General features: G+C 67.6%; 51 protein-coding genes and 1 pseudogene (2 of these 52 only partly in view). 25 read left to right on the top strand and 27 right to left on the bottom strand.

Annotated elements, in window-relative coordinates:
* The 5 genes from recJ to AB8P05_RS13285 all read right to left on the bottom strand — a co-directional run.
* Positions 1 to 1,581: the 5' portion of a single-stranded-DNA-specific exonuclease RecJ gene (gene recJ / locus AB8P05_RS13305; protein WP_472758273.1), read on the bottom strand. It extends 219 nt beyond the left edge of the window; only the first 1,581 of its 1,800 coding nucleotides appear in the window; its start codon is at positions 1,579 to 1,581; its stop codon lies beyond the left edge, outside the window.
* A 239-nt stretch (positions 1,582 to 1,820) separates the two neighbouring features.
* Positions 1,821 to 3,872, bottom strand: coding sequence for a molybdopterin oxidoreductase family protein (locus AB8P05_RS13300; RefSeq protein WP_472758272.1), 2,052 nt, complete (start codon positions 3,870 to 3,872; stop codon positions 1,821 to 1,823).
* 190 nt (positions 3,873 to 4,062) lie between these two features.
* The gene (locus tag AB8P05_RS13295; protein WP_455171221.1) at positions 4,063 to 5,361 is read right to left on the bottom strand and encodes a TRAP transporter large permease; all 1,299 of its coding nucleotides are present in this window, start codon (positions 5,359 to 5,361) and stop codon (positions 4,063 to 4,065) included.
* Entirely contained in the window at positions 5,358 to 5,927 is a 570-nt protein-coding gene (locus AB8P05_RS13290; protein ID WP_472758271.1) for a TRAP transporter small permease, read from the bottom strand. Before AB8P05_RS13290 ends, AB8P05_RS13295 begins: the two co-directional genes overlap by 4 nt.
* Before the next feature lie 211 nt (positions 5,928 to 6,138).
* Positions 6,139 to 7,161, bottom strand: a complete 1,023-nt coding sequence (locus AB8P05_RS13285; protein ID WP_455171219.1) for a TRAP transporter substrate-binding protein — start codon at positions 7,159 to 7,161, stop codon at positions 6,139 to 6,141.
* Positions 7,162 to 7,399: 238 nt separating this feature from the next.
* Between AB8P05_RS13285 and AB8P05_RS13280 the strand changes: the two genes are divergently transcribed.
* From AB8P05_RS13280 to AB8P05_RS13270, 3 genes are all read left to right on the top strand, one after another.
* A complete protein-coding gene (locus AB8P05_RS13280) occupies positions 7,400 to 9,451 on the top strand; it encodes a PAS domain S-box protein (RefSeq protein WP_472758270.1) in 2,052 nt (683 codons plus the stop codon).
* A complete protein-coding gene (locus tag AB8P05_RS13275; RefSeq protein ID WP_472758269.1) occupies positions 9,448 to 10,044 on the top strand; it encodes a response regulator transcription factor in 597 nt (198 codons plus the stop codon). The genes AB8P05_RS13280 and AB8P05_RS13275 overlap by 4 nt, the downstream gene beginning before the upstream one ends.
* Positions 10,045 to 10,132: 88 nt before the next feature.
* Positions 10,133 to 11,851: a sensor histidine kinase gene (locus tag AB8P05_RS13270; RefSeq protein ID WP_472758268.1), complete on the top strand. Its 1,719-nt coding sequence runs from the start codon at positions 10,133 to 10,135 to the stop codon at positions 11,849 to 11,851.
* Between the two features lie 48 nt (positions 11,852 to 11,899).
* On the opposite strand, the gene AB8P05_RS13265 is transcribed toward AB8P05_RS13270, so the two are convergent.
* Positions 11,900 to 13,216: a pentapeptide repeat-containing protein gene (locus tag AB8P05_RS13265; protein ID WP_472758267.1), complete on the bottom strand. Its 1,317-nt coding sequence runs from the start codon at positions 13,214 to 13,216 to the stop codon at positions 11,900 to 11,902.
* 561 nt (positions 13,217 to 13,777) lie between these two features.
* On the opposite strand from AB8P05_RS13265, the gene mepK reads away from it, so the two are divergent.
* Complete coding sequence (gene mepK / locus AB8P05_RS13260; RefSeq protein ID WP_472758266.1) at positions 13,778 to 14,413, top strand: peptidoglycan L,D-endopeptidase MepK; 636 nt, start codon at positions 13,778 to 13,780, stop codon at positions 14,411 to 14,413.
* Between the two features lie 29 nt (positions 14,414 to 14,442).
* Here mepK and AB8P05_RS13255 read toward each other — a convergent pair whose 3' ends face one another.
* The 5 genes from AB8P05_RS13255 to AB8P05_RS13235 form a co-directional block, all read right to left on the bottom strand.
* Positions 14,443 to 16,911, bottom strand: a complete 2,469-nt coding sequence (locus AB8P05_RS13255) for a hypothetical protein (RefSeq protein ID WP_472758265.1) — start codon at positions 16,909 to 16,911, stop codon at positions 14,443 to 14,445.
* A 280-nt stretch (positions 16,912 to 17,191) separates the two neighbouring features.
* Entirely contained in the window at positions 17,192 to 17,692 is a 501-nt protein-coding gene (locus tag AB8P05_RS13250; protein ID WP_472758264.1) for a DUF934 domain-containing protein, read from the bottom strand.
* A complete protein-coding gene (locus AB8P05_RS13245; protein ID WP_472758263.1) occupies positions 17,679 to 19,370 on the bottom strand; it encodes a nitrite/sulfite reductase in 1,692 nt (563 codons plus the stop codon). The genes AB8P05_RS13250 and AB8P05_RS13245 overlap by 14 nt, the downstream gene beginning before the upstream one ends.
* 57 nt (positions 19,371 to 19,427) lie before the next feature.
* The gene (locus AB8P05_RS13240; protein WP_472758262.1) at positions 19,428 to 19,715 is read right to left on the bottom strand and encodes a DUF2849 domain-containing protein; all 288 of its coding nucleotides are present in this window, start codon (positions 19,713 to 19,715) and stop codon (positions 19,428 to 19,430) included.
* 130 nt (positions 19,716 to 19,845) lie between these two features.
* Entirely contained in the window at positions 19,846 to 20,403 is a 558-nt protein-coding gene (locus AB8P05_RS13235) for a precorrin-2 dehydrogenase/sirohydrochlorin ferrochelatase family protein (protein WP_472758261.1), read from the bottom strand.
* A 263-nt stretch (positions 20,404 to 20,666) separates the two neighbouring features.
* Between AB8P05_RS13235 and AB8P05_RS13230 the strand changes: the two genes are divergently transcribed.
* Genes AB8P05_RS13230 through cysC form a run of 3 tightly spaced genes read left to right on the top strand, consistent with a single transcriptional unit; the run spans position 20,667 to position 24,038 of the window.
* A complete protein-coding gene (locus AB8P05_RS13230) occupies positions 20,667 to 21,377 on the top strand; it encodes a phosphoadenylyl-sulfate reductase (protein ID WP_472759348.1) in 711 nt (236 codons plus the stop codon).
* Positions 21,374 to 22,168: a sulfate adenylyltransferase subunit CysD gene (gene cysD, locus AB8P05_RS13225; RefSeq protein WP_472758260.1), complete on the top strand. Its 795-nt coding sequence runs from the start codon at positions 21,374 to 21,376 to the stop codon at positions 22,166 to 22,168. Before AB8P05_RS13230 ends, cysD begins: the two co-directional genes overlap by 4 nt.
* Before the next feature lies 1 nt (position 22,169).
* Entirely contained in the window at positions 22,170 to 24,038 is a 1,869-nt protein-coding gene (cysC, locus tag AB8P05_RS13220; RefSeq protein ID WP_455171208.1) for an adenylyl-sulfate kinase, read from the top strand.
* 61 nt (positions 24,039 to 24,099) lie between these two features.
* On the opposite strand, the gene AB8P05_RS13215 is transcribed toward cysC, so the two are convergent.
* Complete coding sequence (locus tag AB8P05_RS13215; RefSeq protein WP_472758259.1) at positions 24,100 to 25,332, bottom strand: MFS transporter; 1,233 nt, start codon at positions 25,330 to 25,332, stop codon at positions 24,100 to 24,102.
* Positions 25,333 to 25,600: 268 nt separating this feature from the next.
* Between AB8P05_RS13215 and AB8P05_RS13210 the strand changes: the two genes are divergently transcribed.
* Positions 25,601 to 26,668, top strand: coding sequence for an NAD(P)H-dependent flavin oxidoreductase (locus AB8P05_RS13210; protein ID WP_472758258.1), 1,068 nt, complete (start codon positions 25,601 to 25,603; stop codon positions 26,666 to 26,668).
* 12 nt (positions 26,669 to 26,680) lie between these two features.
* Here the strand turns inward: AB8P05_RS13210 and AB8P05_RS13205 are convergent, their stop codons facing one another.
* The 10 genes from AB8P05_RS13205 to AB8P05_RS13160 all read right to left on the bottom strand — a co-directional run bounded on the left by AB8P05_RS13205 (position 26,681) and on the right by AB8P05_RS13160 (position 36,012).
* Positions 26,681 to 27,709 carry a GGDEF domain-containing protein gene (locus AB8P05_RS13205; protein WP_455171205.1) on the bottom strand — a complete coding sequence of 343 codons (1,029 nt, stop codon included), beginning with the start codon at positions 27,707 to 27,709 and terminating at the stop codon, positions 26,681 to 26,683.
* 100 nt (positions 27,710 to 27,809) lie between these two features.
* Positions 27,810 to 28,334: a pentapeptide repeat-containing protein gene (locus AB8P05_RS13200; RefSeq protein ID WP_455171204.1), complete on the bottom strand. Its 525-nt coding sequence runs from the start codon at positions 28,332 to 28,334 to the stop codon at positions 27,810 to 27,812.
* 31 nt (positions 28,335 to 28,365) lie between these two features.
* A complete protein-coding gene (locus tag AB8P05_RS13195) occupies positions 28,366 to 28,905 on the bottom strand; it encodes a thioesterase family protein (protein WP_472759347.1) in 540 nt (179 codons plus the stop codon).
* A gap of 27 nt (positions 28,906 to 28,932) precedes the next feature.
* Entirely contained in the window at positions 28,933 to 29,265 is a 333-nt protein-coding gene (locus tag AB8P05_RS13190; RefSeq protein WP_472758257.1) for a nucleotidyltransferase domain-containing protein, read from the bottom strand.
* A gap of 3 nt (positions 29,266 to 29,268) precedes the next feature.
* Positions 29,269 to 29,670 carry a HEPN domain-containing protein gene (locus AB8P05_RS13185; RefSeq protein WP_472758256.1) on the bottom strand — a complete coding sequence of 134 codons (402 nt, stop codon included), beginning with the start codon at positions 29,668 to 29,670 and terminating at the stop codon, positions 29,269 to 29,271.
* On the bottom strand, positions 29,660 to 29,992 hold the full coding sequence (locus AB8P05_RS13180) for a nucleotidyltransferase domain-containing protein (protein ID WP_472758255.1): 333 nt from the start codon (positions 29,990 to 29,992) through the stop codon (positions 29,660 to 29,662). The genes AB8P05_RS13185 and AB8P05_RS13180 overlap by 11 nt, the downstream gene beginning before the upstream one ends.
* A gap of 66 nt (positions 29,993 to 30,058) precedes the next feature.
* A complete protein-coding gene (gene metH / locus AB8P05_RS13175; RefSeq protein WP_472758254.1) occupies positions 30,059 to 33,550 on the bottom strand; it encodes a methionine synthase in 3,492 nt (1,163 codons plus the stop codon).
* Between the two features lie 48 nt (positions 33,551 to 33,598).
* On the bottom strand, positions 33,599 to 34,072 hold the full coding sequence (locus AB8P05_RS13170; protein ID WP_472758253.1) for a DUF29 domain-containing protein: 474 nt from the start codon (positions 34,070 to 34,072) through the stop codon (positions 33,599 to 33,601).
* 63 nt (positions 34,073 to 34,135) lie between these two features.
* Positions 34,136 to 35,029: a methylenetetrahydrofolate reductase [NAD(P)H] gene (gene metF / locus AB8P05_RS13165; protein WP_472758252.1), complete on the bottom strand. Its 894-nt coding sequence runs from the start codon at positions 35,027 to 35,029 to the stop codon at positions 34,136 to 34,138.
* Entirely contained in the window at positions 35,026 to 36,012 is a 987-nt protein-coding gene (locus tag AB8P05_RS13160) for an ArsR/SmtB family transcription factor (protein ID WP_472758251.1), read from the bottom strand. Before AB8P05_RS13160 ends, metF begins: the two co-directional genes overlap by 4 nt.
* Before the next feature lie 455 nt (positions 36,013 to 36,467).
* Between AB8P05_RS13160 and AB8P05_RS13155 the strand changes: the two genes are divergently transcribed.
* The 7 genes and pseudogenes from AB8P05_RS13155 to AB8P05_RS13125 all read left to right on the top strand — a co-directional run bounded on the left by AB8P05_RS13155 (position 36,468) and on the right by AB8P05_RS13125 (position 41,608).
* Positions 36,468 to 37,253, top strand: coding sequence for an MlaA family lipoprotein (locus tag AB8P05_RS13155; protein ID WP_455171194.1), 786 nt, complete (start codon positions 36,468 to 36,470; stop codon positions 37,251 to 37,253).
* A 170-nt stretch (positions 37,254 to 37,423) separates the two neighbouring features.
* Complete coding sequence (locus tag AB8P05_RS13150; protein WP_472758250.1) at positions 37,424 to 38,008, top strand: MlaC/ttg2D family ABC transporter substrate-binding protein; 585 nt, start codon at positions 37,424 to 37,426, stop codon at positions 38,006 to 38,008.
* Positions 38,009 to 38,207: 199 nt separating this feature from the next.
* Positions 38,208 to 39,278 (top strand): annotated as a pseudogene (locus AB8P05_RS13145) (pentapeptide repeat-containing protein); the annotation flags it as partial.
* 146 nt (positions 39,279 to 39,424) lie between these two features.
* On the top strand, positions 39,425 to 39,703 hold the full coding sequence (locus AB8P05_RS13140) for a hypothetical protein (protein WP_472758249.1): 279 nt from the start codon (positions 39,425 to 39,427) through the stop codon (positions 39,701 to 39,703).
* A gap of 157 nt (positions 39,704 to 39,860) precedes the next feature.
* Positions 39,861 to 40,001 carry a hypothetical protein gene (locus tag AB8P05_RS13135; protein ID WP_174471667.1) on the top strand — a complete coding sequence of 47 codons (141 nt, stop codon included), beginning with the start codon at positions 39,861 to 39,863 and terminating at the stop codon, positions 39,999 to 40,001.
* 18 nt (positions 40,002 to 40,019) lie between these two features.
* Entirely contained in the window at positions 40,020 to 40,466 is a 447-nt protein-coding gene (locus tag AB8P05_RS13130) for a YsnF/AvaK domain-containing protein (protein ID WP_472758248.1), read from the top strand.
* A gap of 5 nt (positions 40,467 to 40,471) precedes the next feature.
* On the top strand, positions 40,472 to 41,608 hold the full coding sequence (locus tag AB8P05_RS13125) for a YsnF/AvaK domain-containing protein (RefSeq protein ID WP_472758247.1): 1,137 nt from the start codon (positions 40,472 to 40,474) through the stop codon (positions 41,606 to 41,608).
* 81 nt (positions 41,609 to 41,689) lie between these two features.
* On the opposite strand, the gene ettA is transcribed toward AB8P05_RS13125, so the two are convergent.
* Entirely contained in the window at positions 41,690 to 43,366 is a 1,677-nt protein-coding gene (ettA, locus tag AB8P05_RS13120) for an energy-dependent translational throttle protein EttA (protein WP_472758246.1), read from the bottom strand.
* Positions 43,367 to 43,528: 162 nt separating this feature from the next.
* Between ettA and AB8P05_RS13115 the strand changes: the two genes are divergently transcribed.
* On the top strand, positions 43,529 to 44,008 hold the full coding sequence (locus AB8P05_RS13115; protein WP_472758245.1) for a YaiI/YqxD family protein: 480 nt from the start codon (positions 43,529 to 43,531) through the stop codon (positions 44,006 to 44,008).
* A gap of 89 nt (positions 44,009 to 44,097) precedes the next feature.
* The gene (locus AB8P05_RS13110) at positions 44,098 to 44,388 is read left to right on the top strand and encodes a hypothetical protein (protein ID WP_472758244.1); all 291 of its coding nucleotides are present in this window, start codon (positions 44,098 to 44,100) and stop codon (positions 44,386 to 44,388) included.
* 143 nt (positions 44,389 to 44,531) lie between these two features.
* On the opposite strand, the gene AB8P05_RS13105 is transcribed toward AB8P05_RS13110, so the two are convergent.
* Positions 44,532 to 44,804 carry a hypothetical protein gene (locus AB8P05_RS13105; RefSeq protein ID WP_472758243.1) on the bottom strand — a complete coding sequence of 91 codons (273 nt, stop codon included), beginning with the start codon at positions 44,802 to 44,804 and terminating at the stop codon, positions 44,532 to 44,534.
* A gap of 155 nt (positions 44,805 to 44,959) precedes the next feature.
* Positions 44,960 to 46,363: an FAD-linked oxidase C-terminal domain-containing protein gene (locus AB8P05_RS13100; protein WP_472758242.1), complete on the bottom strand. Its 1,404-nt coding sequence runs from the start codon at positions 46,361 to 46,363 to the stop codon at positions 44,960 to 44,962.
* A 332-nt stretch (positions 46,364 to 46,695) separates the two neighbouring features.
* On the opposite strand from AB8P05_RS13100, the gene AB8P05_RS13095 reads away from it, so the two are divergent.
* From AB8P05_RS13095 to lipA, 7 genes are all read left to right on the top strand, one after another.
* Positions 46,696 to 47,775, top strand: coding sequence for an ATP-NAD kinase family protein (locus AB8P05_RS13095; RefSeq protein WP_472758241.1), 1,080 nt, complete (start codon positions 46,696 to 46,698; stop codon positions 47,773 to 47,775).
* Positions 47,776 to 47,807: 32 nt separating this feature from the next.
* Complete coding sequence (locus tag AB8P05_RS13090; protein ID WP_472758240.1) at positions 47,808 to 48,791, top strand: thiamine pyrophosphate-dependent dehydrogenase E1 component subunit alpha; 984 nt, start codon at positions 47,808 to 47,810, stop codon at positions 48,789 to 48,791.
* A gap of 36 nt (positions 48,792 to 48,827) precedes the next feature.
* The gene (locus tag AB8P05_RS13085) at positions 48,828 to 49,859 is read left to right on the top strand and encodes an alpha-ketoacid dehydrogenase subunit beta (protein ID WP_085088627.1); all 1,032 of its coding nucleotides are present in this window, start codon (positions 48,828 to 48,830) and stop codon (positions 49,857 to 49,859) included.
* Positions 49,860 to 50,044: 185 nt separating this feature from the next.
* Positions 50,045 to 51,169 carry an acetoin dehydrogenase dihydrolipoyllysine-residue acetyltransferase subunit gene (locus tag AB8P05_RS13080; RefSeq protein WP_472758239.1) on the top strand — a complete coding sequence of 375 codons (1,125 nt, stop codon included), beginning with the start codon at positions 50,045 to 50,047 and terminating at the stop codon, positions 51,167 to 51,169.
* Between the two features lie 81 nt (positions 51,170 to 51,250).
* Positions 51,251 to 52,036, top strand: a complete 786-nt coding sequence (locus AB8P05_RS13075; RefSeq protein WP_472758238.1) for a glucose 1-dehydrogenase — start codon at positions 51,251 to 51,253, stop codon at positions 52,034 to 52,036.
* A gap of 43 nt (positions 52,037 to 52,079) precedes the next feature.
* Entirely contained in the window at positions 52,080 to 53,210 is a 1,131-nt protein-coding gene (locus AB8P05_RS13070) for a 2,3-butanediol dehydrogenase (protein WP_472758237.1), read from the top strand.
* Complete coding sequence (gene lipA / locus AB8P05_RS13065) at positions 53,210 to 54,130, top strand: lipoyl synthase (RefSeq protein ID WP_472758236.1); 921 nt, start codon at positions 53,210 to 53,212, stop codon at positions 54,128 to 54,130. The genes AB8P05_RS13070 and lipA overlap by 1 nt, the downstream gene beginning before the upstream one ends.
* A 42-nt stretch (positions 54,131 to 54,172) precedes the next feature.
* Here the strand turns inward: lipA and AB8P05_RS13060 are convergent, their stop codons facing one another.
* The gene (locus AB8P05_RS13060; RefSeq protein WP_472758235.1) at positions 54,173 to 54,631 is read right to left on the bottom strand and encodes a hypothetical protein; all 459 of its coding nucleotides are present in this window, start codon (positions 54,629 to 54,631) and stop codon (positions 54,173 to 54,175) included.
* Positions 54,632 to 54,803: 172 nt separating this feature from the next.
* Entirely contained in the window at positions 54,804 to 55,808 is a 1,005-nt protein-coding gene (gene zapE / locus AB8P05_RS13055) for a cell division protein ZapE (RefSeq protein WP_472758234.1), read from the bottom strand.
* Positions 55,809 to 56,264: 456 nt separating this feature from the next.
* Between zapE and AB8P05_RS13050 the strand changes: the two genes are divergently transcribed.
* Positions 56,265 to 56,727, top strand: partial view of a sensor histidine kinase gene (locus AB8P05_RS13050; RefSeq protein ID WP_472758233.1) — the start only. Its footprint extends 1,790 nt past the window's final position; the window shows 463 of its 2,253 coding nt (coding positions 1-463); its start codon is at positions 56,265 to 56,267; the stop codon falls past the right edge of the window.

Here is a 56,727-nt window from a genome sequence, read left to right as displayed (position 1 = left end):
CACGTCGGCGCGCACGACGCGGGCGTCGGCGATGGCGAAGCGCGGCTCCGAATTGCCGGTGCCGTAGGGGCCGAGCTTGTCCAGCATCGTCACCAGACCGACGCTGGCACCGCCGACCGACAGGGCGCCGTCCAGTTCCAGGGTCGGCACCAGGGGGGCGGATGCCACCTGTTCGGAGATGCGGCTGTGCAGGAAGTCACGCAAGGCGTCGATCTTGTCGCTGGCGACGGTGAAGCCAGCCGCCATGCGGTGGCCGCCGCCGGCCAGCAGCAGCCCCTCCTGCCGGGCGGCGATCACCGCGGAGCCGAGATCCACGCCGCGGACGGAGCGGCCGGACGCCTTGCCGATCACGGTGCCGTCGGCGGTTTCCTCCAGGGCCACCACGCAGGCGGGGCGACTGTAGCGCTCCTTCAGGCGGGCGGCGACGATGCCGATGACACCGGGATGCCAGCCGGCGCCGGTGACGAAGACCAGATCGGTCTCGCGCCCGCCCTCGGCGGCGACGCGCTCAAGCGCCTCGTCGAGGACGGCCTGTTCGACGGTGCGGCGTTCGGCATTGTGGGCTTCCAGGCGCTGGGCCAGTTCCATCGCCTCGACCGGATCGTCGGTGGACAGCAGGCGTGCGCCGAGGTCGGAGGCGCCGACCCGGCCGCCGGCATTCACGCGGGGGCCGAGGACATAGCCGGCATGGTAGGCGTCGGGCTTCTCCTTCACCCCCGCCACGTCGGACAGGGCGGCGAGGCCGGGGTTGGCGCGGCGCGCCATCACCTTCAGTCCCTGCGCCACCAGCGCGCGGTTGAGGCCGGTCAAGGGCACCACGTCGCACACCGTGCCCAGCGCCACGAGGTCGAGCCATTCCATCAGGTTGGGCTCCGCCCGATCCCGGTAGAAGCCGGCTGTCCGCAGGGCGCGGTTGACGGCGACGATGGTGATGAAGGTGACGCCGGCGGCGCACAGCGTGCGGTAGGCGCCGTCCTCATCCAGCCGGTTGGGGTTGACCAGGGCGACGGCGGGCGGCAGGCGCGGCTCGGCGGCGTGGTGGTCGAGCACGACGACCTCCAGCCCGGCGTCGGCGGCGGCCTCCAGCGCGGCGAAGGCGGAGATGCCGCAATCGACGGTCACCACCAGCCGCACCCCCTCCCCCTTCAGCCGCAGCAGTGCCGCGGCGTTGGGGCCGTAGCCCTCCTTGATGCGGTCGGGGACATAGACGCGGATGTCGGCGCCGAGCGAACGGAAAAAGCGGCGCAGCAGGGCGGCGGAGGTGGCGCCGTCGACGTCGTAGTCGCCGAAGACCGCCACCGGTTCGCCGTCGCGGATGGCGCGGGCGATGCGTTCGGCCGCCGGGTCCATGTCGCGGAAACGCGACGGGTCGGGCAGCAGCGCCTTCAGGGTCGGGTTGAGGAAGGTGTCGCAGGTGTCGTCGGTGACGCCGCGGGCGGCGAGAACGCGGCCGACGATCTCCGGCAGACCGCGCCCCTGGGTGAGCGCCTGCGCCTGCCGCTCGTCGCAGGGCCGCGCCTGCCAGCGCTTGCCGGACAGGGAGTTGGCGACGTTGAGGAAGGCGGTAGGCTCGATCGTCATGGCGGTGCTGCGCGGTCTCTGGGATGGGGGCACAGCCATAGCAGAGATGGGCGCGCGGCGCACGGGTGGGTGTGAGCAGGGGTGGGATGTGGGGGTGGGAGGGTGTCGGCTTCGAATGCCCCCTCCCCATCCCTCCCCGCTTCGCGGTGGAGGGGGCAGAAGCTTTGCGGGAGTACGGCGGCAGTCCCCTCTCCCGCCGAAGGCGGGGAGGGTTAGGGAGGGGGCACCCGCGGCCGAACTTACGCCGCCCGCATCCACACCGCCGTATCGTGGAACGCCGCCCCGCCCGCCGGCGGGACCGGTTCCGGCGAGGTCAGGCTGTTGATGCCCATGCCCTCGACGAAGGCGCTGTTGGGCCAGATGCCTTCGACGATCACCACGCCGCGCGGAACGCCGGCGAAGGACTTGGCATGGACCACCACGCTCCCCTGCGGGTTGCCCAGCCGCACCGCATCGCCGTCGGCCAAGCCCAGCCCGGCCGCGTCGTCCGGGTGGATCAGCGCGGTGGGGCGGCCTTCGCGGCGCTGGGCGGTCAGCGTCTCGGTAAAGGAGGTGTTCAGGAACTGGCGGGCCGGGGCGGTGACGAGGCGGAAGGGATGCTGCGCATCGGCGTCGCGGCCGGGGGGCATGTGGTCGGGCAGTTCCGGCATGCCGCCATAGGGACCGAGTGCGGCCCAGTCGGGGGCGAAGCGGAACCTGTCGCCGGGATGGGCGAAGCCGTTGAGGAAATGGGAGGTCTCGAAATCGGGCTGGGCGTCGATCCAGCGCTGCTCGGTCAGCGTCGCCGCGTCGCCCAGGTTGGACGCCTTCAGCATGGCGTCGATGATCTCCAGCGCGGTCATGCCGAATCCCTGATGCTCGGCACCGACGCGGCGGGCGAGTTCGCTGATGACCCAGTGGTTCTCGCGCGCCTCGAACTGCGGCTCGATCACCTTGCGGCCGATCAGGATGTGCATCTGGCCGCCGCCGCGGTAGATGTCGTCATGCTCCAGGAAGGTGGTGGCGGGGATCACCAGATCGGCCAGCTTCGCCGTGTCGGTCATGAACTGCTCATGCACCGCGACGAACAGATCCTCGCGCAGGAAGCCTTGGCGGACACGGGACAGATCCGGGCAGATCGTCACCGGGTTGGTGTTCTGGATCAGCATCGCCGTCACCGGCGGGCCGCTGGTCAGGTCGCGCGGGTCGCCGGTCAGCACCGCGCCGATGCGCGACTGGTCGAAGCTGCGCACCGAGGTATCGAGACGGTCCAGCCCCTCCGACAGGGTCTTGTCCAGCTTGTAGATGCCGGACGAGCAGTAGAGCGCGCCGCCGCCCTTGTGCTGCCAGGCACCGGTGACCACCGGCAGGCAGGAGACGGCATGGACCTGGGCGGCACCGTTGTGGGCGCGCGACAGGCCGTAGCCGATGCGCAGGTAGCTGCGCTTGGTGGTGCCGTAGAGGCGGGCGAACTCCTCGATCTCCGCGACGGTCAGGCCGGTGATGGCGGCCGCCCACTCGGGCGTGCGGGTGGCGAGATGCGCCTCCAGCCGGTCGGTGCCGGCGGCGAAGCGGGACAGATAGGCGCGGTCGGCGTGACCGTCGCGGAACAGCACATGCATCACCGCGCAGGCCAGCGCCCCGTCGGTGCCCGGCCGCAGCATCAGGTGCAGGTCGGAGACCTCGGCCGTGCCGGTGCGGTAGGGGTCGATGGTGACCAGCTTCGCCCCGCGGCCTTTGCGGGCGCGGCTGACATGGGTCATCACATTGACCTGGGTCGCCACCGGGTTGCCGCCCCAGTTGACGATCAGGTCGCTCTCCGCCATCTCGCGCGGGTCGGCGCCGCGGATGTCACCATAGCCGGCGAGCCAGCCCATGTTGGCCGGCGTGTCGCACACGGTGCTGGTCTGGCGCGAATAGCCCTTGGCATGGCGCAGGCGCTGGATGCCGCCGCGCTGCACCAGACCCATGGTGCCGGCGTAGAAATAGGGCCAGACGGCTTCCGGGCCGTACGTGCGCTCGGCGGTCAGGAAGGAGTCCGCGATGCGGTCCAGCGCCTCGTCCCAACCGATCTCCTTCCACTGGCCGGAACCCTTGGGACCGGTGCGCAGAAGCGGGGTCTTCAGCCGGTCCGGCGAATGCACCCGCTCGGCATAGCGGCTGACCTTCGCGCAGATGACGCCGGCGGTGTAGCTGTTCTCCGCCGCGCCACGCACCTTGCCGATGCGGTCGGGGGCGAGGCGTTCCACCTCCAGCGCGCAGGTGCTGGGGCAGTCGTGCGGACAGGCGGTGGGCAGGAACTGGGCCGACAAGGCTAACCTCTGGTATGGCTGGCGGCGGGAAGGTTGCAAGTTTAGGCCCCGCCGCGCGCCCGCTTCAATGCGCAACAATGTATGGGTACAATAATCGTGGACCGCAAAAGCGAAGGGGCCGCGAAGTCCCGGTTCGGACTTCGCGGCCCCGCCGCCGATCGGGGACAATACCCCCGCTATGCTTGTGCCTTTACATGAAGCCCAGCAGTCGCGGGAACCACAGGGTGATCGCCGGCACATAGGTGACGAGGCCGAGGAAGATCAGCATCGTCAGCAGCCACGGCCACACCGCCACCGTCAGTTCGGTGATACCCATCTTGGTGATGCCCGACGCGACGTAAAGGTTCAGGCCCACCGGCGGATGGCACATGCCGACTTCCATGTTCACGATGATCAGGATGCCGAAATGCACCGGGTCGATGCCCAGCTTCATGGCGACCGGGAACAGGATCGGCGCCATGATCAGGACGATGGACGACGGCTCCATGAAGTTGCCGGCCATCAGCAGGATGATGTTCACCACCAGCAGGAAGACCCACACGCCCATATTCTGGTCGAGGATCCAGGCCGCCATGTTCTGCGGGATCTGCTCCGACGTCATCAGGAAGGAGAAGAGCACCGCGTTGGTGATGATGTAGAGCAGCATCGCCGACATGCTGGCGCTGTCCAGAAGCACCTTCGGCACGCGGCTGAGCGGCATGTCCTTGTAGATGAAGACAGCGACGACGAAGGCATACACCGCGGCCATCGCCGCCGCCTCCGTCGGGGTGAAGATGCCGCTGTAGATGCCGCCCATCACCACGACGATCAGCAGCAGGCCCCAGAAGCTCTCGCGCAGGGCATGCAGGCGCTGCGACAGGCTGGCCTTGGGCAGGCGCGGATAGCCGAACTTGCGGGCGCGGTACCAGGTGGTGAAGCCGAGGAAGCAGGCCAGCAGGATGCCGGGCACCACGCCGGCGATGAACATCTGGCCGATCGAGGGGGCCTGCGGATGGCCGGTGGTGGCGACGCAGTACATCACCATCACGATCGACGGCGGGATCAGAATGCCGAGCGCGCCCGAGGTGGTGACGACGCCGGCGCCGAAATTCTTCGGGAAACCCTGCGCCACCATGGCCGGCAGGATGATGGAGCCGATGGCGACGACCGTCGCCGGGCTGGAGCCCGACACCGCGGCGAACAGGGCGCAGGCCATGACGCCGGCCAGACCCAGGCCGCCGTGCCAATGCCCGACCATCGCCGTGGCGAAGTTGATCATGCGCCGGGCCACGCCGCCATGGGTCAGGAAGTTGCCGGCCAGGATGAAGAACGGGATCGCCATGATCTCGAACTTCTCAATGCCGGTGAACAGCTTCAGGGCCACGGCGTCGATCGGCACGGTGGTCATGAAGAACAGGAAGGACAGAACCGTCAGGCCGAGCGCGATGGAGATCGGCATGCCGGTGAGCATGAGGGCCAGCAGGAGCCCGAAGATGATGGCGGCGTTCATGCCGGGCCTCCTTCCTTGGCGGCCTCGACCGGGTCGATGCCGTCGACATGGGCGTGGTCGTGATGGGGCAGTTCACCGCTGCGGATGAAAGCCCAAGCGACCTGCAGGAAGCGGAAGCACATCAGATAAGAGCCGAGCGGCACCGCCAGATAGATGATCCACATCGGCCATTCCAGATCGGCCGACACCTGCTCGGTTTCGGAGATGTGGTAGACGAAGCGGGCGCCCAGCGATCCGACGATGAAGGTGAAGAGGGCGCCTGCGCCCAGCCCGAACAGCACGAACTTGCTGCGCAGGTGCGGCTCCATCCGGTTGATGATGACGTCGACGCCCACATGGATGCCGGTGCGCACGCCATAGGCGGCGCCGAACTTGGCCATCCACACGAACATGTAGATGCACAGCTCCTGCGCCCAGGCGAGGTTCCAGTGCAGGACATAGTCCTGGATGACGGGAAGGCCGGAAAGGTAGCGGTGGACGACGGCCGCAAAAATGACGAGCGTCGCCCCCGCCATGAGCGAGGCGATCAGCGCCTCCTCAAGACGGTCGAGTATTTTCATAAGCATGTCGGGGGGATCTCCCGGTCGGCGGAGATGGTGTCAGGCGATTGTTGCCCTCCCCGTTCCGGGAGAGGGAGGGACCTGCCGGAGGCGGGAGGGTGAGGGGGGCTCCGCACATGGATCCTGATCCTTGGATCACCCCTCACCCTTCCCATGCTGTTGCATGGGCCCCTTCCCTCTCCCGGGGTGGGAGAGGGAATGCACAGGCAAGCAGCCCTTACATCTTGAAGCCGGCGGCGGCGGCTTCCTTGTAGATCGCTTCGATCAGGTCCTTGCCGACGCGGGACTCGGCGTCCTTGTGGACCGGCTTCAGGGCCTTGACCCAGGCTTCGCGCTCTTCCTTGGTCTGGGTGTGGAAGGCGGTCTTGCCCGAGGCCTTCATCTGGGCCAGCGAAACGTCGTTCTCATTCTGGGCGATGTCGTTGGCGTAGGCGGTCGCCTCCTTCATCGCACCCTCAAGCCCGGTGCGGACATCGGCCGGCAGGCCCTCCCAGAACTTCTTGTTCACGATGACCGCATAGCCGAGATAGCCGTGGTCGGTCAGCGTGGCGTTCTTCTGCACCTCGTGCATCTTCTGGGTGTACATGTTGGACGGCGGGTTCTCCGTGCCGTCGACGACGCCGGTCTGCAGCGCCTGGTACACTTCCGAGAAGGCCATCACCTGCGGCAGGGCGCCCAGCGCGCGCATCTGGGCGTCCAGCACCTTGGACGACTGGATGCGCATCTTCAGGCCCTTCACGTCCTCCGGCTTGATGACCGGCTTGTTGGCGCTCATGATCTTGAAGCCGTTGTCCCAATAGGCCAGGCCGACGATGCCCTTCGATTCCAGCTTCTGGAACAGCTGCTTGCCGATCGGACCCTCGGTCACGCGGCGCAGGACGTCCTTGTTCGGGAAGATGTAGGGCAGGTCGAAGACCTCGAATTCCTTGGCGCCCAGCGGGCCGAACTTCGCCAGCGACGGGGCCAGCATCTGCACGGCGCCCAGCTGCAGGGCCTCAAGCTCTTCCTTGTCCTTGTAGAGCTGGCTGTTCGGATAAACCTCGACCTTGACCTTGCCGTTGGTCGCCTTCTCGGCAAGTTCCTTGAACTTCTCGGCACCCTTGCCCTTCGGCGTCTCCGGGGCGACGACGTGGCTGAACTTGATGACGATCTGGTCCTGGGCCCAGGCGGTGGACAGAGCCATCGGCGCCGACATCATGCAGCCGACTGCAGCCGCGCACAGGAGCTTCACGAGTTTCATGGGTGCGTTCCCCTCTGGTGTCGATTATCAGTTTGACGGAATGTTCCGTCCTGAACTTGTTGCGCATTGTTCATGATCCGGCGAATTGCGGCTATTGTGGATATCCGCAGAGTCGGCCTATCCCACTTTCGCCCGGTCCCATCGTCGTCCGCCTCCACACTTTCGTGTCGATCCTCATGCCGCAGCCCGAACGCCCACCCGGTTCAGCCGCCCTGCCCTCCCCCGCCCGGGACGGGCGGTGCCGCATGCCATGCCCCTGGTGGCGATGGCGCTGGTCATCGTCCTGCTGGGCGCCTTCCTGTGGCTGCTGCAGCGCAACGAGCGGGACGAGGAGGCGCTGGCCCTGATCAAGGACGCGCTGTGGGTGGAGCAGAACCTGCATTTCCAGCTGGCCTCCGACGAGGACAAGCTGGAGAGACTGGCGGAGACGCTGGGTCGCACGGAGGTGGACCTGCGGCAGTTCGCCGCAATGGCGCGGCTGGTGGTGAACACAAACCCGGCGATCGAACGGGTGCTGTGGCTGGATGCGAAGGGCCGCACCATGCTGGCGGAGCCGCCGCTGCCGCAGGACGGAACACCGGGCGCCGACGGCCCGCCCGACGACAGCCTGACCCGCAACGACGCCATGCGCATCGCCCGGTCCTCCGGCCTCAGGGCCTATGGCCCGCCCTATCGGATCGACGCCGCCGACCGCGGCTTCGACGTCGCCTTCCCGCTGTTCCGCGACGGTGTGTTCGTCGGCGCGCTGGTCGGCGTCTTCTCGTTCGAGGCGATGCTGACCCACCATGTCCCCTGGTGGTTCGCCCAGCGCTACCAGCTGGAGGTGATCGACGTCACGGGGGCGGTGCTGGGGGCGAAGTCGCGCATGGTGGTGCCGGGCTCCATGACGGGACCGGCGCCCGACCCGGCGCGGAGCCACGTCATCCCCTTCGACCCGCCCGGCCATGGTCTGGCGCTGGTCGCCACCGCCTATCCCAGCGACTCCAACGTCACCCGCACCGTCCTGGTGGCGGCGATCTTCGCGCTGACCGGATCGGCGCTATGGAGCCTGTGGTCGCTGCGCCGCCACATCGCCGGCCGCCTGCGCGCCGAAGAGGCGCTGCGCGAGGAGCATGCCTTCCGCAAGGCGATGGAGGACAGCCTGACCGTGGGCATGCGCGCCCGCGACCTGGAAGGGCGCATCACCTATGTGAACCCGGCCTTCTGCCGGATGGTCGGGCTGAAGGCGGAGGAGCTGGTCGGATGCGGCCCGCCGATGCCCTATTGGCTGCCGGAGGAGCTTGACCGGGCGGAGGCCGCCCTGCAGGACGTGCTGGCCGGCCGCGCGCCGGAAACCGGGCTGGAGATGCGGTTCCGCCGCGCCAACGGCGAACGGTTCGACGCGCTGATCTACGAGGCGCCGCTGATTGACGCCAACGGGCGCCAGACCGGCTGGATGGGCTCCGTCCTCGACATCACCGAACGCAAGCATGCCGAGGAACTGGCCCGCCAGCAGCAGGAGCGGCTGCAGCAGACCTCCCGCCTGATCACGATGGGCGAGATGGCCTCCACCCTGGCGCATGAGCTGAACCAGCCGCTGTCGGCCATCGCCAGCTATTGCACCGGCTGCCTGAACCGCCTGCGCTCCGGCCGCTTCGACACCGAGGAGGTGGCGGCGGCGCTGGAGAAGCTGGCCGCGCAGTCCAAGCGCGCCGGGCAGGTGGTGCGGCGCATCCACGATTTCGTGCGCAAGCGCGACCCGAACGTCGCCCCCTGCTCGCTTGCCCGCGTGCTGGAGGATTGCGTCGGGCTGACCGGCGCCGATGCCGCCCGGCTGGGCGTGCGGGTGGAGCTGGACGCTCCGGCCGACCTGCCGCCGGTCACCGGCGACCGCATCCTGCTGCAACAGGTCGTGCTGAACCTGATGCGCAACGGGATCGAGGCGATGGCCCGCACCCCGCGTGACGACCGCCGCCTGACCGTCACCGTCCGCCGTCAGGCGGGGATGGACGGCGGCGGGGACGGTGTGCTGCTGACGGAGATCCGCGACCGCGGATGCGGCATTGCGCCCGAAGTGGCGGAGCGGCTGTTTTCCCCTTTCTTCACCACCAAGCGCGAAGGTATGGGGATGGGGCTGAACATCTGCCGCTCCATCGTCGAGCACCACCGCGGCCGGCTGTGGTTCGAGGCGGCGGCGGCGGAGGACGGCCCGGAGGGCGGTTCCGCCGGAACCCGCTTCCTGTTCACGCTGCCGGTGCACGCCCAACCGTCGGACCGAGTTTCAGATCAAAGCGCAGAGGCCGCAGAATGACCACGCTCCACATCGTCGACGACGACGAGGCGATCCGCGACGCTCTCGGCTGGCTGTTCCAGTCGCGCAACGTTCCGGTGTCCGGCTGGCCTTCCGCCGAAGCCTTCCTGGAAGCCTGGAGGCCGGAGATGGCCGGCTGCCTTCTGCTGGACATCCGCATGGAGGGGATGAGCGGGCTGGAGCTGTTCGACCGGCTGCTGTCCAAGGGATGCCGGATGCCGGTGATCTTCCTGACCGGCCACGGCGACGTCCCCATCGCCGTCAGCGCCCTGAAGAAGGGGGCCCGCGACTTCGTGGAGAAGCCGTTCAACGACAACGAGCTGGTCGACCGGGTGATCGACGCCCTGGCCTTCGACGCCGAACAGCGCGAGCGCGAGGCGGGACAGGCCGGGCTGGCGGCGCGGCTGGCCACCCTGACCCAGCGCGAGCGGCAGGTGATGGAGCTGGTCGTCGCCGGCCGCCTGAACAAGGTCATCGCCGACGAGCTGGGCATCAGCATGCGCACGGTGGAGGTCCACCGCAGTCATGTGTTCGAGAAGATGCGGGTCAAGACGGCGGTGGAGCTGACCCGGCTGCTGACCGGCGCCGCGTGAGCGGGACCGATCCCGGCCGGCCCGGCCGACCAACTTCCCAACCAATCCCCGCCACTCCGGTGGTGCCCTAGCGGTGGAGCATCGACGGTTGCGCCTGCGGTTGCCCGGTTCCCTGCTCGCCATCGGTCTGGCGGTGACCACGCCCCTGCTGCTGTTCGGCGCCGTGCTGGTCTGGCAGCTCGACGACCGCGAGCGCGGCAACATGGAGGTCGAGCTGCAGTCGATGGCGCAGTCGCTGTCGCTGGCGGTCGACCGCGAGCTGGCGAGCCAGCTGCGTCCGCTGGAGCTGCTGGCCGCCCTGGTCCAGCCCAGCGTCGACGACCTGCGCGCGCTGTATGACGAGACGACCGCCGCCGCCCACAGCCAGGCAGGCTGGCTGGCGATGGGGCTGATCGACGCCGACATCGGGCGCTTCGCCTTCCACACCCATTACCCGCTGGGCGTCCAGCCGCTGCCGCCGCCGCGGCTGGACGAGGTGACGCGCCATGTGGTCGAAAGCCGCCGCGCGGCGATCGGCGGCGTCCTGCCGCCGGGTGGTCCGCCGGGTCGTCCGGCGCTGATCCTGCGGGCGCCGGTCCTGCAGTTCGATCCGGCCAGCGGAAGCGACCGGGTGCGTTACGTCCTGTCGCTTGCCCTCGGGCTGGAAGGGCTCGCCGGCGCTCTGCAGACCCGCAACACCCCGCCGGAATGGACGGTTACGGTCATCGATCCGACCATGCTGATCGCCGCCCGGTCGCGCGAGGCCGCCACCTTTCTGGGCCAGCGCGTCCACGAGAGCATGGCGGCGCGCATCCAGACCGGCAGCAACGGCATGTTCACCGGCAGGACGAAGGATGGGGTGGATGTGCATGCGGTCATCCACCGTTCCGCCGAGACCGGATGGTCGGTGGTGCTCGGCGTGCCCTCGGCCCTCGTGCAGCAAAGGCTGAACGCCCTGCGCATGGCGGTGATCGGCGGCGCCGCCGGCGCCTGCACCGCGACGCTGGCGCTGGCCCTGCTGGTGTCCCGCGCCTATCGCCGCCGCCGCAGCGCCGAGGAGGAGGTGCGCCGCGCCCGCGAGGCCGTCCTGCTCGAACAGCGCCGCCGGCTGGAATCCGAGAAGGAGCATGCCGAGGCCGCCAACCGGGCGAAGAGCGAGTTCCTGGCCAACATGAGCCACGAGCTGCGCACCCCGCTGAACGCCATCATCGGCTTCGCCGAGGCGCTGATGTCAGGCATCTTCGGCCCTGCCCCGCCCAAGCATGTCGAGTACATGACGGCGATCCACCAGTCCGGCCGGCACCTGCTGGACCTCGTCAACGAGCTGCTGGACATGGCGAAGATCGAGGCCGGGCGGCTGGAGCTGTTCCCGGCCTGCGTGCCGCTGGGCGAACTGCTGGACGACTGCCTGGGGCTGGTGGAGGCGCTGGCCATGCGCAAGGGCGTGGCTCTGACCGGCGACGGCATCGACCGGACGCTGCAGGTCACGGCGGACGGGGTCCGCATGCGTCAGGCCGTGCTGAACGTCCTGTCGAACGCCATCAAGTTCACCCCCGCCGGCGGCAGCGTGCGGGTGGAGGCCGCCGCCGGTTCCGGCGGCAAGGGGGCGGTCATCGTCATCGCCGACACCGGCGTCGGCATGACGGCCGACGAGCTGCTGATCGCGATGGAGCCCTTCCGGCAGGTCCACAATTACCTGACCAAGGCGGAGGCGGGGACCGGGTTGGGCCTGCCGCTGGCCCGCCGCTTCATTGAGGCGCATGGCGGCACGCTGAGCCTGGACAGCGCCCCCGGCGTCGGAACGACGGTGACGATCCGGCTGCCGTGAGGGAATTGCTGCCGTGAGGAGGTGGGACGGGTGCCCCTGCGGGGGCCGCTATCCCCGCCGGGGCGGGCGGCCCGGAAGCATGGCGCGCTGCAGCTTGGCGCCGGCAAGGTCGGCGCCGTCCAGGTCGGCGCTGTCGAGGTTGGCGTCGGACAGGTTCGCCTGGACCAGACAGGTGCCGACCAGCAGGCAGCCGCGCATGTCGGCCCCCATCAGGTTGGCGGCCCAGGAGCGGCCGGTCGGGCGCCCCGACGGATCCTTGATCGCCGCCGGACCCAGCCGCACCCGCGTCAGGTCGGCGTTGGTCAGCACGGCATAGCTGAGGTTGGCGCCGGACAGGTCGGCGCCCATCAGGTTGGCGCCCTCCAGGTTGGCGCCGGACAGGTCGGTCATCATCAGCCGGGCGCCGGTCAGCGCCGCCGCCGACAGGTTCGCCCCGCGCAGGGAGGCGGCGCTGAGATTGACGTTGCGCAGGTCGGCGCGGCTGAGGTCGGCGCCGTCCAGGTCGGCACGCTGGCCGCGCTGGCCGACGCTGTCGATCCAGCGTTCATGGTCGAAGATGGCGCGCTGGATCTCCGACCCCATGCTATCGATCGGCCGGGTCAACTGCGCCGTGGCGATCCGGGTGGAGGACAGGTCGCAGTCGGCCATGCGGGTGCCGACCATGTCGGCCTTGTCGAAGCGGGTGCCGTCCAGCGACGCCCCCGACAGGTTGGCGCCGTTCAGCCGCGCGCCGGTCAGGTCGGCGCCGTTCAGCACCGCCCCCGACAGATCGGCGTTCTGCAGCACCGCACCGGTCAGGTCGGCATCGGACAGGTTGGCGCCGCACAGGACGGCGCCGGTCAGGTCGGTGGGGATCCCGCCTTCCGCCGTCGTGCCGTTCTGCAGGCGGGCCAGCGCCGCCTTGTGGAGCTGGCGGGCGCTTTCGGCCTCCTGGCCGCCGGCGGCATCCGGCCCCGTCCCACGCCGCGCGGTGCCGCCCGGTTCCAGCGTGCCGGCGCGCAGGTCCGCCCCCTTCAGGTTGGCGTTCGAGAAGTCGGCCGCGCGCAGGCGGGCGCCGCGCAGGTCGGTCTGCATCAGGTTGGCGCGGCTGATGTCGGCGTCGCGCAGATCGACGCCGAACAGGTCGGCACCGGCGAGGTTCGTGCCGTTCAGCCGCCCGCGCGCCAGCCGCGCCCCGACCAGACGGGCGCCGCGCAGGTCGCGCTGCGACAGGTCCACCCCTTCCAGGTCGGCCATGGCGAGGTTGGCGCGGGCACCGCCCGGCTGGCCCTTGATCCAGCGGGCATGCCGGTCCAGCACCTCGGCCAGTTGATCGGGCCGAAAGAAGGACACGGTGGAAGCAGTGGGGGCGGTGGCGGTGGGCACGGGCAGGTTGACGCCGTGAAATTGGTTACATCGCGACAATCATGCGATTCATTCCTTACCGAAGGCTGAATGAATCTCCTTTTGCGCTCACTCTTTCGGAGGATGCGGTTCGGAGGGTGCGCCGCTATGGCGTCCGGCCGGGCGGCGGACCGGCCGGTCCGGGTCCGCTATGAAAAACAGAAGCTTGGCCATACGGACGACCAGGCTCCTTCGGCCCGTCTGACGGGCCGTTTTGCCGCTAAGCTTCCGAGTCGCGCCGGTTACCGTTCTGTAATCGAACCGGCTGCGAACGAGTCGCGAACAGCGCCGACTCGCGATCCGGCCCCGGCCGCGCGCGGTTCGGCGGAAACCCTGGACCCGGACGGAAAACCGCCATCGGTTAAGCAATGGTTTCTTGACAGAAAAGGCCACAGACATCCTAAAAGTGTCCCACCTTTCGGACTAACGCACCGCAGCATGCCCTGACCTTGGCCGGGGCATGGCTTTGGCCGTAACCGGGATGGCGGGATCCGATGGACGGAGCCCGCGCCCCGGAGCGGAAAAACGGGATATGAAGGAAGAATGATGAAGGATGCGGACGCCCGGTCGGTCACGACCGCACGCCCGAGCGCTGGCGAGAGCCACGCCACCGAACGCCGTCATCTCGATCGCCGCTCTCTTCTGCGCGCCGGCCTGGGTCTGGCGGCGGTCGCCTCTGCCGGGGGAACCCTGTTCGCCAGCGAGGAGGCCGAGGCCGCGGCACTCCGCGCCCCGCCCCGGGTGCTGTCCCTGGTGAACCTGCACACCGGCGAGAAGATCAATGCCGAGTACTGGGCGAAGGGCCGCTACGTGCGTGACGCCGTGCGGGCGATCAACCACCTGCTGCGCGACCACCGCAACAACTCGGTCCATCCCATCGACCCGAAGCTGCTGGACCTGGTCCACAACCTGAGCCGCAAGATCGGCCGCAAGGGTCCGATCGAGATCGTCTCCGCCTACCGTTCGCCGGAATCCAACGCGTTGCTGCGCGAGGCCGACCACAGCGGCGTCGCCCAGAACAGCTATCACATGCGCGGCATGGCCATCGACCTGCGGGTGCCGAAGATGACCACCCGCCAGCTGCAGCGCGCGGCGCTGAGCCTGCGCGGCGGCGGCGTCGGCTATTACCCCGACAGCAACTTCGTCCATGTGGATGTCGGCCCGCTCCGCCACTGGTGAGCGGGCCTCCCCGGACTGCGGTCGCGGTATCAGATGTCGAGCGTGTCGCCGTCGTCACGGTAGGCGTAGCGGTAGGCGGGAGTGGTCTTGCTCCACCCGATCCAGCCCGCCTTCTTGGGATCGCCGGTGCCGATTCCGGTCCACTGTTCGATGGCGATGTAGCCGTACCCCTGCAACCTCTCCATGAGTTTCGCCACATCGTCGGCCCTGGCGTCCGGCGGGATATCGGCATAGGCCAGCTTCAGCTCGTCCAGGACGCTGTCCGCCGAGCGATAGACCGGGGCGTCCTTGGCGAACAGCGCGGTGACGTGATCCACCTCGACCGGGCACTTGTCGATCGACCGAGCCAGCAGAAGACAGATGTTTTCCGCGATGACGTCGGTCGGCAGCGAGACCGTACCGCGGATGACGTCGAAGATGATCTTCTTGCTGCTTTTCAAGTCGGGGAAGCTCTTCAGCAGGCGCATAGTCAGGATGTAGGGCGACGGCTTGTCGTCCATGCAGCATTCCAGAACCCGGCGCAGGTCTTCCTGCAGGGTCTGATCGCGATGGACCAGATCGGGAAATGTGGATTTGCGGATGGCTTTCAGCGTGCTCGATCGCGCCTTTTTGAACACGCCCCAGGTGAGAACATTGTACCGGGTGACGACGGCTTCGGCCGTGCTGAGGGACTCCAGAAGCTGCTTCCATCCGAGATCGACCAGCCGGTCGTAGCGCGCCATGGCCGCGTCCACGAAGCCCTGGTAGCTCTCCGGCGTGACGGTCGGCCAGTCACGAGGCGTCACCTCGATGCGCGCAGTGCCGCAGAGCGGGATGATGGGGTAACGGACCTCCTCGCCGGCCTCGTCGGTCTTCATCACGCGGCTGATCGGCTCGCCCATCGCGTCGATGTGCGGATTGTTGTCAGGTAGGCCGAACCAGGATTGCAGGAACCGTTGACAGTTTCGGCGGCCCAACTCGTAATCATGGCGCCGGAATTCGATGTCGAGGAAGCCGCCGAAGCCGCCCCACAGGCCGCAGGCGATGGCGGCGGGCTGGGGCTGCGTACCGATGAAGCGCGACGGGGAAATGCGCCACAAATCGGCCCCGGTATTGTCCAGGGCGCGCATCAGCACGTCGGGGCGGAAGCGGCTCTGCTCGACGAACATGCCGATCATCTTCGAGACGATCTTGGTCAGCCGGGTGTTGGCGGTTCCATCCGGGTTGAGGCCGTCGATAGTCGGCGCTTCGGGGAAGGGGCTGATCATCACGACGATGCGATTAGCCTCAGCCACATCGCTCGGCGACCGTTCGGGCGGGTTTTCCATCAGCGCGTAGCGCGCGAGATCGAAGGGATCGTTGTTGATGGCCCCGCCATCGACCGCGGCGAACCTGTAGTCCACCGGCGGCTGAAGCACCGTCCCGCCGCCAGAGGCGCCGGTGCTGCTCCACGGCCACTGCGGCCTGATCTCCTTGAACCGGCCGGGCGGTATGTTCAGCGGCCAAGCCCGCTGGTTGTAGTGGCTGAGCGGCGTGACCAGGTCAATGGCCGACAGCCCCGCCGGAAAGGCCCCGGATGCAAGCGTGTTCTTGATCAGCCGCTTGCTGTTGGCCTGCGTATAATCCTTCGGCTTCTCCCCGTCCTTGTTCTCGAACCACAGCGAACCCTCGTTCCGCGCCGCGGCACCGCCAGCGTTCGAGTCGACGGTGTAGCTGTAGGCCGCGTCCGACTGTGCCCACGGGCTGACGAAGGACGCGCTTCCCAGGCCCTTCAGGACGAAATGGGCATGGTCGAGATGGTTCATCATGCCGTAGGCCGACCCGCCCGTGCCGCCGCGCACCTCGATCTTGTAGGGGATGCCGCGGGTGTTGGTCTGGGTCAGGAGCACATGCAGATTCTCGGCGATGTATGGACGCGGCGGCAGACGATCGGGCGCGCTCGCCGCCACCTCCAGGTCGGCCAGTGCCTTGCGGCCGATGTTCATCAGCGGCTGGGCGTTGAGAAGCGAGTACACATCGCCCAACTTGGTGCCGGCAGGCAAATCCGCATTGTCCAGCAGCCCGGGGATCGTCAGCGTCCCGCTCTCCGCCTGCTTTGCCGCGGCCTTGTCGGCATCGCTCTTCATGAAGGCCGGGCCGTCCACCCAGGCTTGGTAGAGTTCCGGCAGGACGTGCCAGGGGACCTTGCCGACCGATCCCGCCTCGTCACGCGCAGCGTAGGTGGGATCGTTCGGCCGGCCGGCCTTCGAGGGCCGCGCTCCCATGCCTGCGCAGAGCGAACCGATGGAGCTGGTGATGGCGCCTGCCGACGCGCCGGTCATCGTCGCGATGACGACCTTGTGATGGGGCACCGTGCGCGTGCCGTTGGCGATGTCCCGCTGTTTCGCCGCCTCCCATTCCTCCAGCGCTTCCACCAGGAAATCGAGCACGCCGGCGGAATAGGCGCCGGCGGAGATCGCCCCGGACATCGCGAGACCGAGATAAATGGTTTTGTCTGGAGTCTGTGTTTCGGCAGCCATCAGCTTCGTTCCCCGTCATCGAGTGCGACGGACGGCACGCCTTTGCGAGCATCACGTCGGAAAGACACTCTCCTTCCGATAGTGTGATAACGCAACAGATGCTATATGGCGAGATGACTCATAATGTTTAATCCATAGAATTGCATTTCCTCCGACACGGCCGGCGCGGCCCTCCCCTGCGCTATCGTCCTGAAAACGGAAGAAGGGCGCCGAATCCTGTCGGATCGGGCGCCCTTCTCATACCTGTGACGGACGACCGGCCAAAGCGGCCGGAAGCCCCCTACCCCACCTTCAGCTTGCGGCGCAGAAGCGACAGCGGTGCCGTATCGTCCAGGCTGGGCTGGAAGGCGATGCTGATCTCCTTCAGCGCATTGTCCCAGCTGTCCGGGTTGGTGCCTTCCGGCGCCTCGACCGAGGTGAAGCCGGTGCGGACCAGGAACAGGTACTGGTCGGGGATGACATGGCCAACCGCGCGGATCTCGCCGGTGTAGCCGTAACGCTCCCGCAGCTCGCGCGCGGTGGAGAAGCCGCGGCCGTCGCGGAACTTGGCGAACTCCACCGCCACCAGGGCGAAGCGGTCGAGGTCGGCGGCAACGGCGCCCGCCAGCGTGCCGCTCTTCAGCCGCACGCCCAGCTTGGCGTTGCGGCCATCGAAGCTGTCACGCTCCGCCTGCCAGCGCTCGAAGCTGATGATGACCGGGCGGTCGTTGGGGACCGGCTCGCCGTCGGGGATGAAGCTCCAGGCGTCCTCGCCGATGCGCCCATTCTCAATCAGCGGCATAGATTCTCTCCTTGAACGGGGCATGGCCGACGCGCTTGAGCGTGTCGATGAAGCGCTCGCCCTCGCCCGAGCGGTTGGCGAGATAGACGTCGACGATGGCCTCGATGGCGTCCACCGCCTCGGTCTCGGTCACCGCCGGGCCGAGGATGTCGCCGATTTCCGTGGTCAGCGTCGGATCGCCGCCGACAGTGATCTGGTAGTACTCGGTGCCCTTCTTGTCGACGCCCAGGATGCCGATGGCGCCGACATGGTGATGGCCGCAGGCGTTGATGCAGCCGCTGATCTTGATCCCCAGTTCGCCGATGGTGCGCTGGCGGACCGGATCGGCAAAGCGGGCGGAGATCGCCTGCGCCAGCGGGATCGAGCGGGCATTGGCCAGCGCGCAGTAGTCGAGCCCCGGGCAGGCGATGATGTCGCCGATCAGCCCGGCATTGGCGCTGCCCAGCTCCGCCGCGTCCAGCCGCTTCCACAGATCGTAGAGGTCGTCCTTCTTCACATGCGCCAGGACGAGGTTCTGGACATGGGTGACGCGCAGCTCGCCGAAGCTGTAGCGCTCGGCCAGATCGGCGACGAGGTCCATCTGGTCGCAGGTGGCGTCGCCGGGGATGCCGCCGGCCGGCTTCAGCGAGATGGTGGCGATGGCATAGCCCGGCGCCTTGTGCTCCGCGACATTCACCGCCAGCCAGTTGGCGAAGGCCGGATCGGCAGCCTTGGCGCGCTCCAGCGCGTCGGAATGGTCGGGCAGCTCCTCGAAGGGCGGCGGGGCGAAATGCTTGCGCACCCCCTCGACGATTTCCGGGTCCAGACGGTACTTCGGACCGCGCAGCCGCGCGAACTCCTCTTCCACTTCCTGGGTGAATTTCTCCAGCCCCAGCTCGTGGACCAGGATCTTGATGCGCGCCTTGTAGATGTTGTCGCGGCGCCCGTACTGGTTGTAGACGCGCAGGATGGCTTCCAAGTAGGCAACGAAATCCTCCTGCGCCACCCACTCGCGCACCAGCTTGCCGACGAAGGGCGAGCGGCCGAGACCGCCGCCGACATAGAAGGAGAAGCCGGCTTCGCCCTTGTCGTTGCGGCGCGCCAGCAGGCCGACGTCGTGGATGCGCACCGCCGCGCGGTCGCTCTCCGCACCGGAGATGGCGATCTTGAACTTGCGCGGCAGATAGGTGAACTCGGGATGCATCGTCGTCCACTGCCGCAGGATCTCGGCATAGACGCGGCCGTCCACGACCTCATCCTTGGCGGCGCCGACGAAGGGGTCGGTGGTGACGTTGCGCACGCAGTTGCCGCTGGTCTGCAGCGCGTGCATGTCGACCTCGGCCAGCTCATGCAGGATCGCCGGGGTGTCCTCCAGCTTGATCCAGTTGTATTGCAGGTTCTGGCGGGTGGTGAAATGGCCGTAGCCGCGGTCGTACCGGCGCCCGATGGCCGACAGCTTGCGCAGCTGGGTGGCCGACATCACGCCATAGGGCACGGCGATGCGCAGCATGTAGGCGTGAAGCTGCAGGTAGAGGCCGTTCATCAGCCGGATCGGCTTGAACTCCTCCTCCGTCAGCTCGCCGGACAGGCGGCGCTCGACCTGTTTGCGGAACTGCTCGACGCGCTCGGCGACGAACTGCCGGTCGATCTCGTCGTAATGATAGATGCCGGCACGGGCGCCGGGCGCGATGTGGTTCATGTCGATCAACCCTCAGGGCCGCCGGAACGGCCGACGTTCATTCACTTGAACGGCCACTCAGGCGGCCTGCTTGCCCAAATCCAGGCGGACGGTCGGGCCGGCGGTGCGGATGCGCTCGCGCATCGTCGCCGGGACCGGCACGCCGTCCTCCTCCACCACCTCGAACGCGTAGATGTCGACGCCGAACTGCTCGCGCTCCGCCTTCTCCTTGGCGGCGGCCAGCACCCCGTCGGCCTCGGAGCGCTGGAACAGCGCAGCCTCGGCGAAGGACTCGACCCACACGCCGTCCTTGCCCAGGAACACGACTTCCCCGTCGCGCAGGCGGTTGGCGGTGATGGCTTTCATCGATCCTTCCTTCGATCGATCCTTGGCCGACATCTGGCTCTCCTGGCTGGTCGTTCTCGAACGCGTTTGGTGTCTTAACCCGAACCGTCGGCGGTCCGGCAGTGAATTCGGCGGATCTATGGCCGGACGGTCATGGCAGCCATTTTTCCCGCTCGATCAGCGCGCGGCTTTCGCGGGCGACATCCGACATCGACGCCCCTTCCGCCCGGCGGCGGTTGCGAAGCTCCGCGATGGTGCGCAGCCGCTCCGCCCACTCCTCCGGGAACAGGGCCTCCAGCCGCTGGCGCAGCAGGCTGGCGAGCGTCGGGCTGCGGCCGCCGGTCGAGACCGTCATCACCAGATCGCCACGCCGCACCACGGAGGGGGAGTGGAAATCACACAAGGGAATGACGTCCTCGACATTCACCAGCACGCGGCGTTGCCTCGCCAGTTCGGCCAGCGCCGTCTCGATCGAAGGCCCCAGCCCCATCACATACAGCACGCCGACCTTGTCCAGATCGGCGGCTTCCGGTAGCGCCCGCACCAGACGGTCGCCGGCGAGTGCCGCCAATTCCCCATCCGGTTCCGGTGAAAAGACCTGCGGATCGGCCCCGCCCTCCCGCAGCTGCGTCAGGCGGCGCACCGCGAGCGGGCCGTTGCCGGCCAGCGCGATCGGCACTCGCGCCGGGTCGAGCGCCAGCGGAATCATGCCCGCCTCACCGAAATGGGCGGAACGGAGCGGCCGATTGCGGCGCCTATGACCGGGATCCTGTGCATGGCGGTATTTAGCCCAGCCACCGCACGACAATCAACATATTTCACACAACACTTTGCAGCGCAGCACAAGCCTATTAAACAAGTAGAGAATGTATTTACGTTGCATGGGTTTTCCGCTGGTGTTAATGTGCAAACACAAACCGATTATCTACTTCATAAGTAGATTTAATGGGCCACCGCGAAAGGCAGCCGATGATGGACGCGGAATCACGGATCAGGGACCTGACGGAGCGCTACGGCACGCTGGAAGGCGCGCCATTGCTGGCCGCCATGCATGATGAGGTGTTCGGCGGGCGCATCGCGCTGCTGTCCTCCTTCGGTGCCGAATCCGCGGTGCTGCTGGCGCTGGCCGCCGAAGCGACCCCGGATTTCCCGGTCCTGTTTGTGAATACCGGCAAGCTGTTCGGCGAGACCCTGCGCTACCGCGACCAGCTGGTGAAGCGGCTGGGCCTACGTGATGTGCGGGAGATCGGGCCGACCGCCGACGACCTCGCCGCCGGCGACAGGGACGGCATGCTGTTCACCCGCGATTACGACGCCTGCTGCCACCTGCGCAAGACGGTGCCTCTGGACCGCGCGCTCGCCACCGCCGGGCTCGAAGCCTGGGTGACCGGGCGCAAGCGCTTCCAATCGGCGACCCGCGCCGCCCTGCCCCTGTTCGAGGCGGAGGGGGGCCGCGTGAAGGTCAACCCGCTGGCCAACTGGGACAAGGACCGGCTGGAGGAGGAGTTCATCCGGCGCGACCTGCCGCGCCACCCGCTGGAGGCCGACGGGTTCCTGTCGATCGGCTGTTACACCTGCACCGAGCGAGTGGCGCCCGGTGCCGACCCGCGTTCCGGCCGCTGGGCCGGCAGCGCCAAGACCGAATGCGGCATACACACCACCATGATTGGAATCGCCCGATGAGCGCCGATCTCGACCAGCTCGAAAACCAGAGCATCTATATTCTGCGCGAGGCCTACAACCGCATCGACAAGCTGGCGATGCTCTGGTCGATCGGCAAGGACAGCAACGCGCTGCTCTGGCTCTGCCGCAAGGCGTTCTTCGGCCGCATCCCCTTCCCCGTGGTGCAGCTCGACACCGGCATGGAGCTGCCGGAGGTCTACGAGTTCCGCGACCGCATCACCAAGGAATGGGACCTCGACCTCAAGGTGGAGCAGTGCCCGCCGGAGGAGGAGATGGACCAGACCCTCCCCCTGACCCGCGCCGCCGCGCGCAAGACGGAAGGTCTGAAGAACCTGCTGCGCGACCATGCCTATCAGGGCGTGATGGTCGGCATCCGCCGCGACGAGCAGGCGACCCGCGCCAAGGAGCGCGTGTTCTCCCCGCGCTCGCTGGAAGGCGACTGGGACGTGAAGGACCAGCCGGCGGAGTTCTGGGACCATTACAAGACCCGCTTCCCCGAAGGCGTCCATGTCCGCATTCACCCGCTGCTGGCCTGGACCGAGCTGGACATCTGGCGCTATTCGCAGCGCGAGGGGATTCCCATCGTTCCGCTGTATTTCGCCAAGGACGGCAAGCGTTACCGCTCGCTGGGCGAGAAGAACATCACCTTCCCGGTCGACAGCACCGCGTCCACCATCGACGAGATCATCGCCGAGCTTCAGGTGACCCGCATTCCGGAGCGCGCCGGCCGCGCGATGGACAACGAATCCGAAGACAGCTTCGAGCGCCTGCGCAGCGTGGGGTACATGTAAGATGCCGCATTCTCAACTCCGCATCGTCATCGTCGGCCATGTCGACCATGGCAAGTCCACGCTGATCGGCCGCCTGCTGAACGACACCGGCAGCCTGCCCGACGGCAAGGTGGAGCAGGTCCGCGAGATGAGCCGCAAGCGCGGCATGCCGTTCGAATGGGCCTTCGTGATGGACGCGCTCCAGGCCGAGCGCGACCAGGGCATCACCATCGACACCACGCAGATCCACTTCAAGACCAAGCAGCGCCCCTACGTCATCATCGACGCGCCCGGGCACACCGAGTTCCTGAAAAACATGGTGACCGGCGCCTCCCAGGCCGACGCCGCGCTGCTGGTGATCGACGCCGACGAGGGCGCGCTGGAACAGTCGCGCCGCCACGCCTTCCTGCTGCATCTGCTGGGCGTGCGTCAGGTGGCGGTGGTCGTCAACAAGATGGACAAGGTCGAGTTCTCCAGCCGCCGCTACGAGGTGGTCGCGCAGGAGATCAAGGACTATCTGGCCGAGCTGGGGCTGCAGCCCAAGGCGGTGATCCCGGTGTCCGCCCGCAACGGCGACAACATCGTCAGCCGCAGCGAGCAGTCGGACTGGTATCTCGGGCCGACGGTGATCGAGCAGCTGGACGCCTTCCGTCCGCAGCAGACCTCGCCCGACCAGCCGCTGCGCCTGCCGCTGCAGGACGTCTACAAGCCGGACGACCGCCGCATCCTGGCCGGCCGCATCGAAAGCGGGCGCCTGCGCGTCGGCGACACCCTGCACTTCTCGCCGACCGGCGCCAGCGCCAAGGTGGTCAGCATCGAGGCGTGGAACCATCCGGAGACGGTGCTGTCGGCCCAGGCCGGGCAGAGCATCGGCATCACGCTGGACAAGCGCATCTTCGCCGAGCGCGGCCACATCGCCCACCATCAGGCCGACGCCCCGACGCTGGCCCACCGGCTGAGCGTGCGGCTGTTCTGGCTGGTGTCGGACCCGCTGGTGGTTGGCAAGACCTACACGCTGAAGATCGCCACCGCCGAGCACCGGGTGACGGTGGAGCAGGTGACGGCGGTCATCGACGTGGAGGATCTGTCCAGCACCCCCGGCAAGGCGGTCCGCCGCAACGAGGTCGCGGAGGTCGTCCTGCGCTCCCGCTCGCCGATCGCGCTGGACCTGGCGTCGGAGCTGCCGCGCACCGGTCGCGGCGCGCTGATCGACGGCAACGACGTGGTCGGCGGCTGCCTGGTGGTGGAGATCGAGGATGCCGCGGCGGCCAACATCACCGAGGTGTCGCACACCGTCTCGCTGGAGGAGCGCGCCCAGGCCAACGGCCACAAGGGCGGCATCGTCTGGTTGACCGGACTGTCGGGCGCCGGAAAGTCGACGCTGGCGATGGCGCTGGAACGCGCGCTGTTCGACCGCGGCTGGCAGACCTTCGTGCTGGACGGCGACAATGTCCGCAACGGCCTGAACGCCGGGCTGGGCTTCTCGTCGGATGACCGGGCGGAGAACATCCGCCGGGTGGCCGAGACGGCGAAGCTGTTCGCCGATGCCGGCATGGTGGTGATCGCCTCGCTGATCTCGCCGCTGAAGGCCGACCGGGCACGGGCGCGGGTGATCGGCGGCGAGCGCTTCCACGAGGTGCATGTGGCCGCCAACCTCGCCACCTGCGAGGAGCGCGACCCGAAGGGCCTCTACAAGAAGGCGCGCGCCGGCGAGATCGCCGAGTTCACCGGCATCTCGGCTCCCTACGAGGCGCCGGACCAGCCCGAACTGGTGATCGACACCGACGCGCTCAGCCGCAGCGAAGCGCTTGCCCAGCTGCTCGACTATGTCGACGAGACCTTGGGCAAGAACAGCCTGAAGTCGGGGAAGGAACTGACCTACGTGATCTGAGGGTCGGGTTTGAGAGGGTAAAGGCTTCGGGCGCGGGGGAAAGACCGCGCCCGAAGTGCATTCAGGCTGCCTTCCGGTCACTGCGGTAAAGTGCCGTCGCGACCAAGGCCGCACTTGCCAGCACCAACGGCACAAACGAGAGCCGAAGGACGCTTTCCCATCCGTAGCTGGTCAGCAATCCGCCGGAGGCGAAAGAACCGAAGGCCATCGTGCCGAAGACGATGAAGTCGTTCAGCGACTGCACCCGCGTCTTCTCCTCCGGCCGGTGGCACTCCATCACCAGCGCCGATGCGCCGAGGAAGCCGAAGTTCCAGCCCACCCCCAGCAGGATCAGGCTCACCCAGAAATGGGCGACGTCCTGCCCCGCCAGCCCGACGGCGGCGGCGGCGGCGATCAGCGCCAGGCCGGCCGTCACCATGCGCGGAGCCCCGAAGCGCGTGATGAGGCGGCCGGTGAAGAAGCTGGGCGCGTACATGGCGATGACATGCCATTGCAGCCCGAGATTGGCCGATTCCTGCGGCAGGCCGCACAGCCGCATCGCCAGCGGGGCCGCCGTCATGAGGAAGTTCATCAGCAGGTAGGACACCACCCCGCAGATCACCGCCGTGACGAAGCGCGGCTGGCGCAGGATGACGGCGACCGGCCGGCCGCCGGCGACCTCCGCCGCGGTCGGCATTGGCAGACGGACGCCGAACAGGACGACCGCCGACAGGGCGGCGACGGCGGCCTGGGCCAGATAGGTGGCGGCGAACAGATGCGGCAGCCACAGGTACATCGTGTGGGTGACCAGTTGCGGCCCGACGATTCCGGCCACCACGCCGCCGGCCATGACGGCGGACATCGCCCGCGGGCGCCGCTCGGGAGAGCTGCAGTCGGCGGCGGCGAAGCGGAAGGAGAGCACGACCGCGGCATAAGCCCCGCCGAAGACCATCGCCGCGCAGAATAGCCAGAAGGAGCCCAGCAGGATCGCGAGGCAGGACAGCAGCCCGACGAGAACGCCGCATCCGGTGCCGGCGAGGAAGGCGGCGCGCCGGCCATAAAGCCGGGCGATGGTCCCGGCCGGCAGGGTGCAGACCGCCATCCCCACCACGAAGATGGAGATCGGCAACGTCGCCAGCGCGGCGCTGGGCGCCAGAGTGTTGCCGACGATGGCCCCGGTCGCATAGACGACCACCGCATTCGCCCCGGCAAGCGCCTGCGCAATGACCAGCCGCGCGACATTCCCGACCTCGTGCCGGCCAGCGGAGGTGGCGGCGAGACCGCCGTCGGCGGGCGTGGCTTCGGCTTGCGGCATGGCGGTCCTCGGGCGATGCGCCGGCCTGTCGCCGGCGGGAACGGTTGATCCAGAAGTAACGGCCACCCGTCATGAACGGAAATGGTTTGTTCCTATAATGGATGAGCGGAAGACATGGCTGATCGGCCGGCAGGGGCTTGCGGCCGTCCGCATCTTGCCTTCACCCGAAGTGAACGCCGCCTTCAGAACAAGTCATTGGTCGTGAACGCCGGCCGGGCGTAGCATCGCCTCACTTGTCGAAGCGACGGAGGCGGACATGCCCTCACACATGGACTCCCTGGATCGGCTGGGGCTGCGCTCGCCGGTGATCCAGGCGCCGATGGCGGGCGGCGGCGATACGGCGGCGCTGGTCGCCGCGGTCAACGAGGCCGGCGGGCTGGGCTTCGTCGGGGCGGCCTACCTGACCGACGCGCAGATCGCCGAGCGGGCGCGCGACATCCGCGGCCGCACCGCCCTGCCCTTCGGCATCAACCTGTTCGCGCCGACGCCGGCCCCCGCCGCCTCGCCCGTCCTTGCCGAGGCTCTGGCCCGCGTGGCGCCCTTCCACGCCGAACTCGGCCTGCCGGAACCGGAGGCGCCCGCCTATTCCGGCGACGGGTTCGATCGGCAGTTCGCGGCGCTGCTGGACAGCGGGGCGGAGTATTACAGCGTCACCTTCGGGCTGCCGCCGGCAGACAGCGTGGCGGCGGCGAAGGCGCGCGGCCTGCGGGTGCTGGGCACCGCCACGACGGTGGCGGAGGCGGTGGCGCTGGAACAGGCCGGCGTCGATGCGGTGATCGCCCAGGGCAGCGAGGCCGGCGGGCATCGCGGCAGCTTCATCGGCGATCCGGCTGCAAATCTGGTCGGCACGATGGCGCTGGTGCCGCAGGTGGCCGATGCTGTGGGCGTGCCGGTGATCGCGTCGGGCGGCATCATGGACGGGCGCGGCATCGCCGCGGCGCTGGCGCTGGGGGCCACGGCGGTGCAGATGGGCACCGTGTTCCTGACCTGCGACGAGGCCGGCATCCCGGAGGCGCACAAGGCCGCCATCCTGTCGGCACGCGAGGACCAGACCCGGCTGACCCGCGCCTTTTCCGGCCGGCCGGCGCGCGGCATCGTCAACCGCTTCATGGAGGCGGTGGAGGACCCGCAGGCGCCCGGCGCGGTGCTGCCCTTCCCGCTGCAGAATGCGCTGACCCGGCCGCTGCGCACCGCCGCCGGCAAGGCCGGCCGGGCGGAGTTCCTGTCCTTGTGGGCCGGCCAGGGAGTGCGGCTGGCGCAACGCCGGCCGGCGGGGGAACTGGTGGCGGAACTGCTGCGCGGAGCCGAGGCGGTGCGGAAGGCGCTTGCCGGATAAGGGCGGCGCCGGTCAGCCCGCCTCGGCCGTCACCCGGTTGCGCCCGCCGCGCTTGGCGGCGTAGAGCGCCTGATCGGCACGGCGGACCAATGCCATCGCCGGTTCGCCGGGGCGGAACTGGGCGACGCCGACCGACAGGGCGACGGTGCCGTAATTGGCGTTTCGCGCCTTGTTCACGATCTGCCGGGCGCCGACGAAGGTCCGCACCTGCTCGGCCAGCTTGGTGGCGTTTTCCAGGCTGGTGCGCGGCAGGATGATCGCGAACTCCTCCCCGCCATAGCGGGCGGCGGTGTCGCGGCCCTTGATGCATTCTGTCAGCATGCGGGCGACCAGCTTCAGCACATGGTCGCCGACCAGATGGCCGTGGGTGTCGTTGAACGCCTTGAAATGGTCGATGTCGACCATGAGAAGCGACAAGGGCTGCTCGTCGCGCACCGAGGCGTCCATCGCCTCCTGCAGCATCAGGTCGAAGGCCTTGCGGTTGCCGATGCCGGTCAACCCGTCGGTCAGCGCCTCGCGCCTCGCGCTGTCCAGGCTGACCCGCATCTCCGCCAGCTGCTGGCTCGATTCCTGTAGCTGGAGCTGCAGCGCGGTCTGGCGGTCGACGATCTCCTTGGTTTCCGCGGCGATGGCGGCGATCATCGCGCGCAGTTCCGGCAGGCTGAGCGGCTGGTCCAGCTCGTCGCGGAAGCCGGACAGGGCGTTGCCGTAACGCTCCGTCTCCGACCCGACATTGCCCAGCTGCTCCAGGATGCGGCCGAGCGCGTAGCGCGCCTTGTCGGAGGTCTCGCGGATCGCCTGCGCTTCCGCATCCAGCGTGAAGAAGCGCTTGTACAGCTCGTCGCACAGCGTCTGCGAGGCGGTCAGCCCGTCGCGACGGGCCAGATCGATGGCGCGGGTCAGGTCCGGATTGCGGCCGCTGAAATAGACGTACCAGAGCGTGAAGTTTTCCGGGGTGGGCGGCAGGCGGTCGGACAGCATCCGCTCCATGGCCTGTGCGGCGAGGCCGCTGGAACGCTCGAAATCCTCCGTGATCGCCACGACCGCCGTCCGTCAAAAATCATTCGGTTTCGAACGGTACGCGGCCCAAGCCCTTACGGCAAGAAGGTTTTTGGCGATGCGGCGAGTTGCTGCAACCGTTTTAGTTGCACTGTCCGATCGAGCTTTCCGCACAGATATGCTTGCCGTCGGTCCAGCGGGCGCCCGACAGGTCGGCGTTGCGCAGGTCGGTGCCGCTCAGCCTCGCTCCGGTGAAATCGGCCCGCGCCAGCGAGGCGCCTACCATCTTGGCGTTGCGCAGGTCGGCCTCGCGGAAACTGGCGCCGGTCAGGTCGGCACGGGTGAAGTCCGCCTCGATCAGCCGCGCCCTGTCGAAGACCGCGCCCGGCGCGGAGGTACTGACGAATCGCGAGCGATAGCCGTCGGCATCGGTCAGTTTCGCCTGCGCCAGCGTGGCGCGCTGAAATGTCGCGTCGCGCAGCATGGCGCCGCTGAGATCAACGCCGGTCAGAGACTGCCCATCCTGCGAGCAGCGCCGCCAGTTGACCTTCGGCTGCGGCGCCTCGGTGCAGTCGGCCAGCGCCGGCTCGGCCGAAAGGACGGTGATGACCGCGGCGGCGGCCAGAAGAAAGGCGGAACGGAGTCGACTGACGAGTGCGTTCTTCATTCCTCGATAGATGGGGGCATCGCCTGCGAACTCAACCTCGGCCCCTGTGGGATTGGACAGGATTCAGCCGCGCCACCGCCCGCCCTGCCTTCGGGGGCCATGGCCCTGCCGCATGGGCCGCCGCCTGTCCGGCCAGGGCCGCCGCGACCGCGGGCGGGAAGGGACATGTCTTGCGGGTGCCGAGATCGACGTGCAGCAGCATGAACTCCGCCGTCGCCGCCAGCCACCCCTCATCCGCGTGCCGCATCTCGTGGAACAGATGCAGACGCTTGGCGTCCGCGCCCAGGACCAGCGAGTCGAAGCGGAGCGGCGTCCCCTCCGTCACCTCGCGGGCATAGGTCAGGTGGGCGTCGACGACGAAGACCGACCGGTTCTCTGCCGCGACATAGGCCTTGCCGATCCCGAACCGGTCCAGCACGGCGTCCGTCGCATGGTCGAAGGCCAGCAGGTAATAGGCGACGTTCATGTGGCCGTTGTAGTCGATCCACTCCGGCCGGACGGTCTCGCGGTGGAGGTCGAGGGGGTGGTGGGGGTCATGAGGGGGATCCGGTGGTGGACGTGAGGATAAGATTGGAAATGGCCGGGATCCGGTCCGCCCCTAAGCCCCATAGACCCGCAGCCCTTCATGTTTGACCATGTAACTCAGCGTACCGATGACGTCCTTGGACGCTTCGTAATTGGCGCGCGTACAGGGGATGATGTCGGCAGGGATGCCGGCGCCGATCTTGGACGCATAGGCATAGCGGATCGACCGCCGCTCCTTCGGCGCGTCGTCCGGCACGATCACCAGCAGGTCGTAGTCGCTGTCCTCGTCGAAGTCGCCGCGTGCCCGGCTGCCGAACAGGTAGACGGCCTCCGGCTCCAGGGCCGGAACGATCCGGTCCAGTAGGAGCCGCAGCTTCTCGTCGTTCCGTGCGTCTATTCCGGCCATCGTCTAAGCCTTCGCCTCCAGGTAAGCGGAAACCGTTTTGCGAGCCTGCTCGATTTCGGCCAACCAGCGGGACACATCGTCTGGATCCGGTTCGTCCGGCGGGCTGTCGAAGATGTCCATGCTCGGATAGCGGAAGGCCGCGACGAAGATGGTGAAGCGCTCCAAGGGCAGCAAGGTCGCACGCAACGGGTGGTCCGGCGGTACGTCGTCCAGCAATGCGACGATATTGTGCTGCTTGGGTGGATGGCGACCGAGCGAGACCAGAAACGCCTTAACCAGTTTCTCCGCCGCCTGCTGGCAATGGTAGGCCGCCGATTTGACCGCCGAACCGACGAGGCAGGCGCGGATCGCGCGAATATCCTCGTCCACCACCGCCAGCCAGGCTGCGACCACTCTATCGGCCATAGACCTGCACCCCGAAGTGGTTGGCCTCGTAACAGAGTGTCCCCACCGAATTCTTGTAACGTTCAAAGCCGGCGCGGGAGCAGGGAATGATGTCGGCCGGAACCCGGGACTGCCGACTGGCATCGAAGGCGGTGGCCATGGACCGCCGTTCCTTCGGCGCATCGTCCGGGACGATTACCAGCAGGTCGTAGTCGCTGTCCTCATGGAAGTCGCCGCGCGCCCGGCTGCCGAACAGGTAAACGGCTTCCGGCTCCATGGCCGGGACGATCCGGTCCAGCAGGAGTTGCAGCTTCTCGTCGTTCCGTGCGTCGACCATGCCCATGGAAATCCTCCGCCGCACATTCTAACACGGAACGGGCGGCGGAGGATCAACGTCGAAGCGCGGGCATCAGACCGAGAAGTACTTGGCCCGCGGGTGGTGCAGGACGATTGCCGAGGTGCTCTGCTCCGGATGCAGCTGGTCCTCGTCGGACATCTCGATGCCGATCCGTCCGGCGTCCAGCAGCTTCAGAAGCTGTTCCTGATCCTTCAGGTTCGGGCAGGCCGGATAGCCGAAGCTGTAGCGGCTGCCGCGATAGGCCTGCTGCAGCAGCTTCTCCTTGTCGCGGCTGTCCTCGGAGCCGTAGCCCAGCTCCGCACGGATGCGGGCGTGGACATATTCCGCCATCGCCTCCGTCATCTCCACCGACAGGCCGTGCAGGTAGAGATAATCCTGGTAGCGGTTCTCGGCGAACCATTCCCGCGCCACCTCGGCGCAATGCTGGCCCATGGTGACCACCTGCAGGCCGATCACGTCACGTTCCGGATCGGTCACGTCGCGCAGGAAGTCGGCAATGCACTCGCCATCCTCCTTGGCCTGACGCGGCATGGTGAAGCGGGCGGCCTCGGTGGTGCCGTCCTCCTCGAACAGGATGACGTCGTTGCCGTCGGCCGCCGCCTTCCAATAGCCGTAGACTGCGGTCGGGCGCAGGATTTCCTCCTTCGCCGCGATCTGGAGAATGCGGTCGAGCACCGGCCGCAGCTCCTTCTTCGACCACTCCTTGAACTCCTCGAAGGACTTGCCGTCCTTCCGGTAGCCCCATTGCAGCTGGTAGAGCATGCGCTCGTTCAGGTAAGTGACCAGCGTCTTCAGCGGCACATGGTCGATCAGCTTCGGCCCCCAGAAGGGCGGGGTCGGCACCGGCACGCCTTCGGCCAGCCGGTGGCGGCGGGCCCGGACGGCGTCCTTGTCCACCGGGCCGGTGGCGGCGCTGGTCGCCTGCCCCAGCACGCGGCGGCGGTTGGTCGCCTTGCCGGCGCGCTTGGCCTGCTGGATGGCAAGCTGCTGGTCGAAGCTGCCCTCCACCACCTTGTCCATCAGGGTCAGCCCGTCGAAGGCGTCACCGGCGTAAGCCACGCGGCCGGAGCCGTAGGAGGCCACGCAGTCGCCCTCCACATAGGCGCGGGTCAGCGCGGCGCCGCCGAGCAGGACCGGAACCTCCAGCCCTTCGCGGGTCATCTCCTCCAGGTTCTCGCGCATCACCACGGTGGACTTCACCAGCAGGCCGGACATGCCGACGGCGTCGGCCTTGTGCTCCTTGGCGGCCTGGATGATGGAGGTCACCGGCTGCTTGATGCCGAGATTGACGACCTTGTAGCCGTTGTTGGTCAGGATGATGTCGACGAGGTTCTTGCCGATGTCGTGGACGTCGCCCTTTACGGTGGCGAGCACCAGCGTGCCCTTCTGCTGGCCCTCGATCTTCTCCATGTGCGGCTCCAGCCACGCCACGGCGGCCTTCATCGTCTCGGCCGACTGCAGAACGAAGGGAAGCTGCATCTTGCCGGCACCGAACAGCTCGCCCACCACCTTCATGCCGTCGAGCAGATAGGTGTTGATGATCTCCAGCGGCGGGTGGGTCTTCATCGCCTCGGCCAGATCGTCCTCAAGGCCGGTGCGGTCGCCGTCGACGATGCGCTCCTTCAAGCGCTCCTCGACCGTCTCGGCGCGGGCCTTCTTCTTGGCGTCGGCAGCCTTGCGGCCTTCGAACAGGGCGATGAAAGCCTGGAGCGGGTCATAGCCGTCCGCGCGGCGGTCGAAGATCAGATCCTCGGCGGTCTTGACCTCCTTCTCCGGGATCTGGTGCAGCGGCAGGATCTTGGAGACGTGGACGATGGCGCCCGTCATCCCCTTCTTCACCGCATGGTCGAGGAAGACCGAGTTCAGCACATGGCGCGCCGCGGCGTTCAGGCCGAAGGAGACGTTGGACAGGCCCAGGATGATCTGGCAGCCGGGCATCTCGCGGGCGATGGCCTCGATGCCCTCCAGCGTCCAGATCGCGAGCTTGCGGTCGTCCTCGTTGCCGGTGGCGATGGTGAAGGTCAACGGGTCGAACAGCAGGTCGGACGGGGCGAGGCTGTACTCGTTCACCGCAAGGTCGTAGAGCCGCTTGGCGATGGCCAGCTTGCGGTCCGGCGTCTTCGCCATGCCCTCTTCATCGATGGTCAGCGCGATGACGGCGGCGCCGAACTTCTTGGCCAGCGCCAGACGCTTGCGCGCCGGCTCCTCGCCATCCTCGAAATTGATGGAGTTGAGGATCGCCTTGCCGCCATAGAGCGCCAGCGCGTTTTCCAGCACGGCATATTCGGTGGAGTCGATCACCAGCGGCGCCGTCACCGACCCGGCGAAGCGGGAGATGACCGCATTCATTTCCGCCACCTCGTCGCGGCCGACAAAGGCGGTGCAGACGTCCAGCGAGTGGCTGCCCTCCTTGACCTGCTCGCGCGCCATCTCGACGCAGCCGTCCCAGTCCTGGCGCTCCTGCAGCTCGCGCCACTTCTTGGAGCCGTTGGCGTTGCAACGCTCGCCGATGGCGAAGAAGGCGTTCTCCTGGCGCAGCGTGACCTGGCTGTAGAGCGAGGCCACCGCCGGAACCCAATGGACGGTGCGACCCTTCGGTGCCGGGCGGTGCGAGCCGGCCGGGGCCAGCTTGCGCAGCATCTGGTTCGCCGCCGCGATGTGCGGAACGTTGGTGCCGCAGCAGCCGCCGACGAGGTTCACCCCATCCTCCGAAACGAAGCGCTCCAGCCAATGGGCGAAGTCGTTGGCCAGCAGCGGGTAGTGCGTCTTGCCGTCCACCAGTTCCGGCAGGCCGGCATTGGGCTGGACCGAGATCATGCCCGGCCAGTTCTGCGACAGCCAGCGCACATGCTCGCTCATCTCCAGCGGGCCGGTGGCGCAGTTCAGGCCCATCAGCGGCACGTCCAGCGCCTGGATGACGGTGGCAGCCGCGGCGATGTCGGTGCCGACCAGCAGCGTGCCGGTGGTCTCCACCGTCACCTGGACGAAGACGGGGGTGTCGCTGTTGGCCTCGAGCCGGGCGCGCTTGATGCCGTTGACGGCGGCCTTGATCTGCAGCGGGTCCTGGCAGGTCTCGACCAGGATGGCGTCGGCTCCGCCGGCGATCAGGCCGGCGGCCTGGACATAGAAGCTGTCCTCCGCCGGCTGATAGGCGATGTGCCCCAGGCTGGGCAGCTTGGTGCCCGGCCCGATGGAGCCGATGACGAAGCGCGGCTGCCCGTCCTTGAAGCTTTCCGCCGCCTCGCGCGCCAGTTCGACCGCGCGCTGGTTGATCTCGAAGGCTTTTTCGGAGATGCCGAACTCGCCCAGCGTCACCGGCGAGGCGCCGAAGGTGTCGGTCTCCACCATGTCGGCACCGGCCTCGAAATAGCCGCGGTGGATGTCGCGGACGATGTCCGGACGGGAGAGCGGCAGGATGTCGGTGCAGTTCTCGTGCCCCCAGTAATCCTTCTCGACGTCGAGGTCGAGCGCCTGGATGCGGCTGCCGAACCCGCCGTCGCAAAGCAGAACACGGTCACGCAGGGTATCGAGGATGTGGGGCATGGGAATGCGTCTTGTCCGTTATTTGGCGGGTTCGGGGCAGAAGCGGATTCAGGTGAGGCCGTGGCGGCTGGTGGGCCACCAGTCCTCGTCGAGAAGCTGTTCCAGTGAATAGGGGCAATCGGGCGGAAGCTGGTCGGTGGGCAACCTGTCCTGCTCCAGCCCCTCCGTCGCATAGTCGCGGCCACGCCTGTATGACTTGGCGAGGTCGATCTTGCCGCGCAGGCTGGGGCTGTCCTCCAGTCCGTCGATTGCTTGGTCGCGCTGCTCGCGAACGGTACGGCGCCAATTGCCGCGTGGGTCAGCAGCCGGAGAATATTCCAATTTCAGCAGATGTTCGATCACACGGACCAGCGCGCTTTCGACCGCGCGCAATTCCGACCGGCCCATGCTCTCGATCTCCTCCGCGACATTCTCCCAGTCGATGGGCGTGTTGATGCGCTCGCGCGACGCCTCACGCAGCAGTCGCGCCTGCTCCTCGGTCCAGGCGTAGAAGTCCGTGTCGTATCCGATCCGGCTGTCCATGGCGCAACGCCCCTCTTCCGCGGATGTGCGGCGATTCTAACACGAAACCGTGACAGCCGCGCCCTACCCCGCCACCGGTGCCGCCTTGGCCTTCACGCCCAGCATGCGGCAGATGGCGATGGTCAGGTCCGACCGGTTCAGCGTGTAGAAGTGGAAATCGTGCACCCCCTGCGCCTGCAGCTCCTGGCACTGCTCCGCCGCAACGGTCGCGGCGACGAGATGGCGGGTCTCCGGGTCGTCGTCCAGGCCCTCGAAGGTCTCGGCCAGCTTCGCCGGCATCGACGCGCCGCACTTGCCGGCGAACTCCACCGCGCGGGCGAAATTGGTGATCGGCAGGATGCCGGGCACGATCGGCACATGGATGCCGGCCGCCGCACAGCGGTCGAGGAAACGGTAATAGACGTCGTTGTCGAAGAAGAACTGGGTGATGGCGCGGGTGGCGCCGGCATCGACCTTGCGCTTCAGGTTGTCCAGGTCGAACTGGGCGCTCGGCGCCTCCGGATGGGATTCCGGATAGGCCGCGACCGAGATCTCGAAGTCGGCGATGCGCTTCATCCCCGCAACCAGATCGGCGGCATAGGCGTAGCCGCCGGGGAACGGTTCGTACTTGCCGCCCACGCCGCCCGCGGTCTCCGGCGGGTCGCCGCGCAGCGCCACCAGATGGCGGATGCCGGCATCCCAGTAGGTGCGGGCGATGGCGTCGATCTCGTCGCGGGTGGCGCCGACGCAGGTGAAATGGGCGGCGGCCGGAATGCCGGTCTCCGCCTGGATGCGGCAGACGGTGGCGTGGGTGCGCTCGCGGGTCGAGCCGCCGGCGCCGTAGGTCACCGAAACGAAGCCGGGCGACAGCGGAGCCAGCCGCCGGATCGACTGCCACAGGCTCTGCTCCATCTTCTCCGACTTGGGCGGGAAGAACTCGAAGCTGATGGAGGGCAGCGCAGAGGTGGGCGCGGTCATGACGGAACTCCGCTGAGCGAGTGGGCGGGCTTCGGGGATTGGGTTTGGATGCCGGCCGCGAGGCGGGTGGCCGGCCAGATGGAAACGGTGAGCGGATCGCCCGGCAGATGCACCACCGGACCGCAATCCAGCCCCGACTGCCGGCACCAGCCGGCGACCTCGGCATCCGAGAAGCCAAGCCGGCGGTGCGCATGCTCCTCGCGCAGGGCTTCCAGATGGTGGGGAGCGAAATCGACGATCAGCAGCAGCCCGCCGGGGCGCAGGACCCGCGCCGCCTCGGCCAGCACGCCGGCCGGCGATTCGGTGAAGTGCAGCACCTGATGGATCACCGCGGCGTCGAAGGAGCCGGAGGGGAACGGCAGCTGGTACATGTCGGCCTGCCGGACGTGGCAGTGGCGCAGCCCCGCCTCCTCCAGCCGGTTGCGGGCGACGGCCAGCATTTCGCGCGACTGGTCTACCCCGATCGCGCGATGGACGCGCCCGGCCAGCACCTCCAGCATCCGTCCGGTGCCGGTGCCGATATCCAGCAGCTCCTCCACCCCCTCCTTCGGGAACAGGCGCAGCAGAGCGGCCTCGACCTCGCCTTCCGCAACGTGAAGGGAGCGGATCTCGTGCCAGCGCGCGGCATTCTCACGGAAATAGGCGGCGGCGGTCTCCGAGCGGGAGCGCTTGATCGCGTCCAGCCGTTCCAGATCCAGCGTCAGGGTCGGATCCTCGTCGGGAATGGCATCGACCAGAACGCGCGCCAGTTCGGCCGACTGGCCCTTCTCGGCGAGGCGGTAGAAGGCGAAGGTGCCCTCGCGGAAGCGGTCGAGCAGCCCGGCGTCGCACAGAAGCTTCAGATGGCGCGAGACGCGCGGCTGGCTCTGGCCCAGGATCTGGGTCAGTTCGGTCACCGTCAGCTCGCCATGCGCGCAGAGCGCCAGCAGCCGCAACCGCGTGGTCTCGGCCGCCGCCTTCAGCGTCGCCAGCAGATCGTCCATCGCCTCACGTCCGATTCGGGCCAGGGAGGGGTGCGGCCGGACGGGACACCACGCCCCGCCAGCCCGAATACAGATATAAAGATATCTTTATGCGTCGTAAACCGCTTTTCGCGTCCCCCGGCCGCGGGCCGGTTCCCGGAGGCGTCCGGCGCCCTGCCGAACCGCGCGGTCCAAGGTCGAAAGCGGCGGCGCGCAAGCTCTCCGGCGGTGCTGCGGCAAAGCCGTCACAATCGCCGTGCCACCGGAAAAGCCTCGACTGCGCATGCTGGTCAAACCGCAAAGCCTGTGTTAGGTCAGGAAACGGTGGAAATTCTGCGATATCTCGCCCAATCTTCCCCCCGACCGCGTAGCCACCTTGCCAGGGTTGAAGACGTCCGCCACCGGAGTCTTCGGTTGTGGACAGGACATGCGGCGACCCGCACCGAGTCGAGCCCACTGATAAAGAGCCGTCGCACATGAAGCTGGCCAGCCTTTCCCGCTCCCTCCTCCGTACGGCCACCGTGGTGGCATTCGCCCTGACGGCGACGGCCTGCGCAACCAACCCGGGCGACTCGGGCGCGACGGACGCCGCCTATCAGGTCAACGATCCGCTGGAAATCCCCAACCGCTTCGTCTTCGCCGCGAACGAGGCGGCGGACATCCTGGTGATCCGTCCGGCTGCCGAGGTGTATGTGGGCGTCGTGCCCGATCCCGTCCGCGACGCGATCCACAACTTCATCGACAACCTGATGTCGCCGCTCTACATCGCCAACAACCTGCTGCAGGGCAATGTGGAAGGGGCGTCCAACGCCACCGGGCGCTTCCTGACCAACACCATCCTGGGCGTGGGCGGCCTCGCCGACGTCGCCACCCAGGCCGGCATCCCGAACGCGCCGGAGGATTTCGGCCAGACGCTGGCGGTGTGGGGCGTGGGCGACGGTCCGTACATCGTGCTGCCGCTGCTGGGCCCGTCGAACCTGCGCGACACCGCCGGCTATGCCGTCGACACCGTCGGCGACCCGGTCCGCATCTGGGCCTACGGCACCGACCACAAGGGCATGCTGGTCGGCCGCGCCGTCGTCGGCGCCGTCGACCGCCGGTCGGAGATCCTGAAGGAGGTCGACGACCTGCGCCGCAACTCGCTGGACTTCTACGCCACCGCGCGCAGCCTGTACCAGCAGCAGCGCCGTGCGGCGATCGCCAACAACAAGGCGGCGGCCTCGCCAGAATTCCCGGACTACTCCACCCCGCCGAAGCCCTGATCCCGGATCGTCCGGCCGGTCCGCCGGCCGGACGCCTATGGATTTCGGATCCCCGAGGTCACAGGACCCCAAAAGGCCACATGACCGTTGACAATGCCGCAGCAACCGCCACCTTTCGCCCTACCATGCTGACACGCCGCAAGTTAGTCGCGTGCGCTGCCCTGCTCGCGGTGAGCGGTTGGGCCGGGCACACCTTCATCTCCCCCGCCGCCGCGCAGGGCGCGGACCAGGGAGCCAGCGCGTTCATCCAGAAACTGGGGAACGACGCCATCGCAACCTTCTCGGACAAGAGCCTGTCGCGCGATCAGGCGATCCAGCGCTTCCGCACGCTGCTGTACGCCGGCTTCGACGTGCCGTACATCGGCCGCTGGGTGCTGGGCCGCTACTGGAACAGCGCCAGCGAGGCTCAGCGGGCCGAGTACCAGAAGCTGTTCGAGCAGCTGATCGTCAACACCTATGCCGAGCGTTTCGTCGAATATTCGGGCGAGACCTTCAAGATCACCGGCACCTCCCCGGCCGGTGAGGCGGACACCATGGTGACGACGCAGATCGTGCGTCCCAACGGTCCGCCGGTGAATGTCAGCTGGCGCGTCCGCAAGTCGGGTGCCGATTTCAAGATCATCGACGTGGTGGTGGAGAATGTCAGCATGGGCGTGACCCAGCGGCAGGAATTCGCCTCCGTCGTCGAGCAGAACGGCGGGCGCATCGACGGCCTGATCCAGGCCCTACGCCAGAAGGTCGGCCGCGCCGGCTGACCGGCAAGGCGGCGAAGCAACCCAACCGGCCAAGGCCGTCCTCCCCCGTGGAGGGCGGCCTTTTCCATGTCCGGCCGCCGCCCTCACCACGGCGGCGGCGGCACGCCGCTCAGAATTCGTGACGCGCCTGCCCGAACGGGCTATCGTTGCGCCGACGCTCCTGTCTTTCGTCATACGGTGGATCCGGGACTCCCACGCCATGGCCGAACGCGATCCCAAAGAGATCGACGAACTCCGGACGATCATCCAGGCGCATCAGGCGTGGCTCAAGCGGCCGTCCAGCGGCCGTCGCGCCGACCTCAGCTTCCGTGACCTGTCGCGGCTGAACCTGGAGCGGGTGTCGCTGGCCGGGGCCAAGCTGGCCGGGGCCAATCTCAGCAACACCCGCATGGTGAAGGCCGACCTGTCGCAGGCCGACCTGTTCGGCGCCGATATGGAGGCGGTGAACCTGTCGGGCGCCATCCTGACCGGCGCCGACCTGCGCGGGGCCAACCTGCACCGCGCGCTGCTGACCGACGCCAACCTGCGCGGCGCCGATTTCCGCGCCGGAGAGCTGGTCGACAGCGGCGGCGCGGACGGCAGCCCGACGGCGCGCGGCACCGGCACCACCCGGCTGACCGAAGCGAAGATGGAGCGGTCCATCCTGGCCGGCGCCAACTTCAGCGGCTGCGACCTGACCGGCGCCGACCTGAACGACGCCGACCTGACGGGGGCGGAGCTGACCTCGGCCGTGCTGATGGGCACCGATTTCTGCGGGGCCAATCTGGATGGGGTGGTGTTCGGCAACACGGTGATGGACCACGCCACCCTGACCCGCACCTTCATCCCCTTCGCCCTACCCCCCGATGCCATCGTCCAGCCCAACTACACCGCGATGCCGGTGGCCGAGTTCCTGGAGCTGGTGGAGCGGCACGAACGCTGGGTCGATAGCGGCGGCACCGACGGGGCGCGGCTCGACCTCGACCTCGTGTCGGTGGCGGGGGCGGACCTGCATGGGCGGACGCTGGCGGCGGCCAGGCTGCGCCGCTGCCGCCTGCCCGGCGCCCGCCTGACCAAGGCCAGCCTAGAAATGGCGGAGCTGTCCTACATCGACCTGGACGAGGCCGACCTGCGCGACGCCGTGCTGCGCGGCGCCACCCTGCGCCGCGCCTATCTGGCGCACACGCTGATGAACGGGGTGGACGCCCGCCCGGTGCCGCTGGCCGGCGGCCGCGACTGGCCGGCCAATTTCGAGGGCGCCGACTTCTCCGACGCCGACCTGCGCGCCTCCACCATGGGCCCTGCGGTGGTCCGCGGGGCGAATTTCCAGAACGCGCTGACGGACGGCTCGGGCATCGACATGCCCAGCGCCTCCAGCCCCTTCCCCCTCCCCCGCCGGAGGAGCGGCGACGCCAGAAGCGCTTCGTGCGTCCGGGCATGGTGGTCCACACAGAACATGGCAGCTTCCCCGCCCGCAACTGGTCGGTGGGCGGGCTGTGCCTGCTGGCGGTCAACCAGCCCTACCAGCGCGGCCAGACCTTCCAGGCCCGCGTCGTGCTGGCCGACCGGCAGGAGGTGACGGCCGTCGCCAACCTCGTGGTGCTGCACCGCGACGAGGAGCGCGGCCAGCTGTCCGTCCGCTTCCACCAGTATGGCGACGACCTGAAAGCGCTGCTGAAGACCGCCTTCCTGGAACACCAGAAGATGGCCGGCTGAGGTGCCGGTCCGGTCTTCCTGCCCTTGATCGTTTGATTTGATAGGATCGTTGAATGCCCGGAACGATTGGGCGGAACGATCCAGAACAGCCCCTGTTTGAAGGGAGCATGCCGGATGGGGGCTCGAACCCGCCGGTCGATCCCCAAAGGAGGCTCCCATGGCAGACGAACAGAAGCCCAGGAAAGTTGGCGTCTATGACGGCTCCGACGGCGCGGCCGGCAGTTCGGGCATGAACTGGATGTGGATCATCATCGGCCTGATCGTGGTCGCGATCGTCCTCTACCTCCTGTTCCGCTGACCCGCGGCGCCAGCCGCCATGACGGCCGAGACTGAACCGCCCCCGGGCAGCGGCGACGCGGTCATTCCCCTGCACGACGAGTCGGTGACCGTCGGCAAGCAGCGGGTCGAGCGAAGCCGTGTCCGGGTAACCACCCGTGTGTCCGAACGCGAGGAACTGGTCCGCGAAGCGCTGGAGCAGGAAGAGGCCACCGTCACCCGCATCCCCATCGACCGCGAGATCGAGGCCCATCCCGGCATCCGCCAGGAGGGCGACGTCACCGTGATCCCGCTGGTCGAGGAAATTCTGGTGGTGGAGCGCCGTCTGGTGCTGCGCGAAGAGCTGCACATCCGCAAGACCCGGCGGACCGTCCAGGTCGAACAGCCCGTCACGCTGCGCTCCGAAGAGGCCGCGGTGGAGCGGATCGCGACCCCGCATCCTTCCGGACCATCCGAACCCACCAATCAGTTCACGTCCGAGGAGTAAAGCCGATGACCAAGACCATCGTCGCCCTCTACGATCACCGATCCGAGGCCGAGACCGCGTCGCGCGACCTGCAGGCCGCCGGCTTCGAATCCAGCGCCGTCGAAATCCTCTCCCATGCCGACCTGACGAGCGGCGGCTGGAGCGGCGGCAGCGGCACCAGCGGGCTCGGCACCACCACCGGCGATTCGTCGGTCGGGGCCGCCAGCGGCATGGCCCCCACCGACCTGTCCACCGGCTATGTCGCGTCGCCCAACACCGTGCCCGGCAGCAGCATGGGCACCGGGATGGGCGCGACCACCGGTACGACTGCCGGCGGCATTCTCACCCGCCTGTCGGGCTGGGGCATTCCCAACCACGATGCGCAGGTCTATGCCGAGGGCGTGCGCCGCGGCGGGTCGCTGCTGAAGCTCCGCCTGGACGAAGAGGATGTCGACCGCGCCATGGAGGTACTGGAGCGCGGCAACGTCGTGGATGTCGAGGAACGCGGCACCGCCTATCGCGAGTCCGGCTGGACCGGCTTCGACGAGGGGGCCGACTATTACGACGACAGCTCGGCGGAGGAGGAGCGCCTGCGCTATTCGCCCGGCCGGACCGCCATCGACACGACAGGGACGGGGACGGGGATGGGCACCAGCACCAGCGGCGCGGGCCTGACCGGGGCCGCCGCCGCGATGCGCGACGTCAACACCGAGAGCACCCGCACCACCCGCACCGGCACCTCGGAGCGGGAGGAGCAGATCCCGGTCGTCGAGGAGCAGGTCAACATCGGCAAGCGCACGGTCGAGCGCGGCGGCGTCCGCGTCCGCAGCTATGTCGTCGAGACGCCGGTGGAGGAGCAGGTGCGCCTGCGCGACGAGACCGTGACCGTCGAACGCCGCCCCGGAGGCATGGTGGAGGGCAGCGCCGACGTTCCGGCCGATGCCTTCCGCGAACGCACCATCGAGGTGACGGAGACCGACGAGGAGGCGGTGGTCAGCAAGACCGCCCATGTCCGCGAGACCGTGGTGGTCCGCAAGGATGTCGAGGAACGTGCCCAGAGCGTCCGCGACACCGTCCGCCGCACCGAAGTGGAGATCGAGGACACGCGGGACGAAAGCCTGCGCGACCGCCGCTCCGACCGGCCGGACGACGTCACCCGCTGACCGGTCGAACGGACTGCAGGCATGAAAAAAGGCCGCCCCTTCCATCCGGAGGGGGCGGCCTTTTTCATTCAGACAACAGGATCAGCTGCGCACCAGCGGCTTGTACTTGATGCGGTGCGGCTGGTCGGCATCGGCGCCCAGGCGGCGCTTCTTGTCGGCCTCGTAATCCTGGAAGTTGCCTTCGAACCATTCGACGTGGCTGTCGCCCTCGAAGGCCAGGATGTGGGTGGCGATGCGGTCGAGGAACCAGCGATCGTGGCTGATGACCACGGCGCAGCCGGCGAAGCTCTGCAGCGCGTCTTCCAGCGCACGCAGGGTGTCGACGTCCAGGTCGTTGGTCGGTTCGTCGAGCAGCAGGACGTTGGCGCCGGACTTCAGCATCTTGGCGAGGTGGACGCGGTTGCGCTCACCGCCCGACAGCTGGCCGACCTTCTTCTGCTGGTCGGGGCCGCGGAAGTTGAAGCTGGAGACATAGGCGCGGCTGGGCATGGTCTTCTTGCCAAGCTCCACCAGATCCAGCCCGTCGGAGATCTCCTCCCACACCGTCTTCTTGGCGTCCAGGCTGTCGCGGCTCTGGTCGACATAGCCGAGCTTCACCGTGTCGCCGACGCGGAAGGTGCCGGCGTCCGGCCCCTCCTGCCCGGTGATCATGCGGAACAGGGTGGTCTTGCCGGCGCCGTTCGGGCCGATGACGCCGACGATGCCGCCCGGCGGCAGGCGGAAGGACAGGCCGTCGATCAGCAGGCGGTCGCCGAAGCCCTTGGCGATGTTCTCCGCCTCGATGACGACGTTGCCCAGGCGCGGCGGAACCGGGATGACGATCTTCGTCTCGCCGGCCTGCTCCTTGCCGCTTTCGGCCAGCAAGGTTTCGTAGGCGGTGATGCGCGCCTTGCTCTTGGCCTGACGGGCGCGCGGGCTTTGCCGGATCCACTCCAGTTCGGTGGCCAGCTGCTTCTGGCGCGATTCTTCCTGGCGGCCTTCCTGCTCCAGGCGCTTCTGCTTCTGCTCCAGCCAGGACGAGTAGTTGCCTTCCCACGGAATGCCGGCGCCGCGGTCGAGCTCGAGGATCCAGCCGGTGACGCTGTCCAGGAAGTAGCGGTCGTGGGTGACCAGCACGACGGTGCCCTTGTAGTCCTCCAGGTGCTTCTGCAGCCAGGCGACCGATTCGGCGTCGAGGTGGTTGGTCGGCTCGTCGAGCAGCAGCAGGTCGGGCTTCTCGAGCAGCAGCTTGCACAGCGCGATGCGGCGCTTCTCACCGCCCGACAGCTTGGTCACGTCGGCGTCGCCCGGCGGGCAGCGCAGGGCGTCCATGGCGATCTCGACCGTGCGGTCGATGTCCCAGGCGTCGGCCGCGTCGATCTTCTCCTGCAGCTCGCCCTGTTCGGCCAGCAGCGCGTCGAAGTCGGCGTCCGGATCGGCCATCAGGTTCGACACTTCGTTGAAGCGGTCGAGCAGCGCCTTCGTCTCCTTCAGCGCCTCCATGACGTTTTCCTGGACGTTCTTGGTCGGGTCCAGCTGCGGCTCCTGCGGCAGGTAGCCGACCTTGGCGCCCTCGGCCGCCCAGGCCTCGCCGGAGAAATCCTTGTCCAGGCCGGCCATGATCTTCATCAGGGTCGACTTACCGGCGCCGTTGACGCCGAGCACGCCGATCTTCACACCCGGCAGGAACGAGAGCCAGACGTTGTCGAGAACCTTCTTGCCGCCAGGATAGACCTTGGTCAGGCCCTTCATGACATAGACATACTGGTAGGACGCCATGCGCCGCTCCGACCTTCCGAAAAGATGTGAGAATTGGCGCCGCCCCTGCCTTGCGGTTCCACGGCACCCTGTCGCTAGGGTCCGGTTTTAGCGCATAAGGGGCTTTCATGAAACCTTGTTGAGCCGCCCGGCCGGGATCGGGCCAAATCGGGAGGAATAGGATTGGTCAGCCCCAAGGTCGAAATCTACGTCGATGCCGACGCCTGCCCGGTCAAGGCGGAGATCTACAAGGTCGCCGGCCGCACCGGCTGCAAGGTGTGGCTGGTCGCCAACGCGCCCTTGCGCCTGCCGACGGAGTGCATGGCGGAGCTGGTGGTGGTCAGCGACGGCTTCGACGCCGCCGACAACTGGATCGCCGAGCATGCCGGTCCGACCGACATCGTGGTGACGGCGGACATCCCGCTGGCCGACCGCTGCGTGAAGCGCGACGCGGTGGTGATCGGCCCGATCGGTCGGCCCTTCACCCCGGACAGCGTCGGTTCCGCACTCGCCACCCGCGCGCTGATGCAGGATTTGCGCGACATGGGCGTGGTCAGCGGCGGCAACGCCCCGATGAGCCAGCGCGACAAGTCGCAGTTCCTGCAGACGCTGGACCAGGCGGTACAGGCGCTGAAGGCGGGGCGGCGGCCGAGGTTCCGGTAAGGGGCAATGAAATGCGGATGCACAGCACTTGACAGTCCACAATACCCTGTGGACTTTTGATGCCTATTTTAAATTGTTAGGACCTCGCCATGCGCGCAATCAGCCTGATGATCCTCGCCGCGATTTCCCTCTCGGCTTGTGCGGTGGATCAGGTGTCAAACAAGCCCATACCAACAATGCTTCCCAACAACAAGCCTGGGTTTGGGATGAGAGGCATCATTCAGTTCACGCCGGAAGAAACGAAAGCCCGTCAAGAAATCGAAGGAATATTCGTCCAGGCCTGCAATTCAGCAATCAAAATTCATTCGCTGAAAATGGAAAAATATACAGGGCCAATCAACAACGGATATACTTATGCCGCTGTCGCGGAATGCCTTTGATTGACCGTTTAAACGAAATCATTCCTTTCAAAGGGCCATCGATCTCGACGTATCGATTGCCAATGTAAAAGAAGCGGCCCGCCTCAACTCGGAAGCGGGCCGCTTTTCTGCCCGAACAGCCTCGGCAGTCGGAGGGGAAAGAATCACTCCCAGCCGGCAGCCTTCTCGCAGGCCTTGCGGGCTTCGGGATTGGCCTTTTCCCACTGTGTGATGGTCCGGGTTTCGTTGCTGTCCATCTTGTCGTTCATGCAGACGCAGTACTTGTTCACGACCGCCTCCGACACCTTGGCATCCGCGTTATCCTTCATGCATTGGGCCACCCATTTGGCGTTGTCGTCCGCCATTGCGGGCGAACCCGCCGGCAGCGCAGCAAACGACAGCACACCGAGGGAAAGAGCGAGGGCGGCAAATTTCATGGCCGGGCTCCACATTGGGCGGCGCGACGGGATAGTCGCACCGCGCCGACAGTCGGCATTCCCAATGGTAGGAGCGATAATCAGAGCTTCACAAGGAAAGACCAATCCTTAAGAGTTAGCGCCCATTGCATATGCAATCGAAGACTTGCTTATGATTACACTCGCACCACCTTGCCCGGGTTCAGCAGGTTGTCCGGATCGAACGCCCGCTTCAGGTCGCCCATGACGTTGAACGCTTCGCCGGTCTCCTGTTCCAGGAACGCCATCTTGCCATAGCCGATGCCGTGCTCGCCGGTGCAGGTGCCGCCCATCTCCAGGGCACGGGTCACCATCTTGTCGGCAAGGCGCTGCGCCTCGGCCAGTTCCGCCGGGTTCTCGGGATCGAGGACATAGACGAGGTGGAAGTTGCCGTCGCCGACATGGCCGACCATCGGGGCCAGCATGTTGGATTCCGCCAGATCCTGCTTGGTCTCCAGGATGCAGTCGGCAAGGCGCGAGATCGGCACGCAGACGTCGGTCGGCCAGCCTTTGGATCCTGGACGCAGGGCCAAGGCCGCGTAATAGGCGTCGTGCCGGGCCTGCCACAGCTTCGACCGGTCCTCCGGCCGGGTGGCCCAGGCGAACTCCATCCCGCCATGCTCGGCCGCGATGGCGGCGACCATCTCCGCCTGCTCCTTCACCCCGGCCTCGGTGCCGTGGAACTCGAAGAACAGGGTGGGAGCGACGGCATAGTCGAGCTTGGAGTATTTGTTGACGGCGTCGATCTGCACCTCGTCCAGCAGTTCGATGCGGGCGACGGGGACGCCGATCTGGATGGTCTGGATCACGGTGTCCACGGCGCCCTTGATGGTCGGGAAGGCGCAGACGGCGGACGAGATCGCTTCCGGGATGCCGTAGAGCTTCAGCGTCACCTCGGTAATGATGCCGAGCGTGCCTTCGGATCCCACGAACAGCCGGGTCAGGTCATAGCCAGCAGCCGACTTGCGCGCCCGCCCGCCGGTCTTGATGACGCGGCCGTCGGCCAGCACCACGGTCAGGCCCAGGACATTCTCGCGCATGGTGCCGTAGCGCACGGCATTGGTGCCGCTGGCCCGCGTCGCCGACATGCCGCCCAGCGAGGCGTTAGCGCCGGGATCGATGGGGAAGAACAGGCCGGTGTCGCGCAGATGCTCGTTCAACTGCTTGCGGGTCACGCCGGCCTGGACGGTGACGTCGAGATCCTCCGGGCTGACGCGCAGGATCTGCTGCATGCCCGACAGGTCGATGGTGATGCCGCCGGCCAGCGCCGCGATGCCGCCCTCCAGCGAGGTGCCGGTGCCGAACGGGATGATCGGCAGCTTGTGCTTGGCGCAGATCTTCACGATCGCGCTGACTTCCTCGGTCGAATTGGCAAAGGCGACGCCGTCCGGTGGGAAGGGCGTGTGATAGGACTCGTCCTTGCCGTGATGCTCGCGCACCGGCAGGGAGGTGGTGAACCGGTCGCCCAGCAGAGCCGTCAGCTCGGCCCGAGCCTCCTCGGTCAGGGCCGCGCGCGGCTGGGTGGTGGCGATGACGGTCATGGGTGTTATCCTCCCCGGTCGATGGTTCATTCGTATGACCAAGCGAGGCTAAAGCGGCGGGTGAATGCTTGGCAAGACGGGCGATGCGCAGGGGTGGAATGCCGGGACGCCACAGGTTGGCTCTCCCCTCACACCTGAACCGCCACACCTGTTGCACCGGCGGCGCAACAGTCCATGCAACACCTGTTGCAGCGCCCCACCCCGCTGCACCGGCGCCAACCGTTGAAAATAAAGAAAATCCGCTGAACTGACCATCTGGCACGGTGGTTGCTCTTACCCCCTCGAACCGCGCGTCGATCAACGGCGCGCATCAACGAGGGGGAGGTGCAATCTTGGCTCCGGTCGTCGGCATCGTCGCCAATCCGGTTTCCGCCCGCGATATCCGCCGGGTCGTCGCCAACGCCACCAGCCTGCAGATCGCCGACCGGGCGAACATCCTGCTGCGGGTGCTGGCGGCGCTGCATGCCTGCGGCGTCCGCGACGTGCTGATGATGCCGGAGAATGGCGGCATCCGCGCCCATGTCGAACGCGGCATGATGCGCGCCAGGGCAAGAGGCGAAGACATCTACCCTGCCCTTCACCCGGTTTCCATGCCTGTCACCGGCACCGTCGCCGACACCCACCGTGCCACCGCGGAGATGCGGCGGGCCGGTGTCTCGGCCCTGGTGGTGCTGGGCGGCGACGGCACCCACCGGGCGGTGGCGGCGGAATGCGGGTCCGTTCCCATCGCCGGCATCTCCACCGGCACCAACAACGCCTTCCCCGAACATCGCGAGCCGACCATCACCGGCCTCGCCACCGGGCTGGCGGTCACCGGCCGGGTGCCGCCGCACATCGCCTTTGCCGCCAACAAGCGCATCGACGTGTTCCTCGACCGCGGGGCGAACGGCGGCGCCGTCACCGATATGGCGCTGGTCGATGTCGCCCTGGTGACGGAGCGCTACATCGGCGCCCGCGCCCTGTGGCGGACCGAGAATTTCCGCGAACTCTACGTCACCTTCGCCGACCCGGAGGTGATCGGCATGTCGGCCATCGCCGGCCTGCTGGAACCCGTCGGCCGCGAGGAGAGCGGCGGCCTGATGGTGCGGCTGTCACCGGATGCCAATCACCGGGGCGACTGCCGCAAGGGAACCACCACGCTCCACGCCCCCATCGCGCCTGGGATGATGGCCGAGGTCGGCATCACCGACTGGCGCCGCATGCCCGCCGACGTGGCCTTCGTGCCGGAGGTCACCGCCGGCTCCATCGCGCTGGATGGGGAGCGCGAACTGTCCTTCAGCGAACGCGACCGTCTGTCCCTGACGCTCCGGGACGACGCCTTCCGCACGGTCAACGTCGCCGCGGTCATGCGGCACGCCGGCCAGAACCGGTTGCTGACCGGCACCCCGGTGCCCGTCACGGCCGCTTTCTAACCACCAAACACCAGTCAGGGAGAAAACACCTCATGGCCCAGAATCCCTTCCCCCTCGGCAAGGACGAGCTGCTGAAGGCCTACCGCACCATGCGGACGATCCGCGAGTTCGAGGAGCGGCTGCACGTCGATTTCGCCAAGGGCGACATCCCCGGCTTCGTCCACCTCTATGCCGGCGAGGAGGCCTGCGCCACCGGCATCATGATGCACCTGAACGACAACGACCGCATCGCCTCCACCCACCGCGGCCACGGCCACTGCATCGCCAAGGGCGTCGACGTCCATGCGATGATGGCGGAAATCTACGGCCGCAGCACCGGCGCCTGCCGGGGCAAGGGCGGGTCGATGCACATCGCCGATCTGTCCAAGGGCATGATGGGCGCCAACGGCATCCTCGGCGCCGGCGCGCCGCTGATCTGCGGCGCGGCGCTGGCGGCCAAGGTGCGCGGCGACCGCGGCGTCGGCATCACCTTCGTCGGCGACGGCGCGTCCAACCAGGGCACCTTCCTGGAGAGCCTGAACCTCGCCGCCGTGTGGAACCTGCCGGTGGTCTTCGTGGTCGAGAACAACGGCTACGCCGAATCGACCGCGATGGAATGGGCGGTGTCCTGCGACAGCTATGTCGACCGCGCCACCGGCTTCGGCATGCCGGGCGTCACGGTGGACGGCACCGACTTCTTCGCGGTGTACGAGGCGGCCGGCGAGATCATCCGCCGCGCCCGCGACGGCGGCGGCCCGGCGCTGCTGGAATGCAACATGGTCCGCTTCTACGGCCATTTCGAAGGCGACGCCCAGACCTACCGCGCCAAGGGCGAGCTGGAGGCGATCCGTGCCTCGCGCGACTGCCTGACCATCCTGTCGGAACGGGTGATCGAGGCCGGGGTGATTTCCCGCGACGAGTTGCAGGCCATAGACCGCGAGGTGAACGCGCTGATCGAGGACGCCACGCGCGCCGCCAAGGCCGCCCCGCTGCCCGCGCCGGAAGACCTGCTGCGCGACGTTTACGTCGCCTACTGAGCCCATTCAAGAAACGCCAAAACGCGGAGGAAACACATGTCCCGCAAGATCAGCATGAAGCAGGCGATCAACGAGGCCCTGGATCTGGAGATGCGCCGCGACCCCACCGTCATCGTCATGGGCGAGGACATCGTCGGCGGCACCGGCGCCCAGGGCGAGGAGGATGCCTGGGGCGGCGTGCTGGGCGTCACCAAGGGGCTGTACGCCAAGCATGGCGACCGGCTGATGGACACGCCGCTGTCGGAATCCGCCTATATCGGTGCCGCCATCGGTGCCGCCGCCTGCGGGCTGCGGCCGGTGGCGGAGCTGATGTTCCTGGACTTCATGGGCGTCTGCTTCGACCAGATCTTCAACCAGGCCGCCAAGTTCCGCTACATGTTCGGCGGCAAGGCCGAGACGCCGGTGGTGATCCGCGGCATGGTCGGCGCCGGCTTCCGTGCCGCCGCCCAGCATTCGCAGATGCTCACCCCGCTGTTCACCCACATCCCCGGCCTGAAGGTGGTCTGCCCCAGCAACGCCTATGACGCCAAGGGCCTGCTGATCCAGTCGATCCGCGACAACGACCCCGTGATCTTCTGCGAGCACAAGAACCTCTACGGCCTGGAATGCGAGGTTCCGGCGGAAAGCTACGCCATCCCCTTCGGCGAGGCGAATGTGCTGCGCGACGGCGACGACGTGACCATCGTCAGCTACGGCCTGACCGTCCATCGCGCGATGGAGGCGGCCACGGCTCTGGCCAAGGACGGCACCGAGGCCGAAGTGATCGACCTGCGCACCCTGTCGCCCATCGACTGGGACACCATCATCGAGAGCGTCGAGCGCACCGGTCGGCTGGTTGTGGTGGACGAGGCGCACCCGCGCTGCAACCTCGCCACCGATATCGCGGCCTTCGTCGGCCAGAACGCCTTCGGGGCGCTGAAGGCGGGCATCCAGATGGTGACGGCGCCGCACACCCCGGTGCCCTTCGCGCCGTCGCTGGAGGATCTGTACGTCCCCAGCGCCGACAGCATCGCCGGCGCCGTGCGGCGCACGCTGTCGCCCAAGGGGGCGCGCAGCATCGCGGCGTGAGGCAGGGGCCGGCCTGAGTGCCCCCACCCTAACCCTCCCCCGCTGGGCGGGGAGGGAACTCCGCCCCCTCCCGAACAAGTGGCAATCCCCCTCCCCGCCCAGCGGGGAGGGTCGGGGTGGGGGCAAAGAACTTCGGGGCCGCACCACGCCCCAATCAAAAGAGCATTCCCAGGAGACCGAGTTCCATGTTGAACGAGCGCATCAAGCCCATCGTCATGCCGAAGTGGGGCCTGTCCATGTCGGAGGGCAAGGTCACCGGTTGGCTGAAGCGGCCGGGGTCCACCATCTCCATCGGCGATGAGCTGTTGGAGGTCGAGACCGACAAGATCACCAACGTGGTCGAAGCCGGTGAAACCGGCGTCCTGCGCCGCGTGCTGGGTGAACCCGGCACCGTCTATCCGGTCAAGGCGCTGATCGCGGTGCTGGCCGAGCCCGACGTGCCGGATGACGACATCGACGCCTTCATCAGCGCATACGCCGTCCCGGCCGCCGAAGACGACGGCGAGGCGGACTCCGGCCCGCAGTACCACACCGCCGAAACACCGGCCGGCAGCATCCGATACGCCAAGCGTGGCGAAACCGGTCCGACCGTCCTGCTTGTCCACGGCTTCGGCGGCGACCTCGACAACTGGCTGTTCACCATCGACGCGTTGGCGGAAAACGCCACCGTCTATGCGCTCGACCTGCCCGGCCATGGGCAATCCACCAAGCAGATGGCCGATCCCAGCCTGTCCGGCCTGTCGAAGGCGGTGCTGGGCTTCCTCGACAGTGTCGGGGTGGAGCGCGCCCATTTCGTCGGCCATTCCATGGGCGGGGCAGTGTCGATGCGCACCGCGCTCGACGCGCCGGGTCGGGTGGCGTCGCTGTCGCTGATCGCGTCGGCCGGTCTCGGCGAGCAGATCGACCACGGCTACATCCAGGGCTTCGTCGGTGCGACCTCCCGCCGCGACCTGAAGCCCGTCCTGGAGACGCTGTTCGCCGACCGCGGCCTCGTCAGCCGCCAGATGGTCGACGACCTGTTGAAGTACAAGCGGCTGGACGGCGTGGACGAGGCGCTGCGGGCGCTGTCGGCCTCGCTGTTCGCCGAGGGCCGGCAGGCCAGCGTGCTGGCATCCGGGATCGCGGACGCCAGGACGCCCACGCTGGTGGTGTGGGGCGAGGAGGACCGCGTCATCCCGGCCGATCACGCCCAGGCGCTGGCAAACACGGCACAGGTCGCCGTCATCCCCGGTGCCGGCCACATGGTGCAGATGGAGGCGGCCGGCAAAGTGAACGCGCTGCTGAAGGACCACATCGCCAAGGCGAACTGAGGCACCTCCCCGTTCTTCAATTCCGAACCCCTCGCCACCGGCGCGCAGGCTGTCCGCCAGCGCGCCGGCAGGAGACCGCTCATGCCTGACCTCAAGGACAAGAGCATCATCGTCACCGGCGCCGGCCGCGGCATCGGCGCCACCATCGCCAAGGCGCTGGCCGCCGACGGCGCCAATCTCACCATCGCCGACCGCACCGAGGCCGACGCCCGGCAGGTGGCGGACGCCATCCGTGCCGCCGGCGGCAGCGCTATCGCCGTCACGGTAGACGTGCGCGACCGCACCGCCGTCCGCCGCATGATCGACGAGACGGTGAAGACCCATGGCCGGCTCGACGTGATCTTCAACAATGCCGGCATCGCCCAGACCAAGCCCTTCCTCGACATCACCGAGGACGACTGGCACACCATCAACGACGTGAACGCGATGGGCGTGCTGATCGGCATGCAGGAAGCGATCAAGACGTTCAGGAAACAGGGTGGCGGCGGCAAGATCGTCAACACCGCCTCCATCGCCGGCAAGCAGGGCTACGAACCGCTGGCCCATTACTCCGCCAGCAAGTTCGCCGTGGTGGCCCTGACCCAGGCCGCCGCCCGCGGCTTCGGCAAGGACGGCATCACCGCCAACGCCATCTGCCCCGGCGTGGTGGCGACCGAGATGTGGAAGATCATCGACCAGGGATTCCGCGACACCGGCATCACCAAGTCGGAAAACGAGGCCTTCGACATGTTCGCCGCCGGCGCCGTGCTGGGCCGGCCGTCGCGGCCCGACGATCTGGTCGGCGTCGCCCGCTTCCTCGCCTCGTCCGACAGCGACTTCATGACCGGCCAGTCTCTGCTGGTCGATGGCGGAATGGTGTTCGCCTAAGCAACCGCAAACGCCGACAACGATAATTCCGGAGGAAAACACCATGAATGCGATGACCAATGATCCGGCGACCAGCATGAAGGCCGCCGTATGGCATGGCCGCAAGGACATCCGGGTGGAGGACGTGCCGCTGCCGGGCGCCCCGCCCGCGGGATGGGTGCAGATCAAGGTGCATTGGTGCGGCATCTGCGGGTCCGACCTGCATGAATATGTCGCCGGCCCGGTCTTCATCCCCGTCGACACCCCCCACCCGCTGACCGGCCTGAAGGGCCAATGCATCCTGGGCCACGAGTTCAGCGGCGAGATCGCGACGCTGGGCGAGGGCGTCACCGGCTTCACTGTCGGCGACCGCGTGGCGGCCGACGCCTGCCAGCATTGCGGCGAGTGCTACTACTGCAAGCACGGCATGTACAACATCTGCGAAAAGCTGGCCTTCACCGGCCTGATGAACAACGGCGCCTTCGCCAGTCTGGTCAATGTCCCGGCCGAACTGCTCTACAAGCTGCCCGATGGCTTCCCGACCGAGGCCGGCGCCCTGATCGAGCCGCTGGCGGTCGGCATGCACGCGGTGAAGAAGGCCGGCAGCATCGTCGGCGAGACCGTGGTGGTGGTCGGTGCCGGCACCATCGGGCTGTGCACCATCATGTGCGCGAAGGCGGCCGGCGCCGGCCGGATCATCGTCCTTGAGATGTCCGCCGCCCGCAAGGCCAAGGCGCTGGAGGTCGGTGCCTCTGTAGTGCTCGACCCCAAGGAGTGCGACGCGGTGGCGGAGGTCAAGGCGCTGACCGGCGGATACGGCGCCGACGTGTCGTTCGAATGCATCGGCCATCGCGACACGGCGAAGCTCGCCATCGACGTGATCCGCAAGGCCGGCAAGACGGTTCTGGTCGGCATCTTCGAGGAGCCCAGTTCCTTCAACTTCTTCGAGATCGTCGCCACCGAAAAGCAGGTCATCGGCTCTCTGGCCTACAATGGCGAGTTCGCCGACGTCATCCGCTTCATCGCCGACGGCCGCATCGACGTGCAGCCGCTGATCACCGGCCGCATTACGCTGGACGACATCGTCAGCGGCGGCTTCGAGGAGCTGGTCGCCCACAAGGACCGCAACGTGAAGATCATCGTGCAGCCGCAGGCCGCCCCTGCCGCCGCCGAACAGCCGGAGCTTGTCCACTGATGGCCCTGCCCGCGATGCACATGAAGCCCGCCCGCCCAGAGCATCGGGCGGAAAAGCCGGCCTGGCTCCGCGCCCGCGCCCCCGGCGGTGCGGCGTTCGAGGACACGCAGTCGCTCGTCCGCCGCCACGGCCTGAACACGGTCTGCGAGGAGGCCGCCTGCCCCAACATCGGCGAGTGTTGGACCAAGCGGCACGCCACGGTGATGATCCTGGGCAGCGTGTGCACGCGGGCCTGCGCCTTCTGCAACGTCGCCACCGGCCGGCCGGACGCGCTCGATCCCCACGAGCCCGACCGGCTGGCCGAAGCGGTGGGCGAACTTGGCCTCGCCCATGTCGTCATCACCTCGGTCGACCGCGACGACCTGCCCGACGGCGGCGCCGCGCATTTCGCCCGCTGCATCGCCCGCATCCGCGACACCTCCCCCACCACGACGGTGGAGGTGCTGACACCCGATTTCCGCAACAAGCCGGGCGCGGTGGAGACGGTGGTGGATGCCCGGCCCGACGTCTACAACCACAATCTCGAAACCGTGCCGCGGCTTTATGCCGATGTGCGGCCGGGGGCGCGCTATTACGGCTCGCTGCGCCTGCTGGAACGGGTGAAGGAGCGCGACCCGTCGATCTTCACCAAGTCCGGCATCATGGTGGGCTTGGGCGAAGAGCCGGCGGAAGTGCTGCAGGTGATGGACGACCTGCGGGCGGCAGGCGTCGATTTCCTGACAATCGGCCAGTATCTCCGCCCGACCCCCAACCACCATCCGGTCGCCCGCCACGTCACGCCGGAGGAGTTCGAGCGCTACGGCACCGTGGCGCGGGCCAGGGGCTTCCTGATGGTGTCGGCGACCCCGCTGACCCGCTCCTCCCACCACGCCGGCCGCGACTTCGAGGAGTTGCGGCGGCGGGCGGCGACGAAAGGCTGAGCATCGTTCCGATTTCAGCGGTCCTCGACGGGATCGCTGGGATCAGAGCGTGGTCCTCGGCCCGACCGGGACACCGTCCGGCTGCGGCGGCTTCATCAGCTTGCAGTCGCTGACGCAATAGGTCTGCTGCTCGATCCGGCCACCGCAGGACTTGAAGCAGCCGTCGTAATCGCTTTCACAGGAAAGACCGCTGGAACAGCTGATTCCCCGCTCGAAATCACTGAGCGTCTTCATCTTCTTCTTGTTGAAATCCTTGGGCAGTGACTTGAGATAGGCTTGATAATCGGCATGGGCGCGGGTCAGCCCCTCGGCCCGGCAGGTCTGAAGAGCCAGCTCCCTCGCCGAATTGCAGATGGATTGCGCCTGCTTGCATTGGGCGACACAGAGCTTTCCGGCATCGCTGACCGGCGAGAAATAGGTCGTCGTCGTCTGGAAACGTGGGCCGCAACCGGCCATCCCGACCGCCAGCAGGCAGCCGAGCAGAATGGAACGCCACATCATGGTGAATGCCCCGCCGTGGATTACTTTCAATCGACACGAACAGGGCGCCGATACGAAATAATCCACGCCATAGGCCGATTTCGCGAGACCGGCACCCTACCCGGAGATAAGCGGCCCAAAAAGCGACAGATGGAGGCGGCTTACAGCTTCCAGACAGTGCGCGAACCCACGCTTACGTCAGATGCTGCCTTTGCAGGTAATCCTCGCTCTGCATCTCCATCAACCGGCTCACCGTGCGTTCGAACTCGAAGGCGTGGGTGCCTTCCGGATAAAGCCGCTCCGGCGGCCCCTCGGCCGCGATGACGACGTTCACCTTGTGCTCGTACAGCGCATCGATCAGCGTCATGAAGCGCTTGGCCTCGTTGCGCAGTTCGTCTTTCATGGTGGGCACGCGGTCGATCAGGACCGTGTGGAAATGGGTGGCGATCGCCAGATAGTCGGCCGCACCCAGCGGCTTGCCGCACAGGTTCCAGAAATCGACCCAGGCCACGCATTTGGCGGCACGGTCTATCTCCACCCGGCGGCCCTGCACCGTCAGGCTGCAGGGCTCGCCCGCGGCACCGCCGGTCAGGTCGGAGAAGGCCCTGGCAAGGGCGGCGTCCGATGACGCCCCCAGCGGGTGGTGATAGATCGGCACGCCCTTCAAACGGTCCAGCCGGTAGTCGGTCGGGCCGTCCAGCGACAGGATGTCGAGCTTTTCCTTCAGCAGCGCGATGAAGGGCAGGAACAACTCGCGCTGGAGCCCGTCCTTGTACAGCATGTCCGGCGGCCAGTTGGAGGTCGCCACCACCACCACGCCCAGGTCGAACAGGTTGGTGAACAGCCGGCCCAGGATCATCGCGTCGACGATGTTGGTGACGTGGAACTCGTCGAAGCACAGCAGCCACGCCTCGTCGGCCAGCGCGCGGGCCAGTTCGGGCAGCGCCTCGTCCGGGCCGTCGCCCTTCCCCTTGCCGGATTGGCGGTGGTCGTGGATGCGCTGGTGGATCTCCAGCATGAATTCGTGGAAATGGACGCGCCGCTTCTTGTCGACCGGCGCGGTCTCATAGAACAGGTCCATCAGCATCGACTTGCCGCGCCCGACGCTGCCGTAGATGTACAGCCCCTGCGGCGCGGTGGAGGCGATGTCGGGCGGCGGCGGGGCGGCGCGGCGGCGGCCAAGACCGAAGCGTTCCAACCACCCTCCCCCGCAGGCTTGTCGTCGCCGGCGGGTTGCGGCTGGTAGCCCTTCAGCGCCTGATAGAGGCTTTGGAACTTCTCCGCCGCCAGTTCCTGGTCGGGATCGGGGCGAAGAGTGCCGCTGCCGCGGCGGGCGCGGTAGAGCGAAAGCGGTCCGTCGGTCATGGGGATATGCGCGATCCGGCTGCCAAGATGCCCCTTACCTAACGGATGGAACCGCTCCCGGCAACCGCCGACCGGCCTGGAACGGGACCGGCACGGGAATGGCAGGGTGGCGTGCGCGGCGGCGCGATGGACACCCGCGGCACAGACCGGGAAGGCAAGGCGGCGGCGCGGCATCTGGGCGCAGTGAGGAAGCCCATGTTTCCGTACGGTTACACTTTCTTTAGGGTGTTCGTCCGATCAATGCCAAGCTGCAGTCCAGCCGCCCGCCAGACAGGAAAACGCCGCACCGATGCCCGCCCCCGGGTCCGCTTTCCCGACCAACCGTTCCAACGCCGGTCTGGCGCGGGCGCTGCGTGGCCGTCTGGCATCCGTGCGCTTCCTGATGACCGCCTCCGGCCTTGCCTTCATCCTGGTGGTGAACGCCCTCATCGGCTACGGCATCCTCCAGGGCCGGCGGGAAGCGCTGGAAGCCGGGGAACGCGCCACCCGCGACCTTGCCCGCATGCTGGAAGCCCAGACCCTGCGCACCGCCTTTTCGGTGGACCAGCTGCTGCGCGATCTGGCCTTCGCACTCGACACCCATCCGGACGGCGGACGGCGCGGCAGCGCCGCCATTCACGACCATCTGCGCCAGCGCCGCGATTCCTTCGGCGAACTGGCCGATCTGGTGGTGGTCGGCGCCGACGGCTTTGCCCTGCATCATTCCGCCGACGCGGCGCTGCCGCCCTTTCCGCTGTCAGACCGCACCTATT

The organism is Azospirillum sp. VT-I1 (genome assembly GCF_055698305.1).
Note: the sequence above shows the minus strand (reverse complement) of the source record. Positions and strands in the feature narration are given on the sequence as shown.

Bases quoted from the DNA above. Each gene is read 5' to 3' on its own strand.
- metH (WP_472758254.1), bottom strand. From the start codon at position 33,550: ATGCCCCACATCCTCGATACCCTGCGTGACCGTGTTCTGCTTTGCGAC.
- AB8P05_RS13215 (WP_472758259.1), bottom strand. From the start codon at position 25,332: ATGCCGCAAGCCGAAGCCACGCCCGCCGACGGCGGTCTCGCCGCCACC.
- AB8P05_RS13235 (WP_472758261.1), bottom strand. From the start codon at position 20,403: ATGATTCCGCTGGCGCTCGACCCGGCGCGAGTGCCGATCGCGCTGGCC.
- AB8P05_RS13230 (WP_472759348.1), top strand. From the start codon at position 20,667: ATGGACGCGGAATCACGGATCAGGGACCTGACGGAGCGCTACGGCACG.
- AB8P05_RS13170 (WP_472758253.1), bottom strand. From the start codon at position 34,072: ATGGACAGCCGGATCGGATACGACACGGACTTCTACGCCTGGACCGAG.
- AB8P05_RS13090 (WP_472758240.1), top strand. From the start codon at position 47,808: ATGGCCCAGAATCCCTTCCCCCTCGGCAAGGACGAGCTGCTGAAGGCC.
- AB8P05_RS13240 (WP_472758262.1), bottom strand. From the start codon at position 19,715: ATGAAAGCCATCACCGCCAACCGCCTGCGCGACGGGGAAGTCGTGTTC.
- AB8P05_RS13130 (WP_472758248.1), top strand. From the start codon at position 40,020: ATGACGGCCGAGACTGAACCGCCCCCGGGCAGCGGCGACGCGGTCATT.
- AB8P05_RS13190 (WP_472758257.1), bottom strand. From the start codon at position 29,265: ATGGCCGGAATAGACGCACGGAACGACGAGAAGCTGCGGCTCCTACTG.
- AB8P05_RS13185 (WP_472758256.1), bottom strand. From the start codon at position 29,670: ATGGCCGATAGAGTGGTCGCAGCCTGGCTGGCGGTGGTGGACGAGGAT.
- AB8P05_RS13080 (WP_472758239.1), top strand. From the start codon at position 50,045: ATGTTGAACGAGCGCATCAAGCCCATCGTCATGCCGAAGTGGGGCCTG.
- cysD (WP_472758260.1), top strand. From the start codon at position 21,374: ATGAGCGCCGATCTCGACCAGCTCGAAAACCAGAGCATCTATATTCTG.
- mepK (WP_472758266.1), top strand. From the start codon at position 13,778: ATGATGAAGGATGCGGACGCCCGGTCGGTCACGACCGCACGCCCGAGC.
- AB8P05_RS13200 (WP_455171204.1), bottom strand. From the start codon at position 28,334: ATGAAGAACGCACTCGTCAGTCGACTCCGTTCCGCCTTTCTTCTGGCC.
- AB8P05_RS13075 (WP_472758238.1), top strand. From the start codon at position 51,251: ATGCCTGACCTCAAGGACAAGAGCATCATCGTCACCGGCGCCGGCCGC.
- AB8P05_RS13210 (WP_472758258.1), top strand. From the start codon at position 25,601: ATGGACTCCCTGGATCGGCTGGGGCTGCGCTCGCCGGTGATCCAGGCG.
- AB8P05_RS13140 (WP_472758249.1), top strand. From the start codon at position 39,425: ATGGTGGTCCACACAGAACATGGCAGCTTCCCCGCCCGCAACTGGTCG.
- AB8P05_RS13110 (WP_472758244.1), top strand. From the start codon at position 44,098: ATGCGCGCAATCAGCCTGATGATCCTCGCCGCGATTTCCCTCTCGGCT.
- AB8P05_RS13245 (WP_472758263.1), bottom strand. From the start codon at position 19,370: ATGAACCACATCGCGCCCGGCGCCCGTGCCGGCATCTATCATTACGAC.
- AB8P05_RS13180 (WP_472758255.1), bottom strand. From the start codon at position 29,992: ATGGGCATGGTCGACGCACGGAACGACGAGAAGCTGCAACTCCTGCTG.
- AB8P05_RS13160 (WP_472758251.1), bottom strand. From the start codon at position 36,012: ATGGACGATCTGCTGGCGACGCTGAAGGCGGCGGCCGAGACCACGCGG.
- AB8P05_RS13085 (WP_085088627.1), top strand. From the start codon at position 48,828: ATGTCCCGCAAGATCAGCATGAAGCAGGCGATCAACGAGGCCCTGGAT.
- AB8P05_RS13105 (WP_472758243.1), bottom strand. From the start codon at position 44,804: ATGAAATTTGCCGCCCTCGCTCTTTCCCTCGGTGTGCTGTCGTTTGCT.
- AB8P05_RS13290 (WP_472758271.1), bottom strand. From the start codon at position 5,927: ATGCTTATGAAAATACTCGACCGTCTTGAGGAGGCGCTGATCGCCTCG.
- AB8P05_RS13285 (WP_455171219.1), bottom strand. From the start codon at position 7,161: ATGAAACTCGTGAAGCTCCTGTGCGCGGCTGCAGTCGGCTGCATGATG.
- AB8P05_RS13060 (WP_472758235.1), bottom strand. From the start codon at position 54,631: ATGATGTGGCGTTCCATTCTGCTCGGCTGCCTGCTGGCGGTCGGGATG.
- lipA (WP_472758236.1), top strand. From the start codon at position 53,210: ATGGCCCTGCCCGCGATGCACATGAAGCCCGCCCGCCCAGAGCATCGG.
- AB8P05_RS13255 (WP_472758265.1), bottom strand. From the start codon at position 16,911: ATGGCTGCCGAAACACAGACTCCAGACAAAACCATTTATCTCGGTCTC.
- AB8P05_RS13100 (WP_472758242.1), bottom strand. From the start codon at position 46,363: ATGACCGTCATCGCCACCACCCAGCCGCGCGCGGCCCTGACCGAGGAG.
- AB8P05_RS13250 (WP_472758264.1), bottom strand. From the start codon at position 17,692: ATGCCGCTGATTGAGAATGGGCGCATCGGCGAGGACGCCTGGAGCTTC.
- AB8P05_RS13070 (WP_472758237.1), top strand. From the start codon at position 52,080: ATGAATGCGATGACCAATGATCCGGCGACCAGCATGAAGGCCGCCGTA.
- AB8P05_RS13155 (WP_455171194.1), top strand. From the start codon at position 36,468: ATGAAGCTGGCCAGCCTTTCCCGCTCCCTCCTCCGTACGGCCACCGTG.
- AB8P05_RS13275 (WP_472758269.1), top strand. From the start codon at position 9,448: ATGACCACGCTCCACATCGTCGACGACGACGAGGCGATCCGCGACGCT.
- AB8P05_RS13135 (WP_174471667.1), top strand. From the start codon at position 39,861: ATGGCAGACGAACAGAAGCCCAGGAAAGTTGGCGTCTATGACGGCTCC.
- AB8P05_RS13125 (WP_472758247.1), top strand. From the start codon at position 40,472: ATGACCAAGACCATCGTCGCCCTCTACGATCACCGATCCGAGGCCGAG.
- cysC (WP_455171208.1), top strand. From the start codon at position 22,170: ATGCCGCATTCTCAACTCCGCATCGTCATCGTCGGCCATGTCGACCAT.
- ettA (WP_472758246.1), bottom strand. From the start codon at position 43,366: ATGGCGTCCTACCAGTATGTCTATGTCATGAAGGGCCTGACCAAGGTC.
- AB8P05_RS13295 (WP_455171221.1), bottom strand. From the start codon at position 5,361: ATGAACGCCGCCATCATCTTCGGGCTCCTGCTGGCCCTCATGCTCACC.
- metF (WP_472758252.1), bottom strand. From the start codon at position 35,029: ATGACCGCGCCCACCTCTGCGCTGCCCTCCATCAGCTTCGAGTTCTTC.